The 55,980-nt window shown below is 62.0% G+C and carries 54 protein-coding genes and 1 tRNA gene (1 of these 55 only partly in view); 24 read left to right on the top strand and 31 right to left on the bottom strand.

Annotated features, from left to right (window positions below):
* Positions 1 to 134: 134 nt before the first annotated feature.
* The 4 genes from NOM55_RS03045 to NOM55_RS03030 form a co-directional block, all read right to left on the bottom strand.
* Positions 135 to 1,034: a GTPase family protein gene (locus NOM55_RS03045; protein WP_255907428.1), complete on the bottom strand. Its 900-nt coding sequence runs from the start codon at positions 1,032 to 1,034 to the stop codon at positions 135 to 137.
* A gap of 79 nt (positions 1,035 to 1,113) precedes the next feature.
* Positions 1,114 to 1,389 carry a hypothetical protein gene (locus tag NOM55_RS03040; RefSeq protein WP_255907427.1) on the bottom strand — a complete coding sequence of 92 codons (276 nt, stop codon included), beginning with the start codon at positions 1,387 to 1,389 and terminating at the stop codon, positions 1,114 to 1,116.
* Positions 1,390 to 1,419: 30 nt separating this feature from the next.
* Positions 1,420 to 1,746, bottom strand: coding sequence for a hypothetical protein (locus NOM55_RS03035; RefSeq protein ID WP_255907426.1), 327 nt, complete (start codon positions 1,744 to 1,746; stop codon positions 1,420 to 1,422).
* 146 nt (positions 1,747 to 1,892) lie between these two features.
* A complete protein-coding gene (locus NOM55_RS03030) occupies positions 1,893 to 2,243 on the bottom strand; it encodes a hypothetical protein (RefSeq protein ID WP_255907425.1) in 351 nt (116 codons plus the stop codon).
* A 201-nt stretch (positions 2,244 to 2,444) separates the two neighbouring features.
* Here NOM55_RS03030 and NOM55_RS03025 point away from each other — a divergent pair, with 201 nt between their 5' ends.
* Complete coding sequence (locus NOM55_RS03025; protein WP_255907424.1) at positions 2,445 to 2,798, top strand: helix-turn-helix domain-containing protein; 354 nt, start codon at positions 2,445 to 2,447, stop codon at positions 2,796 to 2,798.
* Between the two features lie 159 nt (positions 2,799 to 2,957).
* Here the strand turns inward: NOM55_RS03025 and NOM55_RS03020 are convergent, their stop codons facing one another.
* The 7 genes from NOM55_RS03020 to NOM55_RS02990 form a co-directional block, all read right to left on the bottom strand.
* Entirely contained in the window at positions 2,958 to 3,851 is an 894-nt protein-coding gene (locus NOM55_RS03020; protein ID WP_255907423.1) for a hypothetical protein, read from the bottom strand.
* Positions 3,848 to 4,831, bottom strand: a complete 984-nt coding sequence (locus NOM55_RS03015; RefSeq protein ID WP_120809535.1) for a YqaJ viral recombinase family protein — start codon at positions 4,829 to 4,831, stop codon at positions 3,848 to 3,850. The genes NOM55_RS03020 and NOM55_RS03015 overlap by 4 nt, the downstream gene beginning before the upstream one ends.
* 188 nt (positions 4,832 to 5,019) lie before the next feature.
* Positions 5,020 to 5,475, bottom strand: coding sequence for a hypothetical protein (locus NOM55_RS03010; protein ID WP_255907422.1), 456 nt, complete (start codon positions 5,473 to 5,475; stop codon positions 5,020 to 5,022).
* Positions 5,476 to 5,478: 3 nt separating this feature from the next.
* Positions 5,479 to 6,435, bottom strand: a complete 957-nt coding sequence (locus NOM55_RS03005) for a DUF932 domain-containing protein (protein ID WP_255907421.1) — start codon at positions 6,433 to 6,435, stop codon at positions 5,479 to 5,481.
* Positions 6,436 to 6,838: 403 nt separating this feature from the next.
* Entirely contained in the window at positions 6,839 to 10,147 is a 3,309-nt protein-coding gene (locus NOM55_RS03000) for an AAA domain-containing protein (protein WP_255907420.1), read from the bottom strand.
* Between the two features lie 27 nt (positions 10,148 to 10,174).
* The gene (locus tag NOM55_RS02995) at positions 10,175 to 11,956 is read right to left on the bottom strand and encodes an SIR2 family protein (RefSeq protein ID WP_255907419.1); all 1,782 of its coding nucleotides are present in this window, start codon (positions 11,954 to 11,956) and stop codon (positions 10,175 to 10,177) included.
* Between the two features lie 159 nt (positions 11,957 to 12,115).
* A complete protein-coding gene (locus NOM55_RS02990; protein ID WP_255907418.1) occupies positions 12,116 to 13,228 on the bottom strand; it encodes an HPP family protein in 1,113 nt (370 codons plus the stop codon).
* Between the two features lie 309 nt (positions 13,229 to 13,537).
* Between NOM55_RS02990 and NOM55_RS02985 the strand changes: the two genes are divergently transcribed.
* Positions 13,538 to 13,897, top strand: coding sequence for a hypothetical protein (locus NOM55_RS02985; RefSeq protein WP_255907417.1), 360 nt, complete (start codon positions 13,538 to 13,540; stop codon positions 13,895 to 13,897).
* Positions 13,898 to 14,025: 128 nt separating this feature from the next.
* Here NOM55_RS02985 and NOM55_RS02980 read toward each other — a convergent pair whose 3' ends face one another.
* Entirely contained in the window at positions 14,026 to 14,682 is a 657-nt protein-coding gene (locus NOM55_RS02980; RefSeq protein WP_255907416.1) for an inovirus Gp2 family protein, read from the bottom strand.
* 436 nt (positions 14,683 to 15,118) lie between these two features.
* Complete coding sequence (locus tag NOM55_RS02975) at positions 15,119 to 15,301, bottom strand: AlpA family transcriptional regulator (protein WP_255907415.1); 183 nt, start codon at positions 15,299 to 15,301, stop codon at positions 15,119 to 15,121.
* A gap of 400 nt (positions 15,302 to 15,701) precedes the next feature.
* Here NOM55_RS02975 and NOM55_RS02970 point away from each other — a divergent pair, with 400 nt between their 5' ends.
* Together NOM55_RS02970 and NOM55_RS17410 are read left to right on the top strand one after the other, a co-directional pair.
* The gene (locus NOM55_RS02970) at positions 15,702 to 16,703 is read left to right on the top strand and encodes a hypothetical protein (protein ID WP_255907414.1); all 1,002 of its coding nucleotides are present in this window, start codon (positions 15,702 to 15,704) and stop codon (positions 16,701 to 16,703) included.
* A gap of 306 nt (positions 16,704 to 17,009) precedes the next feature.
* Positions 17,010 to 17,129: a transposase gene (locus NOM55_RS17410; protein WP_370687857.1), complete on the top strand. Its 120-nt coding sequence runs from the start codon at positions 17,010 to 17,012 to the stop codon at positions 17,127 to 17,129.
* Between the two features lie 185 nt (positions 17,130 to 17,314).
* On the opposite strand, the gene NOM55_RS02960 is transcribed toward NOM55_RS17410, so the two are convergent.
* The 4 genes from NOM55_RS02960 to NOM55_RS02945 all read right to left on the bottom strand — a co-directional run bounded on the left by NOM55_RS02960 (position 17,315) and on the right by NOM55_RS02945 (position 21,077).
* Positions 17,315 to 17,404: transfer RNA gene (locus tag NOM55_RS02960), tRNA-Ser, on the bottom strand.
* A gap of 144 nt (positions 17,405 to 17,548) precedes the next feature.
* A complete protein-coding gene (locus NOM55_RS02955; protein WP_255907413.1) occupies positions 17,549 to 19,153 on the bottom strand; it encodes a GMC family oxidoreductase in 1,605 nt (534 codons plus the stop codon).
* Complete coding sequence (locus NOM55_RS02950; RefSeq protein ID WP_120809877.1) at positions 19,150 to 19,650, bottom strand: hypothetical protein; 501 nt, start codon at positions 19,648 to 19,650, stop codon at positions 19,150 to 19,152. Before NOM55_RS02950 ends, NOM55_RS02955 begins: the two co-directional genes overlap by 4 nt.
* A complete protein-coding gene (locus tag NOM55_RS02945) occupies positions 19,647 to 21,077 on the bottom strand; it encodes a coniferyl aldehyde dehydrogenase (RefSeq protein ID WP_255907412.1) in 1,431 nt (476 codons plus the stop codon). The genes NOM55_RS02950 and NOM55_RS02945 overlap by 4 nt, the downstream gene beginning before the upstream one ends.
* Positions 21,078 to 21,166: 89 nt before the next feature.
* Between NOM55_RS02945 and NOM55_RS02940 the strand changes: the two genes are divergently transcribed.
* Entirely contained in the window at positions 21,167 to 22,351 is a 1,185-nt protein-coding gene (locus NOM55_RS02940) for a VWA domain-containing protein (protein ID WP_255907411.1), read from the top strand.
* On the opposite strand, the gene NOM55_RS02935 is transcribed toward NOM55_RS02940, so the two are convergent.
* Positions 22,344 to 22,688 (bottom strand): hypothetical protein, encoded by a 345-nt coding sequence (locus tag NOM55_RS02935; protein ID WP_255907410.1) that lies wholly within the window; start codon positions 22,686 to 22,688, stop codon positions 22,344 to 22,346. The genes NOM55_RS02940 and NOM55_RS02935 overlap by 8 nt on opposite strands.
* 174 nt (positions 22,689 to 22,862) lie before the next feature.
* Between NOM55_RS02935 and NOM55_RS02930 the strand changes: the two genes are divergently transcribed.
* Positions 22,863 to 23,693: an ABC transporter substrate-binding protein gene (locus NOM55_RS02930; protein WP_255907409.1), complete on the top strand. Its 831-nt coding sequence runs from the start codon at positions 22,863 to 22,865 to the stop codon at positions 23,691 to 23,693.
* Between the two features lie 163 nt (positions 23,694 to 23,856).
* On the opposite strand, the gene acnB is transcribed toward NOM55_RS02930, so the two are convergent.
* Positions 23,857 to 26,448: a bifunctional aconitate hydratase 2/2-methylisocitrate dehydratase gene (acnB, locus tag NOM55_RS02925; protein WP_255907408.1), complete on the bottom strand. Its 2,592-nt coding sequence runs from the start codon at positions 26,446 to 26,448 to the stop codon at positions 23,857 to 23,859.
* A 184-nt stretch (positions 26,449 to 26,632) separates the two neighbouring features.
* On the opposite strand from acnB, the gene gcvA reads away from it, so the two are divergent.
* Together gcvA and NOM55_RS02915 are read left to right on the top strand one after the other, a co-directional pair.
* Positions 26,633 to 27,520 carry a transcriptional regulator GcvA gene (gene gcvA, locus NOM55_RS02920; RefSeq protein ID WP_120809883.1) on the top strand — a complete coding sequence of 296 codons (888 nt, stop codon included), beginning with the start codon at positions 26,633 to 26,635 and terminating at the stop codon, positions 27,518 to 27,520.
* A 68-nt stretch (positions 27,521 to 27,588) separates the two neighbouring features.
* The gene (locus NOM55_RS02915; RefSeq protein WP_245961070.1) at positions 27,589 to 28,395 is read left to right on the top strand and encodes a response regulator; all 807 of its coding nucleotides are present in this window, start codon (positions 27,589 to 27,591) and stop codon (positions 28,393 to 28,395) included.
* A gap of 52 nt (positions 28,396 to 28,447) precedes the next feature.
* On the opposite strand, the gene NOM55_RS02910 is transcribed toward NOM55_RS02915, so the two are convergent.
* On the bottom strand, positions 28,448 to 29,206 hold the full coding sequence (locus tag NOM55_RS02910; protein WP_255907407.1) for a hypothetical protein: 759 nt from the start codon (positions 29,204 to 29,206) through the stop codon (positions 28,448 to 28,450).
* Between the two features lie 240 nt (positions 29,207 to 29,446).
* Between NOM55_RS02910 and NOM55_RS02905 the strand changes: the two genes are divergently transcribed.
* The 3 genes from NOM55_RS02905 (at position 29,447) to NOM55_RS02895 (ending at position 32,731) form a co-directional block, all read left to right on the top strand.
* Positions 29,447 to 30,328, top strand: a complete 882-nt coding sequence (locus NOM55_RS02905) for an NAD(P)-dependent oxidoreductase (protein WP_255907406.1) — start codon at positions 29,447 to 29,449, stop codon at positions 30,326 to 30,328.
* A gap of 1 nt (position 30,329) precedes the next feature.
* Positions 30,330 to 31,106: a hydroxypyruvate isomerase family protein gene (locus NOM55_RS02900; protein WP_255907405.1), complete on the top strand. Its 777-nt coding sequence runs from the start codon at positions 30,330 to 30,332 to the stop codon at positions 31,104 to 31,106.
* 299 nt (positions 31,107 to 31,405) lie between these two features.
* Positions 31,406 to 32,731 carry a DEAD/DEAH box helicase gene (locus NOM55_RS02895; RefSeq protein ID WP_047965371.1) on the top strand — a complete coding sequence of 442 codons (1,326 nt, stop codon included), beginning with the start codon at positions 31,406 to 31,408 and terminating at the stop codon, positions 32,729 to 32,731.
* Positions 32,732 to 32,816: 85 nt separating this feature from the next.
* On the opposite strand, the gene NOM55_RS02890 is transcribed toward NOM55_RS02895, so the two are convergent.
* The 7 genes from NOM55_RS02890 to NOM55_RS02860 form a co-directional block, all read right to left on the bottom strand.
* Complete coding sequence (locus NOM55_RS02890; RefSeq protein ID WP_255907404.1) at positions 32,817 to 34,505, bottom strand: diguanylate cyclase domain-containing protein; 1,689 nt, start codon at positions 34,503 to 34,505, stop codon at positions 32,817 to 32,819.
* 61 nt (positions 34,506 to 34,566) lie between these two features.
* On the bottom strand, positions 34,567 to 35,058 hold the full coding sequence (locus NOM55_RS02885; RefSeq protein WP_255907403.1) for a phosphatidylglycerophosphatase A: 492 nt from the start codon (positions 35,056 to 35,058) through the stop codon (positions 34,567 to 34,569).
* Positions 35,042 to 35,983: a thiamine-phosphate kinase gene (gene thiL, locus NOM55_RS02880; protein WP_255907402.1), complete on the bottom strand. Its 942-nt coding sequence runs from the start codon at positions 35,981 to 35,983 to the stop codon at positions 35,042 to 35,044. The genes NOM55_RS02885 and thiL overlap by 17 nt, the downstream gene beginning before the upstream one ends.
* 56 nt (positions 35,984 to 36,039) lie before the next feature.
* The gene (nusB, locus tag NOM55_RS02875) at positions 36,040 to 36,489 is read right to left on the bottom strand and encodes a transcription antitermination factor NusB (protein WP_047965374.1); all 450 of its coding nucleotides are present in this window, start codon (positions 36,487 to 36,489) and stop codon (positions 36,040 to 36,042) included.
* 34 nt (positions 36,490 to 36,523) lie between these two features.
* On the bottom strand, positions 36,524 to 36,991 hold the full coding sequence (gene ribH / locus NOM55_RS02870) for a 6,7-dimethyl-8-ribityllumazine synthase (RefSeq protein ID WP_047965375.1): 468 nt from the start codon (positions 36,989 to 36,991) through the stop codon (positions 36,524 to 36,526).
* Between the two features lie 45 nt (positions 36,992 to 37,036).
* Entirely contained in the window at positions 37,037 to 38,206 is a 1,170-nt protein-coding gene (ribBA, locus tag NOM55_RS02865) for a bifunctional 3,4-dihydroxy-2-butanone-4-phosphate synthase/GTP cyclohydrolase II (RefSeq protein ID WP_255907401.1), read from the bottom strand.
* Positions 38,207 to 38,272: 66 nt separating this feature from the next.
* Positions 38,273 to 38,881: a riboflavin synthase subunit alpha gene (locus NOM55_RS02860; protein ID WP_255907400.1), complete on the bottom strand. Its 609-nt coding sequence runs from the start codon at positions 38,879 to 38,881 to the stop codon at positions 38,273 to 38,275.
* 170 nt (positions 38,882 to 39,051) lie between these two features.
* On the opposite strand from NOM55_RS02860, the gene NOM55_RS02855 reads away from it, so the two are divergent.
* The 3 genes from NOM55_RS02855 to NOM55_RS02845 are packed head-to-tail and all read left to right on the top strand — an operon-like array spanning position 39,052 to position 42,190.
* Positions 39,052 to 40,662, top strand: a complete 1,611-nt coding sequence (locus NOM55_RS02855; RefSeq protein WP_047965528.1) for a peptide chain release factor 3 — start codon at positions 39,052 to 39,054, stop codon at positions 40,660 to 40,662.
* 17 nt (positions 40,663 to 40,679) lie between these two features.
* Positions 40,680 to 41,540 (top strand): mechanosensitive ion channel family protein, encoded by an 861-nt coding sequence (locus tag NOM55_RS02850; RefSeq protein WP_170152107.1) that lies wholly within the window; start codon positions 40,680 to 40,682, stop codon positions 41,538 to 41,540.
* Positions 41,541 to 41,542: 2 nt separating this feature from the next.
* Positions 41,543 to 42,190 (top strand): TetR/AcrR family transcriptional regulator, encoded by a 648-nt coding sequence (locus NOM55_RS02845; protein ID WP_255907399.1) that lies wholly within the window; start codon positions 41,543 to 41,545, stop codon positions 42,188 to 42,190.
* Positions 42,191 to 42,271: 81 nt separating this feature from the next.
* Here NOM55_RS02845 and NOM55_RS02840 read toward each other — a convergent pair whose 3' ends face one another.
* Positions 42,272 to 43,252 carry a LacI family DNA-binding transcriptional regulator gene (locus tag NOM55_RS02840; protein WP_255907398.1) on the bottom strand — a complete coding sequence of 327 codons (981 nt, stop codon included), beginning with the start codon at positions 43,250 to 43,252 and terminating at the stop codon, positions 42,272 to 42,274.
* Positions 43,253 to 43,411: 159 nt separating this feature from the next.
* Between NOM55_RS02840 and ptsP the strand changes: the two genes are divergently transcribed.
* The 6 genes from ptsP to NOM55_RS02810 all read left to right on the top strand — a co-directional run bounded on the left by ptsP (position 43,412) and on the right by NOM55_RS02810 (position 50,410).
* A complete protein-coding gene (ptsP, locus tag NOM55_RS02835; protein ID WP_255907397.1) occupies positions 43,412 to 45,916 on the top strand; it encodes a phosphoenolpyruvate--protein phosphotransferase in 2,505 nt (834 codons plus the stop codon).
* Complete coding sequence (pfkB, locus tag NOM55_RS02830) at positions 45,913 to 46,872, top strand: 1-phosphofructokinase (RefSeq protein WP_255907396.1); 960 nt, start codon at positions 45,913 to 45,915, stop codon at positions 46,870 to 46,872. Before ptsP ends, pfkB begins: the two co-directional genes overlap by 4 nt.
* A 53-nt stretch (positions 46,873 to 46,925) precedes the next feature.
* Entirely contained in the window at positions 46,926 to 48,626 is a 1,701-nt protein-coding gene (locus NOM55_RS02825) for a fructose-specific PTS transporter subunit EIIC (RefSeq protein WP_255907395.1), read from the top strand.
* 292 nt (positions 48,627 to 48,918) lie between these two features.
* Positions 48,919 to 49,641: a GTP cyclohydrolase I gene (gene folE / locus NOM55_RS02820; protein WP_047965384.1), complete on the top strand. Its 723-nt coding sequence runs from the start codon at positions 48,919 to 48,921 to the stop codon at positions 49,639 to 49,641.
* 10 nt (positions 49,642 to 49,651) lie between these two features.
* The gene (locus NOM55_RS02815; protein ID WP_047965385.1) at positions 49,652 to 50,080 is read left to right on the top strand and encodes a BLUF domain-containing protein; all 429 of its coding nucleotides are present in this window, start codon (positions 49,652 to 49,654) and stop codon (positions 50,078 to 50,080) included.
* Between the two features lie 159 nt (positions 50,081 to 50,239).
* Entirely contained in the window at positions 50,240 to 50,410 is a 171-nt protein-coding gene (locus tag NOM55_RS02810; RefSeq protein WP_170152108.1) for a hypothetical protein, read from the top strand.
* Positions 50,411 to 50,489: 79 nt separating this feature from the next.
* Here the strand turns inward: NOM55_RS02810 and NOM55_RS02805 are convergent, their stop codons facing one another.
* From NOM55_RS02805 to pmbA, 3 genes are all read right to left on the bottom strand, one after another.
* Positions 50,490 to 50,984: a disulfide bond formation protein B gene (locus NOM55_RS02805; RefSeq protein ID WP_047965386.1), complete on the bottom strand. Its 495-nt coding sequence runs from the start codon at positions 50,982 to 50,984 to the stop codon at positions 50,490 to 50,492.
* 57 nt (positions 50,985 to 51,041) lie between these two features.
* Positions 51,042 to 52,184 (bottom strand): patatin-like phospholipase family protein, encoded by a 1,143-nt coding sequence (locus NOM55_RS02800; RefSeq protein ID WP_255907394.1) that lies wholly within the window; start codon positions 52,182 to 52,184, stop codon positions 51,042 to 51,044.
* A 95-nt stretch (positions 52,185 to 52,279) separates the two neighbouring features.
* Positions 52,280 to 53,632, bottom strand: coding sequence for a metalloprotease PmbA (gene pmbA / locus NOM55_RS02795; RefSeq protein ID WP_255907393.1), 1,353 nt, complete (start codon positions 53,630 to 53,632; stop codon positions 52,280 to 52,282).
* Between the two features lie 110 nt (positions 53,633 to 53,742).
* Between pmbA and yjgA the strand changes: the two genes are divergently transcribed.
* The 4 genes in view from yjgA to trpC are tightly spaced (at most 12 nt apart) and all read left to right on the top strand, a layout consistent with a single transcriptional unit that may run on beyond the window.
* Positions 53,743 to 54,300 carry a ribosome biogenesis factor YjgA gene (yjgA, locus tag NOM55_RS02790; protein WP_047965388.1) on the top strand — a complete coding sequence of 186 codons (558 nt, stop codon included), beginning with the start codon at positions 53,743 to 53,745 and terminating at the stop codon, positions 54,298 to 54,300.
* Positions 54,301 to 54,302: 2 nt separating this feature from the next.
* The gene (mog, locus tag NOM55_RS02785; RefSeq protein WP_255907392.1) at positions 54,303 to 54,881 is read left to right on the top strand and encodes a molybdopterin adenylyltransferase; all 579 of its coding nucleotides are present in this window, start codon (positions 54,303 to 54,305) and stop codon (positions 54,879 to 54,881) included.
* A complete protein-coding gene (locus NOM55_RS02780) occupies positions 54,878 to 55,843 on the top strand; it encodes a YheT family hydrolase (protein WP_255907391.1) in 966 nt (321 codons plus the stop codon). Before mog ends, NOM55_RS02780 begins: the two co-directional genes overlap by 4 nt.
* 12 nt (positions 55,844 to 55,855) lie before the next feature.
* Positions 55,856 to 55,980, top strand: the beginning of a protein-coding gene (gene trpC, locus NOM55_RS02775) for an indole-3-glycerol phosphate synthase TrpC (protein ID WP_255907390.1). Its footprint extends 667 nt past the window's final position; only the first 125 of its 792 coding nucleotides appear in the window; the start codon lies at positions 55,856 to 55,858; its stop codon lies off the right edge, out of view.

Genomic DNA, 55,980 nt, shown 5'->3' with positions numbered 1-55,980 from the left:
TACTAGGTACTTTTTTGGGGGGGGTCTATATGTTATCAGCCAAAAAAGTACCTAGTGTGCGAAGGACTGCTATGGCCGAAAATCAGCCTGATCTCAAAAAAAACATCCCGACCACCCCCGGGATGTTTTATGCCCTACCACCAGCTAAACAGCCTGCCCGCCAAGGCGGACAGCTTGCTGCTGAGGTAGTCCCAGCCTTCCTTGATAATCACCTTCACGGCCGAGGTCAGGGTGTCCCATAGTCCCTGGCTGGAAGAACGCCACGCAAACTCCGACACCGTTTCCTGCCGGGCCTCGCGGGTAAAGCTCCACTTTTTTTCGTTGGGCAGGATGGTGACGATCTTCTCTACCAACTCGACCAGACCATAGCCCTCCTCTGCGGCGATGGCACAGACCTGACTGCGTGGCAGTTTAAACACGCGGCAGACCTGCTCGACCTTGGCATCGATGTTCCGGTGCTGAAACGGTCCGGGCCGGTTTTTCACCCAGTCCCATTCGCGGCACGGTTCGATCTTGTCTACCTGGCTGACCACCATCACCACTGGGATGGCGCTGTCCCACAGTTCCGGTAGCAGCACCTGCTGGTAGAACTGTTCGTCGATGCTCAGTGCCCGGTCATCCCCTTTGATCACCCACAGCACCAGGTCCAGCTCCGGCAGTAGGCGGCGATACAAGGCGGTGTATTCGTCGTGACGGCTTCCGCTCTCTCCGACCCCGGGCATGTCGATCAAGGACAGGCCGTTGCCCTGCTGCATCGACCAGTCGATTTCCTGCGGGCTGCGGGTGCAGGCTTCTATCGCACTGACTTCGGCCACCTCGCGGCCAAACAGCGCATTGCACAAGCTGGACTTGCCGGCACCAGTCTTGCCCATCACGCCAATGGTAGCGTGGTAGTTGACTACTGCATGAAGACGGTCGCGCAGCTGCTGCAGTTCGTCCAGCGTCAGACGGATACCTGCACCTTGCAGCAGCTGGATCAGTTCATCGGGTAGCTGCGCCGGCAGGACGGTATGGTTAGGTTTAGGTTGATGCATGGGTTTCCTTCCACCGGCAAGCCGGCATAAAAAACGCCACCTGCGTACAGGTGGCGTGGGGGTCGGGAATAAGTGGTCGTTACGATTTTTTGCACTTCTGGTTGATGGGAACCATGCTTTGCAGCAATCGCTCCGGCAACCGTTGTGTCGCTTTCATTTCGTTATCCATCGCAAGGAATTCCTGCTCGTTGTATTCCTTCTGCAGCTCATCCAACGCACAGCTACAGAACAATGGGGTACTACGGCCACTGGCGGTACAACTGCGCAGGAAGCCGTTCTTGGTCTCATCGCTATACTCGGCGCCAGAGCACGCCGTAAGGATCACTGCTAGCCCCAGCAGCATGGTCTTGTTCATGGCATGGCTTTCTACTGGTTATCCGGCGGCTTAGAGATAAAAGCCCAGCTTGCCCATCACGCCCTTGAAGGCGATGTAACCAACGAACCAGCCAATCGCCTGCGGGCCGACTAGCCAGAACACCTTCTTGCGCAGCAGATCAACCCCATCGGCAGCAAACACCAGATCCGGTTTGGCGAGACGGCGAACGCCATCCCCGATGACGACCCCAATGGTAGTGGTGAGCGTGCCAATGATCAGCATGGCGAGATAGCCGAAGAAGCCAAGATAGATCTGGCTTGAAAACACGGCCATGCCGGTCAAGACCACAAAAATGCCCAAGCAAATCAGCAGCGACTTGAGGGTACGTGCTTGCATGTGAATACCTCAGACGATGAAAGGCGGGGCGGCAACGCTCCGCTAGGAGTTACTGGCCGCACAAGAAACCAACGGTCATGCGATTCATTGCACGGCACTGCGGGCATGAGCCGGCGACGGGACAGTCCATCGCAGCGGTAAGTACATCAGGCGCAGTTGCGCGGCGCCTGGGCGGAGAAGTCGCTCGCCAATGCCCAGCCAACGACCTTGCCCGCCGTGGCATTCGGATCGGCTTGCGCATAGTCGGGCACCGTCGCCAAACGCACCCAGCCTCCTTTTGCCACCGCGGTGACGGTGAGCGACGAGAACAATGTCAGCAGTTGCTTATTCGCCTGGCGATCCGGTGCAGCATAGAGGTAGACCGGTTTTTGGAACTGCAGTCTGCCGTCGCTTGCCACCTTGCTCTTTGGCGACAGGCAGGCACCTACTCCACTACCGGCCTGGGCGTTAGCGGCAACGAACAGGCCCAAGGCGGCCACGACACATACTTTTTTCATAACACACTCCCTTTTCGTGAAGGATCCCGTCAGTCACTCGCTGCGGAAGACCTCATATCAACATTGGCGGCCCATCAGTCCAGACTGGCGGCCGTCATACTCAATGAATCAATAACAACTATTTAGGATGAGTTTCAACCCTATAAGTCCTTCATGTCAATCGGTTGGCAATCCACCATCCAAGTGGACATGGAGAGAACGATGCCGCATGTAGATGAGAAAGCCCTGGCCAAGGTGATCGGCAAGGCGATTGCCCGCCTGCGCCTGGCGCGGGAACTGACACAGGAGCAACTGGCGGAACAGCTGGGGATTGGCTCTGAAGCCGTGTCGCGTCTGGAGCGCGGCGTGGTGATGCCGACTGTGGGCCGCTTGGTCGAACTGGCCGACCTGCTGAATTGCGACGTGGCAGAACTCCTGGCAGAAGTCAGTCCCCGCATCAACGATCAGGCACAGCACCTGAGCCGACTGCTGGCGAACTTAAGCGAGCACGACCGTACCTTGGTGATCGAGGTGGTGGAAAAGCTGACGACACGACTGGACAGCCGTAAGTCGTAGACAAAAGAAAGCCCTCGCCGCAGGGGACAGCGAGGGCCAGCCAGCATGACAAACCAGCAGCTAGCGTCAGGAGCGTGAGGAGACACCAGACATCACTTCAACATAGTGACGACCGCCGGTTTCTTCAAACGGATACTGCTGAACACGCCGTTCTGTTTTCTAAGCTTGATTGGCTTTCCCCAGCTGCCGCGTCAGCCGGGTAGTTCGCGTGGGGGTAGCCGACTTACCGCCCTCGCCTGCTGTCTCCGTGTCCGGATAAAACTCTTCCAGCAGTTGCGGCACCTCCTCCTCGGTGTCTTCAAACTGACCGTTCTGCAGCAGCTGTTTGGCCACGGTTTCCAGTTGCATGGTATCGATGCCCGCCTCCAGCGCCTGTTCTGCTTCCACTTTGGCCTGCGCCACCACTTTGGCGAGATCATCGCCGTCGCGCAGTGTCAGGTCGACGAAGTACACCGGGGTGCGGTAGGACTGGGTGGTAGTCTTGGCACGTAGGCGTAACAGCAATGGCAGGTAGTGGGTCAGCCCGCCGCTGAGCGCTTCGAAGTACTTCAGCCGGGCGGCCAGGGTGCGCACCGAGTTGTAGCCGGTGGTGCGGAAGATGAAGGTGCCCAGTGCATCCTGCTGCCCATCCACCTGCACGTTGAGGCGGCCGTACAGCTTGCAGCCGACACTCTGGCCAAACGGGCAACGATCCGGTCCGGCACAGCTCACCTCTTCCAGTCCTTCCTTACTGCTTCGGCGTGCGGTTTCACCGTTACCGACACACAGCGGCCGACCATTACTGCGGTCGAAAGCACTGTATTCGGCACGCAGGTTCAGTTCGCTGCTGTTGAACAGCAGGCGGACGGGAATGGCGCGGATCTTGCCGTTGCTGGCCTGGTCAACCAAAGGTTGGTGCAGCGGATGCAGTAACCAACCGTCGCGGTTCTGCACCTGAGTGGTGAGGGTAAAGCTGTCGTCCTTCTCCGGCAGCCACTTGTGGTCCTTCTGCACCAGCTTGCCAATGCTGATGCGCCCGATCACGGGCGGGGTGATGGCGAGTCCCTTGATCATGCTGATTTCCTTTCGGTGTGAATGACAAAGCGGCGGCTGCCGCTGACCGGCTTGCGGTACTGCTGCAGCAAGTCGGGATGGTCGGCAGTCAACCGTTCCAGATCCGTCTGTTCGCGGTCCTTGGGTTTCTTCCAGCTGATGCGGCCGGCAGCGAACACGGCACCGGTGGCCTCACCCAGCACCGTCTGCAGCTGCTGCTTGGCTTGCGCCTCTTGCTGCTCCAGTGCTTCCCGGCGTTCCCGCAACGCCAGCAGGGTATGGAACAGGCGATTGCCGTCGGTGGAATCGGACAGGTCGAGGGTGGTGCCGTTGTCGCGCGGGAACAACCAGTTCAGTGCCTGGCCGGCATCCTCGGAACCATCCGGTGGCGGCGGTTGATCGAAGCGCACCAGTGCCCAGAAGTCCTGTTCCCGCTCGATCAGGTCGCGGATTTTGTCGTCATCGCGTTCGACCCGGTAGATGCGGAAGTCCTGCCCGCCGATCAGCACCGCCACATCGGCCCAGTTGAGGCCGGTGACGGCGAGTTGGTGCAGTACCTGGCACTGGTAGGCAACGGGGATACCCTCTTCCCACTGCGGCGCACTGTGATAGCTGGCGGTCTTGATCTCTAGGATGCCCTGCCCCAGTTTTGGACAACGCACCGCACGGTCCAGGTTGGCCAGCATGTGGCTGTGCTCGGCATGTTGCAGCACCGCGTTGACACGTCGCACCCGGCGCCCGGTCTGTTCGGCATAGACGTTGGCCAGCACCGGTTCCAGTACTGTGCCCCACAGCACCGCCTGTTTCTCAGACAGGTCTTCCGGCTCACGACGGCCAGTTTTCTCCAGCCACAAGCTCAGTGCACTCTTGTACGGTGACAAGCCCACCGCCGACGCGGCATCGGAGGAGCCGATACCCAGCCCCCGTAGCGCCAGCCACTGCTGGCGGGACAGTTCCAAAGTGGATGCCAGGCGCAGCGCCTGGCCGTAACGTTCACGCATGATGAACCTCCATAACGGCATAACGCCCGGCGGGGCCCCCCCGGCCGGGCGTACAAGAAAAGGAAAAGTCGGCAACCACAACACGGCAGCAAAGGCACGACCAGCAAGACAACAAGAGGGGAAACAACGGTGAAGGCAGTCCGGGAGAGGAACGGCAGTAAGCCACACCAGCGTGCGGCCAACGGGATTCAGGCCGGCAGCAGCACCGTGGGGAGATCCGCAGAGTAGCGCAGCAACACCGCGCGCAACGCGGGCCAGTCCTCCGGTGGTGCACGAGAGAAGAACTGGCCGGCCAATTGCAGCAGGGTCGCCCTCACCCACGCCCGGCTTGGCGGTACCCCGTCATGGTGGGCGATCCAGTCGGTGATAGCCCAGCCCAGCAGCTCCACCACCTCGTAGTGCCACATCCCCGGAAAACCCTCCTGCAGCACCGCCCACAGCTCGGCTTCCAGTTGCACCACCAGCGGCGCGTACTGCGCCAGCTCGGCCTGCAGTTCCCACGCCCCCTGGCCCCATAACGACAACAAGGTGACCGGCTGCTCCTGGCCATCGTAGGGCAGCGTGGCATCGCTCCAGCGGCAGAAGTCACGTAGTCCCATCGCCAATCCGGTGGCAGCCCGCGCAATGTCCAGTTCGCTGGCCATGGCTCAGTCCAGTAGTGCCAGCGCGCGCTGCAGCGCTTGGTCTTTCAGCTGCGCCCCCTGGCCGAACCAGGCCGAGTCGAGGCGATAGTCCTGGCTACGGGCGCGGCGACGATGATCGACATACTCGGTCACCGCATTGAGCAGCCCCCAAGCCGTCCCCCGGGAACTGTTCAACAACGCCCCCATGCCGGCCCCACTGTACAAGGCGGTGAGTTGCTGCATCGCCCTGGAGGAGGTCTGGCTGTCCTCGTCCTCCAGCAACGGCTCCGCCAGCACATCACTGAAATACTGGCGCATCTCCTCCGACGACACCGGCCGACGGCTAAGCTGCTTCAGGTTGCCAATGAAGCTGTCCCACGCCGACAAGCCAAGGCCCAGCGACTCTTTCACCGCCTGTGGGTCAAACACCGTCGAGTGCGGCACCTTCACCGCGCCCCGGCTTTCCCCCACTGCCATCTGCAGCGTGTTGTTGCATACCACGCGCACCGAGGTGAACTGCGCAGTGGTGCACAGCGTGCCGTCACAGCTGGTGGCCAACAGCAGATAGGCTTTGACCCGGTCGCCGCCCTTGAGCAGTGTTTCCTGGCCGGTCCGTGCCAGCGCCCACAGTTTGCGCCCGCCCTTCAGGACCCCCGCCGTTTCCAGCTCGAAACCACCGGCATGGACCAGGTCGTTATAGAAGTGCAGCACCTCGTGCGGCTGCACCACCTTGTAACGCGGCGATACCACCGACAACGGCGCCAGGGTATCGGAGCGGTACAGTACCTTGGCGTCGCTGTACGGCCGGATGTGCATGCCATCGGCGGCGACGTTGAACAACACGTCACTCTGCTCGATGGTCCAGTTCATGCCGGCCTCGGCCAACCAGACGGACTCAGGTTGCTGCGGCGACAATGGATTACCCAAACCATGCCACGGGGTGGCACCAACAAAGGCCATGGCTTCAACAAGATGCGACATATCACCTTCTCCATGAAAAAGCCCCGGGCGGTGCCGGGGCTAGAGTTAATTACCGCCATCAGTTCAGATCGCGACTTGCTTCAAGAGAGTGATATGTGGCTGGAATTTTATGGAATCAGATGTCAGTAACCATTTGTTACCTACTTGGTAGGTAATCAGTCATAGCGGTCCTTCGTATACCAAATCAAAGATGGCTACTCTCATATTGAAAGCAGCCATAAAAGTATCTAGTAAACGAGAGACCATTCAGCTCGACAAAATTATCTGTCCTAAGATTCAGAATAACATTCGTCTTCACCCCTGTAGAAAGCCTAGTTTACACAAACATCCGGACACCCTAGGCGGTCAAAATTGGATGCTAATCACTCAGGAAGCCCTACACAGCTTGCACGCCGTTTTACAGTTATTGGAGCAGCAACACCTGCTTCTGTTCGATTGCAGGTATTTTTTGGGGTGGCAGCAGATCCATGACGTCGCAGAATAGAGCTCGCTCCTGCCAGTCGCTGCGATCTCCGATCACATAGAAGCGCCGCTTGGCCCGTGTCACGGCCACATTCAGGAGATTCGGTTCCGATACCGCCCAAATGCGAGCCTTAGGATCGTCCGTATTCCCCCCCAACACCATGATGACAACCGCAGCCTCCTTGCCCTGCATGGTATGGATGGTGCCGTACACCATCTTCTTTTTTACGATCCGCCTGAGATGGTCCCGAACGGCAGTAAAGGGAGTGATGACGGCAATGTCCTTGGCCTCCACGCCATCCTCGAGCAAGCGTGCCAGCAGTTCTCGCAGAACTACACCTTCGGCAGGTATCCAGTTTCCCTCGGATGGACCACGGGTATTTAGCCAGCCAGTCAGCAAACTGGCCGGTGTTTCCTTGCCGGCACGCGGTGCCATGGTGCCGTACACCATCACCCCGTCATAGGCAATACGATTGGCGAGCTCATACATCGGCCTGTCGCAGCGGCGATGGACCAGCAGCGGCAGTCCAACCCAAGTCTTGCTCCCGGTGGGTCCGGCCATGCGCCCCCATGGGGTGACTTCATCAGCCAGCTTCTGCGCGGACTGCCGATTGGGAAGCCAATGCGCATCGATATGGTAATGTGTACGCATGTGCTCCAACACCGCATCGGACACCTTGACGATAGGTTTGAGCTGGAGAGGGTCGCCAACTAGCAAGGCACGTCGAGCGCGCCATAAGGCCCCAACTGCCGCCTGGGGGGGCGCCTGACCAGCTTCGTCTACCAGTAGCCAGCCGACTTCACCGGCTCCCAGTGAACCGAATGACCGGGCAAAGGAGGCGAAGGTACTGCTCAAGACCGGAACCACCATGAACAGCGAAGCCCAGGCCGAACGGATAGCGTCGCGCGAAAGGCCTTGAAAGCGTGGGCCCGTCAATAGGCTGTTAATCAGTTTTAGATTAGCGTTTATCCGTGCTGCCTCCAATTCGAAAAACGTCCGGTGGAGCTTGAGTGCCTGGATAAACACACGTGCACGTGCCTGCCGCCAACCTTCTATACGCCAGGGCTCGGCCAATTCGATGGCCTTGCCACGAGCTATGCTGCCCGTTTGCAACCAAGAGAGCAGGTGTTCGGCTTGGTTGACTGTTGCCAGCCGGGTGGCGTCCTGAGTCGGCTTTTGGACCTGTTGCTGCAGTCGTGTCAGTGTCTGGCGCGCTTCGTCGACCTGCTTTTCCAAGCGCTCTTTTGATGTCTCTAGTTGCTTGATCTGGCGTGCAAGCCGGGAGAACTCGGCAGAGGCCAGCGCCCGCTGGCCTTCCAGCAACGCCTGCCGGGCGTCCCAGCTGCGCTGCGTCCCCCACAGGCTGATCAGGTTTCGCCAGAAACCAGGCTTGTCGGCTTGGTGCTGTTCGAGCACCTGCAGACATTGTTTGAGCTCCGCATGAACGGAGCGGCTTTCCATCGCATCCAGGTGTGCAAGCTCGGTTTCCGTCGCGCTCAGTGCTTGTTCGTAGCTGCCAACTGCCTGGGTTTGCTCAGCCAGCTTTGCTCTGATTTCGCTGATCGACTTGATCAGTGCGCGGATACGCCGAGCATCTGCGCTAACCCGATCTGCCTCTGCCTTGACGGCTTCATACTCGGAAACCGCTTGCCGCCACAAGGCTTGGCGTTCTGACGATGACAGTGTTTTGTTGCGCTCGATATACGTGTCGAGCCAATCGGCGAACCCTTGTGGTTTTAGCGCCTCATCAGGCCGCACCGGAGTGTCCACATCATGACGGCTACCATCGTCCTGCTCCCCGGTAAGATCGGCAGACTGCGCCTCTACCAGGTTCTCAATGTCCTCGCCCGATTCGTCATCAGTGCCTTCTCCATCCTCAGCCTCCTCGTCCTTGTTAGGGAAAGGGCGCTGACCATAGAAATAGCGACTTACGAACTGGGTGCGTCGGGTTTTGCTACCCAGTGCACCGGAAATCAGTCCCCAGGCGGGATGGCCGGAGACCAGCGCCCCCAGTTCAGCAAAATATTCGGCGTCGGGTAACCAACTCTCATCGATCTTGTCACGCTGTGGCAACTCGAGGGTAACATTCTCCACGGCACCATTATTGGAGGAAGCCACCACAATCTCGAAGCCGTACAGCACCGGGTTGAGCTTGAAGCTGGTCAATTGCCTGCCGCCATCATTGGCCATTTCACGCCCATCGCTGACAAATCCGTCTGATGCACGGGGCAAGCGGGCTAGCACATCGGCCCGACTGGTGATGATGGCGGCAATCAAGTCGCGTAGCAGCGTCGTCTTTCCTGTGCCTGGCGGGCCATTGACGCCCAGTAGGCCTTGGCCATCGGAGAGGCTGGACAAGATTGTGTTGACGGCCAGTTGCTGAGAGTGCACCAGCCCCAAATGTCGCTCAGTGGGCCAACAGCTGTTGGCGTAGGCATCGGGCATCAGCCGCTCAATCAGCGACCAGGAGACCCTGTCATCGTCAACATGCAGCCGTGCCTGAGAATCATGCCGGGAAAGGTATTGGTCTAGCGGCTGGCTGATCACCCCTCGGCGGACGCTATCGGCAACATGGACCAGATCGTCCAGCAGAAAGCTGTTGAGCGGATCATTTTCCGCTACCGGTTTTTTTGGATTGATCGGCTGGGAACGGAAGCGAAACTGCGGGCGGCGCACACCGGCAAAGAACTCAGCCACGCCGAGGAATTGGAGAACCCATGCGTTCAGCGCGGACAGGACATCACCCGATACTAGGCCGGCAAGCCGTGATACCGCATGCTCGGCAGCGGTTTTTTGATCGTCCTCGAATCCCTGGGTCCAATCTTGCCCGGTCAGCACTCTCCCCAGAAACCACGCCTCGCTGGAAAGCACGAAACTGTTCTCGACCATGTGGCCGGCCATGGTGAATTTTGCGGCGAATACCGCGGACACTTGCGATTGTGGTTCTTTATAACCCTGATCGTCTCCATAGTTCTCTTTGAGCACATCCGCGACCAGTCTGCTGTCATACAAGTGGGCGTAGAGCGTGTGGCTCCAAATGCGGTTTTTGGGCAATACCTGTTGACCAACTGGACTCCCGTTCTCCCAAGGCAGAATGGGTTTCTGGATCGGTGTATCGTGCAGGTAGGCACCATATGGGGTGCTGCGTTTTTCCAGCTTGGGGGCCGACTGGGGTTGAAGCAACTCCACCGCATGCCAATACCTGACGATGTTTTCTTTTTCGATCAAACGTTCTTTCCCTTCAGACATACCTGGTTCAGCTGACTGTTGCGCACACTATCGCCACGCCATCTCGTTGGCATAGCGTTTGAAATTCTCAATGAAAAGCTCCAGAAAGCGCCGGCTGTTTCGTGCGAAGCCGGCCTGCAGCAAGGCGGTGATGGTCGCTTCTGTTTGAAGCTCCTGAATCAAGAGTGTGGCCGATGTTTCATGCCAGGCAAGACGCCCTACTGGCATGCGCGCGAATATGTTGTGGTGGCTCGCTGCGGCTTGCCCCAAGGCCTCCTCGCTGTTTTCTTCCAGGTAGACCAGGGTGGCGAGCATTTCGAATCGCTCGAAGACCAATTCAAACTCGGCCGACACGCCCGTGAAGCTGGAGCGCCAGTTTGTCATGACATCCAGCAGATGATCGCTGAGCGCTGTTTTCCGCCGATCTAGCCCTTCTAATTCTTTCCAAACTCTACTTTCAGGCCCTTTCCATGCATCCAGAAACAGCATGGATACTACCCTCTGGGAGTCGCGGTATTTCTGGGGCCAAGCTGCGCTCAGTAGCGCATGCAATGTCTGCCAGCGCTGTGAGCGCGCCAGGCCGATCCCATAGGCGGTGAAGACCAACACAGCTGGATAGGAGCGCAGGCCCAACCAAATGGTCATGCCGTTCCCAACTTTCTCGGCCTGCAAATACAGGCCTCTGAGAATGTCCAGAACCATAGGCAGCTCATGGCCATCTCCCCATCTGCCGAGCACGCCAGTCATGCGTGCCAAAGGTTCTGCCAGGGCCTCATAGCGCTGTACGCGCGACCGGAACTCATTCCGATCCCAAGAGCCATGTGGCGGGAATTGATCGCCGTCGAGCTGTGCCATCACGCGTTCGGTTTCCTGTGCAAACAGCTCGTCCAGTTGAATGCGGTATTCCGGTTTAGCCAAATAGCGTTTGGTGCTGTTGACCAGCAGGTCGATGCTCTGCGGGTTTTGGCGTTGGCTTTGTTCAAGCGTTTCGACCCGCTGTTGCAAGGCTTGAAAGAATTCGTCGGCCCCCGCAATCGGGATTGTTTTGGCAGCACGATGGGCAGCCAACTCTTGGGCCCCGCCACCCAATGCGCCCCGGGCTGCCCAATACACGGGATAGCGTCTGTTGGGTGCACGCAGAAAGGCGGCGCGCAGTGCATGATCCCATTCGCCGGACCAGCCGCTGATGATCAGACCATGCTCATCCAAGATGCGGTCCAGCAGCCTGTTGTAGCTTTCTGGGTAAGCACTCAATTCCTGGTCGGTGTTCAGAATGCGGGCATCCTTGTAATCACCGTGCAGCTTTAGCAGGTAACAGCGGCTGTGAGTCAGTGGTTCGGCTCCCGCCAAGGCATCTGCGGAAGCAACCACCGTGGGTTCGATGCCTTGCTCCCGGAGCGCATTTTCCATCAGGCGGTCAAAATTGGTCGTGACAATGACCCGGATGTGGCCGGAGCGGACCATTTGTGCTATCGCTTGATGGGCCTTGGTCGGGATTTTTCGGCCGTCTTCACGCTCCTGCGCATCAGGTTCGATGTAGCGATGCAATATTGCCCTGCGTTCATCCGGCGAATGAGCAATTTCTTCCAGCAAGTCGGAGTAATTCGGCTCCTGGCCCGTCCGACCCCGATACCACGCAGACCAGTCGGGCTGCGCCGTGACGCCTTGGGCCGCGGCCACACGGCGCACTAGGTCCAGTGTGATCTCCCAGCCGGTTGGAATGCCCGCGGTGCGCGACAGTCCAGAACCTAGCAGAACAGCAAAAACCCCCTTATTTTCATTGACGGAGAAGGCAAGCGGGGTGAGTGGATCATCTTTCAATAATGTCATTGGCTGTCAGCCTTGGTCAGCATTGTGAGTTCCTTGCGAATCTGGCCTTTTGACCATGACCGCTTCTTGGATTGAAGCGGTCATTTTTCGTTCTGGCAACAGCACAGAGGCAAGCAACCGACAGTGTCTAATAAATCCTGTCGACGAAACCCCCATTACCTATTCTGGGAGCGCCACACCTACACCCAGAGCGGCAATAGGCTGGTATGCCTTTAGTTGGTGGAGGAACTGAACAAAGTTTCGGAGAGAGTCCCTCTCTACGTCGGTAATTCGATCAGAGTCAAAGTGCATGACATCATTGCGAAGTTGACGTACCACATCTAGCTCCTTCACAAAAACACCACGATCAGCTCGGAGTTCCAAGCGTGCCCAATTATCACGATTCTGGATCAGCCTTATATGCTCTCCAAGTGTCAGGTCAGCCACAGATTTGACTGCGCGTTTGGGGTCGTTCTCATCGCGCACGGCCTCTAGCTCCTGCTGAGTGAAGCGACCGTCGATCAGTGCTCGGATATGGTTTTCAATTTCACCGATAAGCAGGAACGGTTCAGCAAGGTCTTGGAACTGTTGGCTAAGGTCTGTGGTGGTTAGTATTCCAACGACTACACGCCGCTCATCGCGCACCAATACATACGAGCTTTCGATTATTCGATTGATTACTTGGAAAATCGAATCTGTCGTCTTAACTTCGACCTGAGGCCGCATACATTCGCGAACGAAGCGGGGTTCCGGTCGACTTAACGTCATCGCTGGCCCAATACTTGCCCAACTAACAACCCCGCGAACATCCCGCTCATTGGTCATTACTGGAAGCTGAGAATAATCGTGGCGCACCATCAAGGTTGCGGCCTCTTCTAACGTGGCGTCTGGACCAATACTGACTAGCTGCAATCTAGGGTCAAGTAGTCGGCTCACTCGATATGCTGGTTCCACGCCCGCACCACCGACAAACTCGGCCACAGCTTGCATAGCTTTACCTGCAGGTTGGTCGGCGACATCCTGGCCGGGCTCCGCATCCACCTGTGGCTCCTGCTGTGGATTGGGGAGCGCGAGCTGAACACGGCCGTCAATGTGAGAGCCTTCGAAATCGGGAACAGTTATTAGGCCGGCTTGCTCGAGCTCACGTCGAACGGCCCAATTCACGTTCGTTCCTCTTCTAAGAGCATCGAACCAACCGATGAGCTCTCGGACGGATATGGGCTCCATTGGTCGATCATCTCGAAGTGATTGGGCAATATCATTAAGTAGGCGATTTCTAGCTTCAGCTTCCATGATGTGCGGGAGAGACAGTTCTATAAAGAGAAGAGAACAGTGTGCAGCCTAGGGATATGCCATGCAACCGCCATGATGGTCGTCACTCCCTTTGGCATCGAAGGGTTACCGACCCCATCAAGCTAGCCGAGCTATGTGGCTAAGACGAATAGCCGATGTCAGGGGTATCGGCTGGCTGTTCTGACATGGTGTCTGAAGATCACGACTGGATAAACATGTAGGACTTTACTCCCAGTGAAGAGCCGTCACACTAGCTAGGAGTGCACCCCATTACGCTACTAACAGAGCTCAACAGTGGAGGATCGCGACATGTTTGAATTCATCGCCGGTGTCGAGCGAGTCGTTATCGTAATGGCTGGGGCGTTCTTTGCCTATCTTGGCTATCGCCTTTACCTGGCCGGTCTCACCAAGGGAGTGTCCAAGCTGGCCGCCAAGAGTTCACTCGGTGAGTTCGCGGTTTCCGGAACAGGACCAGGATTGCTTTTCATGGCATTCGGGGGTGCGGTCCTCATCTATGCCCTTGCGACAAGCGGTGTGCGGAGCACTGTAACTGAGCAAATTATTCCGTCAAAAAATTCAAAGAAATCAGAAGCTTCTGCCTCGGAAACTATCCTGCACCAGTACAAGTTTGAGAGTTCTGCACCAGCGATGACATCAAAAACTAACTGAATGTCAGTTTCCGTCGCTTAAGTGGTCAGCCAAATCCACTAGCAACCGAAATAAGAGGCACATGGCAGACTTCTTTTGAGTAGTCTATTTTCACAGGGCGTACCCGTGGTCCTTCCCTACACACGGGACTACCGGCGGCTAGCACCAAAGGCATGCTGGCCATCGCCATAGTGCTTCGTCGCCGCCTTGCACAGATAACTCGCCCGATAGAAGAACTCGGCAATAGACTCGTCATCATCACGCTGCAACTGATACGCAGCATTCGCAGGGAAATGCACTAACCCTGCCACTTCGCCAACTTCCCGCCGCAGCGCACTCGCCCACGCCTTGATCACACGGTTGTACATGTTGGCATTGCCCAACCGATACTGACCGATACAGCGATAAGCATCCCAGTTCAGCAGGATGACCAGATGCCAATGCGGATGCTCACTGTCTACCTGTTCACGTGCCCACACGTAACGCACCACAGTCTCTGCCGCCGTGTCACGTACACGCTTTGCCAGCATCCGGTTATGCCGGATCTGCGCGGTCAGCGATCCCACAAAGCCCTTCAGCACCTCATTCGTGTATGCCTCACAGTCAAGACAAAAATCAGTAGGAAACCGAAGATCAACCCGGAAAGCGAAGACACGGGGATAGTTACGCAAGGCTGTATCAACTACGTCGGCAAGCGAATCGAGATACTCTGTAATCAATGGACCACGGTTAAGGTTAATCGGCCAGTCGTTATAAGTAGGTTGGTCCCAGTAATGCAGCTTAGTATTTTGAGGATGGCGTTTCATTTCAGGATCCTAGTAGTGATACATAATCACCACCAGTTGCGTAACTTTTTACTTCACCCTGTTAACCTTGGCATGAGAATAAACCTCTGCCATGTTTATATTTCGGTGAATACTGAGAGGGCTCTGCGGCCCTCTCTGATCTACTAGAGACTACATGCCCAGCACTCTTACGGTGCTGTGCTTATCCTCCTACTCTCTCTATCTTTCTTAGTTTTATTGTTTATTGTTCTTGATGATTAAGATAGATCCATTGGTTAATGAATTACTATAACCAACAAAACCATAATACTACCATATACCGAAACCAGCCCCCCAACCACATGTGCTAGCCGACGGGGAAAAGTGAGAAATTTGCAACAGCAATCTGGCGAATAAGCCACAGCCATTAACTCTGACATAAAGCCACAGCCGAGATTGGCTGTGGCTTTATTTTTGATCATGCATCACGACAATTCACTTTGCTCACAATCCAAGCCTGCACTTCAGATTCCAGCCAACCCACACACCGTCCACCCAGCGGGATGGGTTTCGGGAAAGCCTCCAATGCAATGTACTTGTAGATAGTGGATCTTGCCAAACCCGTTACTTCCATCACATTTTTAAGTCGGATGATTTTCATGATTCTGAATCCTTACTGTTGGTCCAGATCATGGGGCAACCATATGATTTTTTATTCACTCTAATAGAACCGCCCTCTCCTACCCGCATCACAATACGGCATGTATGCACCGACACAGGCCCATCACCTGGTTCCGACCCGGACTAAGCTTTGTAACCATGACCGACCACACACCCAATCCGCCATGCCACAGTCACTACGAAACCGCATAGCAGCATCCTGTTGTAAACATGCCAAAAGCACAACCAAACCCAATGCAGCAGCAGATTCTATATACAATTTGCCATCAGTATGGCAACAATAAAGCATCGACAATGCAACTGAATTGCATCAAATTTACTTCACTGGCATTCGTTACAACTACAATATTAATTCATTATTACTTCTAGAGGCAGAGAACATGTCTTTTTACAACCCTGATGCACCTGCACACCAGTCATCGCCATTTAATTCTCAAATCATAAATGAATTAAAGAAAAACAAGCGCTTCCTAATTGCCGTTTTTATGCACATGGCAATATGCGATAAAGAAGCACACGGGCAATTAACTACACCCACCTTGGACCAGGATACAAACATTACTTTTGATAAAAATCTAGCAATCGATCTAATTGCAAAAGCGATTGAATACGACACACATCAGATCAAGACAAAAAAAGAGATTGAAAAAATCAAAATATCAGTTTCCGCTGAAAACTCATGGGCAATAGCATCAAAATGGTACTTCGAATTAATTGAAACTACATGGCACGATAAGTTTTATTCATACAAAATATCGCGACACACTTTCAAATCAAGAGAAACAACCAAAAGACCATGGAGCGACCATATATTTCACGCCATAGGAATTAGCATTCAGGAGAAAATAGACTGCCTAATTGATTTACTTTGCTTAATGCCAGACACTTCACGCGAAGAAGTAAAAAGCATCACTTTGGCAGAATACGCAAAAGTCGAAAAACTCATTAATTGGACAGAAACACCAGCAGAGCATGAATCACAAAAAATAAATCACATTGCAAACTCTCTAAAACGAACATTCCAAGAATTTCAAATCAGTATCGCAGAACCACAAAATCACATTAAGAACATAATTGTTGAACACAGAAATTCTCCGAAATTCTGCGATGCAATACTTGCTGCAGCCAAGAAGGGGTGGAATCAGCAACAAAGAAGAGAAAGTGGAAAAACAAAACAGTTAGGATTATCACTAAAAACAGAAACCATAAAAAAGTTAAAATCGATTGCCAAGGAAAACCTTATCAGCGAAACACAGGCATTGGAAGTAATAATAAATCTCGAATACACCAGAAAAATCTACATGAAAGCATTAAATAGCAAAGCAGCGGCTATTGAACAAATCTCCAACTCAGCTAATGAAAAGTTAAATGAGGAATCCTAGTTCATAGCTGGCTGGTGAAATACTGGTTTTTCGGATGCCTGCCAGTGAGGATGTTGGCATTCAACATACATGATGATGAAGTGCGCATACGGGGACAGATACTGGCGGTGGGGCCTTGAGTAGTATCTTCCGCTGGGGCAGAAACACAGCAGGTTCAATGAGCCCCTGAACAAGTAAGAAGCCCTATGCTCGAAGGTGGGTGAATGAGGTCGATGTCAAAGGTAGGTGACTGTGCATGCACAAGAGAGGCTGATACGGATCATGACGCTGCGGGTGTGGTACAGCATCCGTAGTGAATAGCAGCTTCTGGTCAAACAGCGTTCCGATAGCCTGCTATTGCGTTGGTTCGTGGGCCTTGCAATCGAAAACACCACTCCCGATCACACAACGCTCCGTAAGACTCGGCAGCTTGGTCATGCCAGGTAATTGCATGCCGATGCGATCTAGAGGCCTCGCCAGTTGGTTGCTTCGCAGAAGCAACCATAGGCCACTCAGGATGATTTGAGTTAGGCAAAAAAACAACAAGCTTCAAGATGGCGACCAGATATGGCTACCAGACTGAGTGTGCAAAGAATAAAGCCCTGAAAAATCAGGGCTTTATTTTTTAAATATGGCGGAAGCGGTGAGATTCGAACTCACGGAAGGCTCACACCTTCGGCGGTTTTCAAGACCGCTGCCTTAAACCACTCGGCCACGCTTCCTTTGTGTTGCGGATGGCAACAACAGGCCGCGATTATATTGATGCCACTGCGTTTTGCCAAGATTTTCCGGCACGCACCGGCGCTGTTTCGTGCTGCCGGCTGTGGCGCAGAGGCCCAGTCTGCCTAGCGTATCGCCGTTTAAGGCTAACGCGCCAACTGCGCGGCCAGTGCCTCGGCGGCGCGCAGGGCCAGCGCATAGATCGACAGTTGCGGGTTGGCGCCGATGCTGGTCGGGAACATCGACCCGTCGATCACACTCAACCCGGCAACCTGCCAATGCTGCCCCAGATGGTCGATCACGCCCTGGCGTTCATCGCCGGCCATCGCGGCACCACCCATCACGTGGGCGCTGACCACGCGGGTGCGCAGCAACTGCATCGGCAGCGCCGCGATCATCTGCTGCGCCTGCGGCCAACTGCGGGCCAGGCCGGCGTTCTCGTGAACCGGCAGCACCGCGCGGGCGCCGGCGGCAAACTGGATTTCCGCCATCTGCAGCAGTGCCCGCCGCGCGGCCTGCCACTCCACGTCGCCCAGCACATAATCCAGTTGCGGCGAGCCATCGCGGCGCAGTCGCACCTGTCCACCCTGGCTGTCGGCGTGAAAACCGTCGCGTAGCAGTGCGAGGGTGACATTCAGGTATGGCAATTGCCGCATCAGCCGCGCGTGCTCATCCCCCAGCCCCGGCAGCGTGGCGGCAAAGATCAGCGGATGAATCGGTGGCACTTCCAGCTTGAAGCCAAGCGGCCCGTCCAGTGGCTGGGTGTGCAGGAAGTGGTCGCTGTACACGCTTTGCGGCGCACCGTGATAGCCGTCAATACGCTGCGGCATGATGGCGCCGGACAGCAGTACCGGGTGCAGGAAGGTGCGCCGGCCGACCAGCCCGTACGGATCCGGCAGTTGGCTGCGCAGCAGGATGGCCGGGGTGCCGATGGCGCCGGCGCTGAGCACTACATGGCGGGCACGAACGGTGATCTGCCGGCCGGTGTGGCGAATGCCGGGGCCATCCAGCGCCGCGCCGGTGATGCCCAGCGCGCGCTTGCCGTCACGGCTGGCCAGTACCCGTGTCACCGCGACCCGTGTCAGCAGGCGTGCACCGCGCTGCAGGGCGGCCGGCAAGGTGCTGACCAGCATCGACTGCTTGGCATTGGTCGGGCAGCCGGTGCCGCAATAGCCCAGATTCCAGCAGCCGCTGACATTGCGGTGGATGCGGCCAACCTTGATGCCGAGCTTGTCGCAGCCTTGTGCCAGCACCGCGTTGTTGGCGTTGGGGGCGACTTCCCAGTCGCGGATGCCGAGACGCTGTTCCGCGCGCTCGAACCACGGACGCAGTGCCTCGTCCTGCAGCGGCTGCAGTCCGTGCTGCTCGCGCCACCAGCGCAGGGTGTCGGGCGGGGTGCGGAAGGAACTGGTCCAGTTGACGGTGGTGCTGCCACCGACCGTGCGCCCCTGCAGGATGGTGATGCCCTTGTCGGCGGTCTGGCGGTTGGCCGCCTCCTGGTACAGCTGCGGGTAGGCGTCGCTTTCGCGCAGGCGGAAATCGCGGCTGCTTTTCAGCGCGCCCTCTTCCACGATCACCACGTCCAGCCCGGCCTGGCTCAGCACCTCCGCGCTGATGCCGCCACCGGCGCCACTGCCGACGATGACCACGTCGCACTCCAGCGTCAAGTCGCGCTCGAGCGTGCTGGCATCGAGCACCTGCCAGCCGCTGGCCAGCCCTTCCTGCCACGGATCGGGCAAGGTGTTGTTCATCGCAGGAATCCTTGAATGGCGGGCGGCAGCCGGTAGCCGATGGCGTGCTGCTGGCTGGCGGCACCGTAATGGGCGGCATACACCAGGTTGTGCAGCGCCTGGTAGGCGCTGCGCTGCAAGGCGAAACGGCTGTGCCGCCAGCGCTGCAGGAAGGCGCGGATCTGTTGCGGGCTAGCATCCGGCCACGCTGCGGGTATGCCGGCCAACCAGCGCCGTACCAGTGGCTGTTGCAACAGGTCGAACAGCTCGCGCACCTCTTGCTGCAGCGGTAGCGGCAGGCTGGCAATGGCCAGCAACACGTTGGCCGCAACGGTGGCCGGCTCGCAGGCGACGCGCTCGCCCAGCAGCGCCGGGGCCAGCTGCTGCAGCCATTGCCGGTCCTGCTCGCTGGCGACAAAGCCCGGTGCTGCGGCGGGTCGCAGCCAGTAGCCGCCGGCGCTTAACAGCACGCTGCCGGCGATACCGCAGCCGAGTAACTGGCGTCGACTGAGCTTCATCGGCCGATCATCCAGCGCAACAGCAGCTTGACGGTATGGCCATACGGCGGCGCGGTCAGCCAGGTGCCGTTCAGGCGTGACTGGTACAGCACCGGCTTCAGCTTGGAGAAGGTCAGGAAGCCTTCGTGACCATGGTAGTGGCCCATGCCGGAGGCGCCGACGCCGCCAAAGGGCAGCGCCTCCTGGGCTACATGCAGCAAGGTGTCGTTGACGGTGACGCCGCCGGCAATGGTGTCGCGCAACAGCCGCTCGATGCGCGCCTTGTCGTGGTCGAACAGATACATTGCCAGTGGCCGTGGCTGCTGCCGCAGCAGTTCGACGGCCTGTTCCAGCGAGTCGTAGCCGATGACGGGCAGCAGCGGGCCGAAGATTTCCTCCTGTCGCACCCTGCTGTCCGGCGACGCCTGCTCGATCAGCGTCAGCGGTAGCTTGCGGGCGGCGGCGAGTGCGGCCGGCGTTTCGTTGGCGGGGTTGATGGTGGTGAGCACCGCCCCGGCAGCCTGCGCCTGTGCCGCGAGCGCTTGCAGGCGCTCGTAGTGCGGCACGCCGATGATGGCGCTGTAGTCGGCATTGTCGGCAAGGGTCGGGTAGGCGCGCGTCGCCGCGTCGCGCAATGCCGCAACCAGTGCGGCCTGTTGCGGGCGCGGCACCAGCACATAGTCCGGCGCGACGCAGGTCTGCCCCGCATTCAGTAGCTTGCCGGCCACGATGCGGCGCGCAGCGTGCTGCAGGTCGGCGCCGGGTGCCACCAGCACCGGCGACTTGCCGCCCAGTTCCAGCGTCACCGGTACCAGGTTGGCCGCCGCAGCCTGCATCACCTCGCGGCCAACCCTGGTCGAGCCGGTGAACAACAGGTGGTCGAACGGCAGGCTGGCAAAGGCGCGCGCCACGCCAGCGTCGCCAGTCACGACGCGGACCACGTCGTCGCCGAGATAACGGCTCAGCAGCGTGGCCAGCAGCGTGCCGGTGCGTGGCGTCAGCTCCGACATCTTCAGCAGTGCCCGGTTGCCGGCCGCCAGCGCCGCCACCAGCGGCCCCAGCGCCAGGAACAGCGGATAATTCCACGGCACGATGATGCCGACCACGCCCAGTGGCTGCGGCAGCAGCCGGGCCCGCGCTGGCTGGAACCACAGCGATACCGGCCGCCGCTGCGGGCGCAACCATGCCGCTAGCTGTCGCCGCGCGTGGCGGATGCCTGCCAGCGTCGGGAACACTTCCGCCAGCCGGGTTTCCACCACGCTGCGATGGCCGAAATCGGCGCTGATGGCGGCGGCCAGCTCGTGCTGGTGCTGCTGCAACAGGCGGGCCAGGCCATCCAGCCACTGCCGACGCTGTGCCAGCGACGGGTACGGCGCAAGGTTGGCCGCATCGCGCAATTGGCTCAGGTGATTGGTGAGGGTGACGGCGGTGTGTGCGGCAAGCTGCATGTGATAAGCTCCATTCTGGTTGCCGTCAAACGATTGTTTAGAGCCTGTACTCTATGCGGTTGTGTTCCATTTGTCACGAGCGAATTGTCATGTTGCTTCCGTTCTTCAATGCCCTGCGTGCCGCCGGGCTGCCGGTGTCGCTAAAAGAGCACCTCACCCTGCTGGAGGCGCTGTCGCGACAGCTGGCGTTTGGCAGTGTCGACGAGTTTTACTATCTGGCGCGCACCATCCTGATCAAGGACGAAAAGTATTACGACCGCTTCGACCAGGTGTTCGGCCACTGCTTCAACGGCCTGGCGCTGGAGCTGGAAGACCTGCAGACCGCGATCCCGGAAGACTGGCTGCGCAAGCAGGTGGAGAAATTCCTCTCCGATGAGGAAAAGCGGCAGCTAGAGGCGCTGGGCTGGGACAAGCTGATGCAGACGCTGCGCGAGCGCCTTGCCGAGCAGAAGGAGCGTCACCAGGGCGGCAACAAGTGGATCGGCACCGGTGGCACCAGTCCGTTCGGTGCCTATGGCTATCACCCGGAGGGTGTCCGCATCGGACAGCAGGCGTCGCGCCACCGGCGTGCGGTCAAGGTGTGGGATCAGCGCGAGTTCCGCAATTTTGACGACCAGGTCGAGCTGGGTACGCGCAACATCAAGGTGGCGTTGCGCCGCCTGCGCCAGTTCGCGCGCGAAGGCGCCGCCGAGGTGCTGGATCTGGATGCCACCATCGCCGCGACCGCGCGCAACGCCGGTTTCCTCGATCTGCAGATGGTGCCGGAGCTGCACAATACGGTGAAGCTGCTGGTGCTGTTCGATGTCGGCGGCTCGATGGACGATCACATCCGTGCCTGCGAGGAGCTGTTCTCGGCGGTGCGCAGCGAATTCAAGCATCTGGAGTATTACTACTTCCATAACTGCGTCTATGAAGGGGTGTGGAAAGACAATGCGCGTCGCCACGGCCAGAAACTGTCGACCTGGGACCTGATCCACACCTTTGGCAGCGACTACAAGCTGATCTTCGTCGGCGATGCCAGCATGAGCCCGTATGAGATCGTCTACCCCGGCGGCAGTGTCGAGCACATGAACGAGGAGTCCGGCGAGGTGTGGCTGCGCCGCCTGCTGGCGCAGTTCGGGCACGCGGTGTGGCTGAATCCGATGCCGCAGGAACACTGGGGCTATACCCAGTCCATCGGCCTGATCCGGCAGCTGCTGCAGGAGCGCATGTATCCGCTGACGGTGGAAGGCATCGACAGCGCGATGCGCCAGCTACGCCACAGCGTCAGCTAGCGCCGTCGCTTGCGGCCAACGTTTTCTCGATGCGCCGCGCAAACACCGTCATTTCCTTTGCTGCCTGCTTGTCGCCGCGCTGCTCGGCCACCGCGATGCCGTCACGGTAGGCCTGCAGCGCCTGTTGCGGCTCGCCGCTGGCCTGCAAGGCCTTACCCAGCAGTTTCCACGCCGCGGAATAGTCGTGCTGGAAGGCCAGCGCCGCCCTCGCCTCGCGTATCGCCTGCGGCCACTGTTCCAGGCGGGCGTATTCATTGGCCAGGCCGAAGCGCAGCAGTGCGCCGTCGCGCGGGCCGTCGACCAGTTTTTGCAGGCGTTGCAGGGCTTCGTCGTTCATATCGGGGACTCCGGGTGCGGGTTGCAGGCGGCGCGGCTTCGCGACGACCATGGTTTCATGTTATAAGCTGGCGCCGCTATTGGCTGCCGGCATTTACAATGACAGCCTATTGCCAGTCGTCGGCGCCTGCCTCTAGACTGCGGAAACGTCATATTCCTGAAAGGAAAGCTACCCATGTTGCACAGTTTCCTTTCCTCATGCCAGTCGCGACGCTGGCCGGCCCTGCTGCTGGGTGTGCTGCTGGGCCTGCCGCCGCTTGCCAATGCGGCGTGCACGCGGCTGGTGGCCTCCGGCAATCCCGAGTATCCGCCCTTTCTGTGGCAAGACCCGAAAAACGACAGCAAACTGATCGGCGCCAATGCCGAGCTGATGCAACTGGTCGCCCGCGAGATCGGCATCCCGATCGAGGTGCGCTATGTCGGGCCGTGGGGCCGGGTGCAGGAGAGTGCGCGCAACGGCCGCATCGACCTGATCGCCGGTGCCTTCCTGACGCAGCCGCGGCTGACCTACCTGCGCTACCTGCAGCCGGTGATCCGCGATACGCAGACCCTGATCTGGACACGGCAGCAGCACCCGCTGCAATACCAGCGCTGGGAAGACCTGCAGGGGCAGGAAGGCATCACCGTGGTCAACAACAGTTTTGGCCAGGCTTTCGACCAGTTTGCCGCGATCAACCTCAAGCTGCAGCAGGTCGGCAGCGTCAAGAACGCGCTGCAGATGCTGAGCCTGGGGCGCGCCGACTACCTGATTTACGAGGATGCGCCGGGTCTTGCCTATGCCGCCAGCCTCAATATCAGGGGCTTGCGTGCATCCTCGGTGCCGGTCAGCCGCGAAAAGCTGTACCTGACCGTGGCGCTGGCTTCCGCCTGCAATAACGAGCAACTGGCGGAGCGCCTGTCGCGGGCGATGAAGAAATTCAGTGACGACCGGGTGATGGACACGCTGGTAGAGAAGTACCTGCGCGTGTGGCAGGCGCAGAGCAGTGCCGCACGCCGACCCGGCTGAAGCGTGCCGGTGAGCGGCAACTGGCGCTAGCGTCGAGCCGGTGCTGTTGCGGCCAACCTTGGTCCGCTGTCGCAAGTCACCGGTCACAAATCGCCGGCCACAAAAAAAGCCCCGCAACCGCGGGGCTTTTTGCTGCAGGCAAAGCGGCACTGGCCGCTGTGACTTAGGCTTTTACGGTGTCAGCCACATCCTGGTAGTCCTGGATCTGGTTGAAGTTGAGGTACTGGTATACCTCGGCGCCGCTCTCGTTGATGATGCCGATGTTCGCCTTGTACTCCTCGACGGTCGGGATCTTGCCCAGCTTGGAGCAGATCGCGGCCAGTTCGGCCGAGCCGAGATACACGTTGGTGTTCTTGCCCAGACGGTTCGGGAAGTTACGGGTCGAGGTCGACATCACGGTCGCGCCTTCGCGCACCTGCGCCTGGTTACCCATGCACAGCGAGCAGCCTGGCATTTCGGTGCGGGCACCGGCCATGCCGAACACGCCGTAGTGACCTTCCTTGGTCAGCTGTTGCGCATCCATCTTGGTCGGCGGGGCAACCCACAGCTTGACCGGCAGGTCGCGCTTGCCTTCCAGGAGCTTGGACGCGGCACGGAAGTGACCGATGTTGGTCATGCAGGAGCCAATGAACACTTCGTCGATCTGGGTGCCGGCGACTTCGGACATGAACTTCACGTCGTCCGGATCGTTCGGGCAGGCCACGATCGGCTCTTTCACGTCGGCCAGATCGATTTCGATCACGGCGGCGTATTCGGCGTCGGCATCGGCCTTCAGCAGTTCACCGTTGGCGATCCACTCTTCCATCTTCTTGATGCGACGCTCCAGGGTGTGGGCGTCCTGATAGCCTTCGGCGATCATGTACTTCATCAGGGTGATGTTGGACTGCATGTACTCGACGATCGGCGCCTTGTTCAGGTGCACGGTGCAGCCGGCGGCGGAGCGCTCGGCGGAAGCGTCGGACAGCTCGAAAGCCTGTTCCACTTTCAGATCTGGCAGGCCTTCGATTTCCAGTACCTTGCCGGAGAAGATGTTCTTCTTGCCGGCCTTGGCCACGGTCAGCAGGCCCTGCTTGATCGCGTACAGCGGAATGGCGTTCACCAGGTCACGCAGGGTCACGCCTGGCTGCAGCTCGCCCTTGAAACGCACCAGCACCGATTCCGGCATGTCCAGCGGCATCACGCCGGTAGCAGCGGCAAAGGCCACCAGGCCGGAGCCGGCCGGGAAGGAAATGCCGATCGGGAAGCGGGTGTGCGAGTCGCCACCGGTGCCGACGGTATCCGGCAGCAGCAGACGGTTCAGCCAGCTGTGGATCACGCCATCGCCCGGACGCAGCGCCACGCCGCCACGGGTGGAGATGAAGGCTGGCAGCTCCTTGTGCATCTTCACGTCGACCGGCTTCGGATAGGCGGCGGTGTGGCAGAACGACTGCATGACCAGATCGGCGGAGAAGCCCAGGCAAGCCAGGTCTTTCAGTTCGTCGCGGGTCATCGGGCCGGTGGTGTCCTGCGAGCCGACGGTCGTCATCTTCGGTTCGCAGTAGGTGCCCGGACGCACGCCTTGGCCTTCCGGCAGGCCACAGGCGCGGCCAACCATTTTCTGTGCCAGCGAGAAGCCCTTGCCGGAATTGGCCGGGTCTTTCGGCAGGCGGAATTCGGTGGAGGCTGGCAGGCCCAGCGCTTCACGCGCCTTGGAAGTCAGGCCGCGACCGATGATCAGGTTGATACGGCCGCCGGCGCGTACTTCGTCCAGCAGTACGTCGGATTTCAGGCTGAATTTTTCGACCAGCTGGCCGTCTTTCTCGATCTTGCCTTCGTACGGGTAGATGTCGATCACGTCGCCCATTTCCAGCTTGGACACGTCCACTTCGATCGGCAGCGAGCCGGAGTCTTCCTGGGTGTTGAAGAAGATCGGTGCAATCTTGCCGCCGAGGGTCACGCCGCCGAAACGCTTGTTCGGTACGAACGGGATGTCCTGGCCGGTGGCCCACACCACCGAGTTGGTGGCGGATTTGCGCGAGGAACCGGTGCCGACCACATCGCCGACGTAGGCAACCAGGTTGCCTTTTTTCTTCAGGTCTTCGATGAACTGCATCGGGCCGCGCTTGCCGTCTTCTTCCGGCGTGAATGCTGCGTCCGGACGGGTGTTTTTCAGCATCGCCAGGTAGTGCATCGGGATGTCAGGACGGGACCAGGCATCTGGCGCCGGCGACAGGTCGTCGGTGTTGGTTTCGCCCGGCACCTTGAACACGGTCACGGTGATCTTTTGTGCCACTTCCGGACGGCTGGTGAACCACTCGGCATCGGCCCAGCTTTGCAGCACGGCCTTGGCATTGGCGTTGCCGCCTTCGGCCAGGACTTGCACGTCGTGGAAGAAGTCGAATACCAGCAGGGTTTTCTTCAGGCCTTCGGCGGCGATAGCGCCTACCTGGGCGTCGCCCAGCAGGTCGATCATCGGCTTGACGTTGTAACCGCCCAGCATGGTGCCCAGCAGTTTGGTCGCGGTTTCGCGCGAAACCAGCGGCGACTTCACGCTGCCCTCGGCGACGGCGGCCAGGAACGAAGCTTTGACCTTGGCGGCGTCGTCGACACCAGGCGGCACGCGGTGAGTGATCAGCTCGACCAGTGTCTCTTCTTCGCCGGCTGGCGGGTTCTTCAGCAGTTCAACCAGTTCTTCGACTTGTTTGGCGGTCAGCGGCAGTGGTGGAATGCCCAGTGCGGCGCGTTCTGCGACATGTTGGCGGTAAGCTTCTAGCATGGCTTGGGACCTTTTTGCTGGGGTTATGTGCAAGTTAGTCTGTCGACAGCGGGTGAATGTCTGCCGGCAACCACCCGGCCGCATCGGGACAATGACAGCCGGTCGGGATGGTGAAAGATTACGCCGTTCCTCGGGTGAGCACAAACGAGTAATCGCAACATTGCCTGTGAGATATAATCACACCATGAATGCCTACCCTCCCCTTAACGGATTGCGTATTTTCGAGACGGCAGCAAGGCTGGAAAGCTTTTCTGCCGCGGCCAACGAGCTGCATGTCACCCATGGTGCTGTGAGCAAGCAGATCAAGCAGCTGGAGGACTGGCTGGGGGTGCAGCTGTTCGAGCGCACCGGTGGCCGCGTCAAGCTGACCGACACCGGCTGGCGCTATCTGGTGCAGGTGCAGGATGGCCTGGACCTGATCGCCAACGCCACCTCGCAGCTGCTGCAGCCGGATCGCCAGCGCCGCCTGTCGATCAACTCGACGCCGACCTTTGCCATGTACTGGCTGCTGCCGCGACTAGCTGATTTTCGTGCTCGCCATCCGGACATCGACCTGCACATCGTCACATCCGATCGCGACATCAGTCGGCTGGACACGCCGTTCGACATCGCCATTCGTCGTGGTCCCGGCGACTGGCCCGGCCACCTCGCCAAGCCGTTCCTGGAGGAATGGGAGCTGCCGCTGTGCCATCCCGCATTGCTGGAAAAGATACCGCTCACCAGCCCGGCCGACCTCGCGCAGCACACCTTGCTGTACGCCGATACGCGGCCAACGGCGTGGCAGCGCTGGCTGACCCTGGCGGCGGTGCCGGAGCTGAAGCCGGCCAGCCGGCTGCATTTCGACCGCTTTTCACTGGCGTTGCAGGCGGCGCTGGACGGGCTGGGTGTGGTGCTGGGGCCGCTGCCGATGGCGCAGCGCGAAATCGACGCCGGCCGGCTGGTGGCGCCGCTGTCGCTGCCGATTGTGCCGGTGCGGGATTACTGCTGGATTGCACCGCGCGCCGCGATCGACGATACCGCCATCAACGCCTTCTGCCAGTGGCTGGAGCAGCAGGCTGTCATGCATCAATAATGTGCGGATTACCAATTGACAGCCACCGGCGGCGGTCGTCTATGCTGGGGCACACTGTGTAACGGGTAATGACTATGCTTTTCGACATGTGTCACCTGACGGTCTGTCTGGTGGAGCCTTCGCGGGCGCAAGGACAGATCATCCAGCATCATCTGCAGGAACTGGGCATCGAGCGGGTCGATCGCGTCGAGAGCGGCGCCGAGGCGCTGGCGCGCATCCATCTGCCGCCGCTGCCGGACATCGTGATCAGCGCGATGTACTTGCCGGACATGACCGGCGCCGAGCTGGTGATGGCGATGCGCGGCGATGAGCGGGTGCGCGAGATGCCGTTCGTGCTGGTTTCCAGCGAAACGCGACCGCAGCAGCTGGATGCGATCCGCCAGGCCGGCGCGATGGCGATTCTGCCCAAACCGTTCACCCCGGCGCAGCTGGACAAGGCGATCAGCAGTTCGCTCGATTACCTCAATGTCGAAGACACCCGCAGCGAGCTGGAATCGCTGGATCTGTACGCGAAGAAGATCCTGCTGGTCGACGACAGCACCGTGTCGCGCAGCTTCATGCGCAGCGTGCTGGAACGCTTTGGTTTTTGCGAGATCACCGAGGCCGACAACGGCCGCAGCGCGGTCGGCCTGCTGGCGGCCGGTAATTATTTCGATCTGATCATCACCGACTACAATATGCCGGAGATGGACGGCCGCGAGCTGATCGAACATATCCGCACCAGCAGCCAGCTGGTTTCGGTGCCCATCCTGATGGTGTCGGGCGAGCAGGACGAGCAAAGGTTGGCCGCAGTCGAAGAAGCCGGCGTGTCCGCCATCTGCGACAAGCCGTTCGACATCGGCACCCTAAAAAGCCTGATCAGCCAGTTCCTGTAACGCTTGTGGTGTGCCCGCCGCCCTGCCTGCATGCCGGCGGCGGGCGCAGCGATCAACGTGGCGGCACCCACACCAGGCGTTCTGCAGCGCCGCTCGCCTGCCGCCGCCAGTACCCGTTCTTGCCGAATGCGGCGGGCGATGCTAGATCACCCTCCCACGACAGCCGGCGCACCGGCAGCTCGCCGCGACGCAAGGCCTCGGCCTGCTCTGCCGGACTGCTGGCGGCAGCCAGCTGGCAGCGAGGCTGCGTCAGTAGTGCCAGGTGCTTGAACAGGCTCAGCAGTGCCGCGCGCCATGGTTGCACCGCCGGGATGTCCGGCAACTGCAGGCTGTCACCGCCACGCAAGGTCAGCGCCAGCACCTCTGCGTTCTGCTGCCACCAAGCGCTGTTTCCCTGCGCAAAGCCGGCGGCCAGCATCAGCACCTGCCAGGCGCCCTCCTCGTCTCTGTGTACGTAGGCACCGCTGCCATCGGGCAGTGCGATGAAGCACGCCGCCAGCGCTAGGGTTGGCGCCGCCGACAGTGCCTTGGGCGGATGAGTCGCCGCCAGCGCGGCGCCCAGTGCCGCATCGCACAGCAGCAACTGGCGGCCATGGCGCACGAAGTGGCCATACGCCTGGGCCAGCAGTCCCTCGGCCTCCTGCCGTGTCGCATCCAGCCCTACGCCGCCGGGGGCCGCTTGCAAGGTGCGGCGCAGCAAGTCGTCGCAGTCGGCGACAGCGCTCTTGCCGCCATGTTCAAACAGGTGCGCCACCCGCTTGGCCCATGGCCGGCTGGCAGCATAACGAACAGGATGAAACGGAACAGTCACGGGATGGCTCCGGAAAAAAGGCGCGATTGTAGCGGAAAGCCCGTCACTACGACGCCGCATTGTGATGTCATCTGAAAGCGGGTAAGCTCGTCGTTGCGCTGAAAGTTGCTTGCAATGCTAGGCGCGGACGCCTGCGCACTGGTTGTGCAAGCATCCTTCCCTTGTTTTACAAAGTGCTTTGTGGCCGGCCTCGTGCCGGCTTTTTTTCGCGTGGCGGATGCCGGATTCAGGGAGCAAGCGATGACAACTCTGGGCTTTGTCGGATTGGGGCTGATGGGGGTGCCGATGTGCCGGCGCCTGCTGGCGGCCGGGCATCCGCTGACGGTATGGAACCGCTCCGCCGCCAAGGCCGACAGCCTGCGTGCCGCGGGTGCCGTGGTTGCGGCCAACCTTGGCGAGCTGATGCGCGGCAGCGACATCATCATGCTCTGCCTGGCCAATGACGAGGCGGTACGGGCGGTATGGCAGGCGGAGGGCGGCATCCGTGCGCAGCTGCGCCCCGGCCAGTTGCTGGTCGACTTCTCCAGCACGTCGCCGGCACTGAGCCGGCTGCTGGCGCAGCAGGCGGCCGAGCAAGGTGCCGCCTGGGTCGATGCGCCGGTGTCCGGTGGCGTGCGCGGCGCGGAAAACGGCACGCTGGTGATCATGGCCGGCGGCCTGGCGCCGGATGTCACCCGCCTGCAGCCCATTGCCGCCTGCCTGTCGCAACGGCTGAGCCACATCGGCGGCCATGGCGCCGGACAGGTCGCCAAGGTCTGCAACCAGCTGATCGTGGCCAGCAATGCGATGCTGATTGCCGAAACGGTGCAACTGGCGGAGGCGGCCGGTATCGACGCCAGTCTGTTGCCGGCGGCGCTGGCCGGCGGCTTTGCCGATTCGCTGCCGTTCCAGATACTGGCGCCGCGCATGGCGCAGCGCCAGTTCCAGCCGCTGCAGTGGAAGGTGGCCACCCTGCTCAAGGACCTCGGCAATGCGCGCCAGCTGGCGGCCGAGCACGATGCAGCGCTGCCGCTGGCCAGCCTCGCGGCCGACTTGATGGCCCGCCATGCCGCGGCCGGCTACGCCGAGCAGGATCTGAGCACGGTGATTGCCTGTTATCTGCCCGATAGCGAGGTGCGCTGAGATGCCGCATTTTGCCGCCAACCTGTCGCTACTGTTTACCGAGCTGCCGCTACCGGCGCGCTTCGCCGCTGCGGCCGCCGCCGGTTTTGACGCGGTCGAGATCCAGTTTCCCTACGACTATCCGGCTGCCCTGTTGCGCGATTCCGCCGACGCGGCCGCGGTCGACATCATCCTGATCAACCTGCCGGCCGGCGACCTGATGGCCGGCGGTTGCGGTCTGGCCAGCCATCCGGCGCGCACCGCGCAATTCATGGCGGCATTGACCGAGGGCGAACACTACGCGCAGGTGCTGGGCGTGCAGATGGTCAATGTGTTGGCCGGCCGCTTCGATGCGCAGCAGGACACGGCGCTGACGCGGCAGACCCTTGCGGCCAACCTGGCGCTGGCGGGTGCGCGCCTCGCGGCACACGGTGTTCGCGTCACCTGCGAGGCGATCAACAATCTCGACATGCCCGGTTTTGTGGTGAGCACACCGGCCGAGTTGGCCGCAGTGCTGGCCGAGGCGGCGCACCCCAATGTCAGCATGCAGCTGGATCTCTACCATCTTGGGCGGATGCAACTGGACCTGGCCGGCACCTTGGTGCAGTACCTGCCGCAGACCGGTCACATCCAGTTTGCCGACTGTCCCGGCCGCCACGAGCCCGGCACCGGCGAGCTGCCGCTGGCACAAATCTTTGCCTTGCTGGATGAGCTTGGCTATACCGGATGGTGCGCCGCCGAATACAAACCGGCCACCAGTACGGCGGATAGCCTGTCCTGGCTGGCTTCTTGGCGCTGATTTTTTCGGTTGTTGCGGTGCAGCACAATTAAAAATCAGCTACTTGCCGCTGCTGTTCGCAGAAAACGCTTGCCAAGCGTAATTAATTTCCATAGAATGCGCCCTTTCCTGATTTGCTGAGCGGAAACACCCGCGCCGCCAGCTTCCACGATTTCATCGTATCTGACCGTTTTTGGCTTCGTTTCTCGCCTCGTCCTTTCCGTTCGGACTGCAGTTCGCCGCTTTGTCAGGTTGGTTCGATGACCTGTAACCCTTAGCGGGCTAACGCACCGGCCATAAGCCGGACTGAAAGGATCACCATGCATTTCTCCGATCTCGGACTCCCAGAACCTATCGTTCAAGCACTGACCAAATCCGGCTACGAAAGCCCGACTGATGTTCAGGCTGAAGCCATTCCTGCCGCCCTGCTGGGTAAGGACCTGCTGGTATCGGCACAGACCGGTAGCGGCAAGACCGCCGCCTTCCTGCTGCCAGCCCTGACCAAAATGGGCGAACGCTCCAAAGGTTCCGGCAATGGCCCGCGCGTTCTGGTGCTGACCCCGACCCGCGAACTGGCATCCCAGGTAGAAAAGAACGCCCAGGTTTACGGCGAACACCTGCGCTGGTTGCGTACCGTGACGCTGGTTGGCGGCGCTTCGTTCGGCTTCCAGACCCGCGCCCTGTCGCGTCCGGTCGACATCATCGTCGCCACTCCAGGTCGCCTGATGGATCACATGCGCTCCGGCCGTGTTGACTTCTCCCGCCTGGAAATGCTGATTCTGGACGAAGCCGACCGCATGCTGGACATGGGCTTCATCGAAGACATCGAAACCATCGTTGCCGCCACCCCGGCCGATCGCCAGACCCTGCTGTTCTCCGCCACGCTGGACGGTACCGTTGGCCGCATGGCAGAGAAGATGACTCGCTCGCCACAGCGTATCGAGATTGCCCGCAAGGAAGACGGCGGCAGCATCGAAGAACACCTGCTCTACGCCGACGACAATGCCCACAAGGCCCGTCTGCTGGACGCCATCCTGAAAGAATCCGATTTTGAACAGGCGGTTGTATTCAGTGCCACCAAGATCGGTTCCGAAGAAATCGCCGACAAGCTGTCGGACATGGGCTACTCCGCTGCCTGCCTGCACGGCGACATGCCGCAGAACTGGCGTAACCGTACCCTGAACGACCTGCGTCGCGGTCGCATCAAGATCCTGGTTGCCACCGACGTGGCCGCCCGCGGTATCGATGTGCCGGCCATCGGCCTGGTGGTGAACTACGACCTGCCAAAACAGGCGGAAGACTACGTGCACCGTATCGGTCGTACCGGTCGTGCCGGCCGTAGCGGCGTGGCGATCACCATCGCCGAATCGCGCGAATTCCACCGCGTGCGCCGTATCGAGCAGTACATCAAGCGTTCGCTGACCGAAGCCGTGATCCCAGGTCTGGAGCCGACCCGTCGTCCGCCAAAAGGCCGTCCGGCCGGCGCCCGCAACAACGGCCCGCGTCGTGGCAATGGCGGTGGTTACGGTGATCGCAAGCCGGGTAGTGGTGGCGGTTACGCCGGTCGCAGCAGCAGCGGTCCACGCCGCAGCGGCAGCGGCGGTGGCAGCAGCTACAGCGGTAGCCGTGCCCCACGCGCTGAATAAGTCGATATGAAAAATCCCCGATGCCTGCATCGGGGATTTTTTCGTTTGCGACCAACCTTGGTCGCCCTGGACTGGCGATGTCGCCTTAGTGGCGCGCAGTGTGCGACTTGTCGGAGTACATCTTGCGGTCGGCGGCGCGCAGCAGTAGTTCCGGCTCGTCACCATCCTCCGGATACATTGCCACGCCGATACTGGCGGAGACGCGATACAGCGCGCCCTCGTCGCGCACCGGCCGGTCGATGGCCATCTCCACCTTGCGCGCCAGCGTCGCCAGGGTCCGCTCGTCGCTGACCTGCGGAATCAGCAGCACGAATTCGTCACCTCCGACCCGCGCCACGGTGTCGGAGCGGCGCAGCAGGGCCATCAGGCGGTCGGCCACGGTCTGCAGCACCTTATCGCCGGCGGCGTGGCCGTAGCGGTCATTGACCTGCTTGAAGCGATCCAGATCGACGAACATCACCGCAAACTGCTGGTGCAGCCGTTCCGCGCGGCGGATCTCCTGCCCCAGACGGTCGAACAGCAGGGTGCGGTTGATGCAGCCGGTCAACGCATCGTGCGAGGCCTGGTACTGGATCAGCTGTTGCGACTCCTTGGCGTCGGTGACATCCATCAGCACACCAAACAGCAGCGGCTCGCCCTCGCGCTCCACCACCTGCGCGCGTAGCGCCAGCCAGCCGTAGCCGCTGTCGCCGTGGCGCAAGCGCACTTCCACCGCCAGCGGCGTGCGCTGCTGCAGGCTGTGCTGTAACGCATCGCGCCAACGCTGGCGATCCTGCACCAGCATCCGGCGCTCCACCTCCACCAGCGGCAACAGCGGGCGCGGCTCGACGGCCAGCAGGCGGCAGGCCTCTTGCGACAACGACACCTGCCCGTCCTGCGGTGCGTAACTCCAGTGCCCCAGACGGGCCACCTGCCCTGCCAGCCGCAGCCAGCCCAGCTGCTCCTCCATCGCCTGCTGGGTCTGCATCGCCTCGTCGGCGGCCAGCTTGCGCTCCACCACGACCGCCGTCCAGCGCGCCAGGTGCTGTACAAACTCGGTATCAGCACTGGAAAACGGCGCGCGCGGCGCGCCGGCGCAGAAGGCCAGTGTGCCAAAAATGCGGCCCTGCACCAGTAGCGGTATGCCGATGTAGGAGCGGAAGCGGAATTCGCGGTAACAGGCACTGTCGGCCAGTGCTGTTTCCAGCACGTCGGGCAGGCATAGCAGCTGGCCGTTCTGCAGCGTGCGTTCGCAATAGGTCAGGTCCAGCGGCAGGGACTTGCCGCGACTGAGGCCGTCGCCGGCGTGACAGGCAATGATTTCCAGTTGCGCGGCCTTGCGCTGGGCGACAAACGCGATCTCCATGCCCAGGGCCGCAGCGCCGGCGGCCAGTGCGCAGTCCAGTCGGTGCAGGCGGTCTTTCTCGCTGGAGGCAGCCAGATCGGAGAGAATTTGCAGATAGTGTTCGCGCTGACGGCGCTTCTGCTCCTGCTCGTGCCAGTCCTGCAATGGCACCAGCCGGTAGGCGGTCAGCGCGTTTGCCTGCGGGCCGGGCAGCAGGCCGAACAGGCGCGAGTCCAGCTGGCAGGGCAGCATGTCTGCCGGCAGTGGCGCGCCCTGCCACTCGCCGGCACGGGAAAGCGGTAGCGCCAGGCCGACGCTGGCCGCTTCGCCCAGCAATTGCCTGGCTGCGGGATTGCAGGCGCGCAGCCGCTGTTGCGCATCGAGTACCAGCCAGGGCGCGGCCGCAGAGTGCAGTAGCGTCAGCAGGCCATCATCAAGCACGTTCTGCATATCCGTAACCCGAGAAAAAGTTTTGGCATATTACGGATATGTCATAGTGATAACAAGATTTCTATAGTAGCGGCTGTACCAGTCGTAACAATAGTGTTGCAAACAGCGCGGCGACGGCGTCGTCCAGCATCACGCCGAAGCCGCCGTGCACGTGGCGGTCCAGCCAGCGGATCGGCCACGGCTTGACGATGTCGAACAGACGGAAGGCGGCAAAAGCCAGCAGCCACCACAGCGGCGTGGCCGGCACCAGCGCCAGCACCAGCAGCATCGCCACGATCTCGTCCCACACAATGTGCCCGGAATCGGCGACACCCAGCGCGCGGCCGGTGACGTCGCACAACCAGATGCCAAGCAGGAACAGCGGCAGCGTCAGCAGTGCCAGCGCCCCGCCACTGACGCCCAGCCACAGCAATAGCGCGGCCAGCGGCACCGCCGCCAGCGTGCCCCAGGTGCCGGGCGCCGGCGTGATCAGGCCGCTGCCAAAGCCCAGCGCCAGGAAGTGCGCCGGGCGCGCCAGCAAAAAGGCGCGATCCGGTTTACGCGAAGTGGTCATAGCCCAGTCTTTCCAGTGTCACGGCGGTGCCGTGCTGGTCCAGTAGTCGCAATCCCGGTGCGGCCACGATGCGGCCAACCTTGCTCACCGTCACGCCGGCCTGGCGTGCCGCCGCCTCGACCTCGGCGGCCCGTGCCGGGCTGGCGGTGAAGCACAGCTCGTAGTCGTCACCACCGGCGGCGATGCAGGACAGCAGCTGTGCGCGGGCGCCGTGCAGGGCCGGATGGGTCGGCAAGGCGTCCAGCCAGACCTCGGCGCCACAGGCGGAGCGATCAAGAATGTGATGCAGGTCGGCGGCAAAGCCGTCGGAAACATCCAGCGCCGCATGGGCGATGCCGAGCAAGGCCCGGCCCAGCGCCACCCGTGGCTGCGGCCATTCCAGCTGCCGGCGGCATTCGGGTGGCAGGTCCAGACTCAGGCGGCCGAGGCGCTGTTGCAGTGCGGCGGCAGCCAAACCCAGCTCACCGGATACCCAGATGTCGTCGCCAGCCTGTGCCGCGTCACGGCGCAGCGCCTGGCCGTGCGGCGTTTCGCCGAAGATGGTCACCGACAGCGTCAGCGGGCCGCGGGTGGTGTCGCCGCCGATGATACTGACGCCGTGCTCTGCCGCCAGCCCGAAAAAGCCGCGCGCGAAGGCTTCCACCCAGGCACCGTCCAGCTGCGGCAGTGCCAGTGCCAGCACCGCCCAGCGCGGTGTGGCGCCCATCGCCGCCATGTCGGACAGGTTGACAGCCAGCGTCTTGTGGCCCAGCGCCTCGGGATCGACATCGGGAAAAAAGTGGCGCCCGGCCACCAGCATGTCCACCGACACGTGCAGGTCGTGGCCGGGGCTGGGGCGCACGATGGCGGCATCGTCACCGACGCCGAGCACGGCGTCCGGCGCGGCCTGGGTGAAGTGACGGCGGATCAGTTCGAATTCATTCATGGCGTGACAAATAAAAACACCCGCCGTGGCGGGTGTGACATGGAAGCAAGCAGCGCTCAGGCACCCTGACGACGGCTGCGGATGGTCTGCACTTCGTCGGCGCGCACGTCGGCGGCAAACTTGTCCAGCACGCCGTTGACGAACTTGTGGCCGTCGGTGCCGCCGAAGGTCTTGGCGATCTCGATGGCTTCGTTGATGATCACCGGGTACGGCGTTTGCGGGTGCGAGCACAGCTCGAAGGCGGCCATCAGCAGGATGGCGCGCTCGACCGGGCTGACTTCCTGTTCGTCGCGGTCGTAGTACGGCTGCAGGCGTTTGGACAGCTCGGTCACGTCGCGCAGTACGCCGAACAGGATTTCGCGGAACAGCGCTTCGTCAGCCTTGACGAAGTAATCATTCTCGCGCAGGTGTTTTTCGATCAGCGACGCGGGACGGTCAGCATTCAGCTGCCACTCGTAAATGCCCTGGACAGCGTATTCGCGGGCACGGCGGCGTGCGGTTTTCATGTACGGCTTCCTTTATTTAAAGAACAGGCGCGGCTCAGCCACGCAGGGTCTTGTGCAGATTGACCATTTCGACCGCCACTTGCGCGGCTTCACGCCCCTTCACCGACATGCGCACTTCGGCTTGCTCGTCGGTTTCGGTGGTCAGAATGGCATTGGCGATCGGGATGTCGAAATCGAGACCGACACGGGTGACGCCCGCGCCGGATTCGTTGGATACCAGCTCGAAGTGATAGGTCTCGCCGCGGATCACCGCGCCCAGTGCGATCAGCGCGTCAAAGCGGCCGGACTTGGCCATGGTTTGCAGCACCAGTGGTGCCTCCAGCGCCCCCGGCACCGTGGCCAGGGTGATGTCGGCGGGGTTCACGCCCAGTGCCACCAGCTCGGACAAGCACGCATCGCGCAGACCATGGCATACCACGTCGTTGAAACGGCCCATGACGACGCCGATTTTCAGGCCGTTGGCAGACAGGTCGGGGGCAATACGGTTTACTTGGTCCAGCATCCGGTTCTCCTTGCGGCGAAAGCCAATCACGAAAAGGGGCGTATTTTAATCCAAATCGACGTGCACGTGTTCAGGTTGGACAAAGCCGGTAACCTCCAGCCCGAAACCGGTCATCGACGGCAGGTTGATCGGCGATGCCATCAGCTTCATCTTGCCCACGCCCAGCGCGCGCAGCATCTGCGCGCCGATGCCGAAGGTCTTGCTGTCCCAGCGCTGGCGGACGGTGCTCTCCGCCTGTTCCGGCAATGCGCGCGCCAGAATGTCGGCGCCGGATTCCGGACGGTGAAGCAGGATCACTACGCCGCAGCCCTTTTCCGCGATTTCTTCCAGCGCGTTGGGGATGGTCCAGCTGTGCTGGCCGCCCATCGGGTCGAGCAGGTCCATCACCGACAGCGGCTCGTGCACGCGCACCAGCGTTTCCCGGTCGGCGTGCGGTTGGCCGCAAACCAGCGCCAGGTGCGTTGCCTTGGTCAGCACGTCCTGGAACACGTGCAGCTGGAAGGCGCCGAACGGCGTTTCCGCCAGCCGCTGGCCGACTTCCTCGACAAAGCACTCGGTACGGCTGCGGTAGTGGATCAGGTCGGCGATGGTGCCGACCTTGAGGCCGTGTTCCTTGGCGAATTCGAGCAGTTCCGGCAGGCGCGCCATGGTGCCGTCGTCGTTCATGATTTCGCAGATCACCGACGCCGGTTCCAGCCCGGCCAGTCGCGACAGGTCGCAGCCGGCTTCGGTATGGCCGGCACGCACCAGCACGCCGCCCTTTTGCGCCTTCAGCGGGAACACGTGGCCGGGCTGCACGATGTCGGTTGGTCGCGCATCGCGCGCCACCGCTACCAGCGTGGTGTGGGCGCGGTCGGCGGCGGAAATGCCGGTGGTCACGCCCTCGGCGGCCTCGATCGACACGGTGAAGTTGGTGCCGAAGCTGGTGCCGTTGTTGGTCGCCATCATCGGCAGGTTCAGCTGCTTGCAGCGCTCTTCGGTCAGCGTCAGGCAGATCAGGCCACGGCCGAACTTGGCCATGAAGTTGATCGCCTCCGGCGTCACGTGCTCGGCGGCCATTACCAGGTCGCCTTCGTTCTCGCGGTCTTCGGCATCCATCAGGACCACCATCTTGCCGGCCTTGATGTCGGCGATAATTTCTTGAACCGGGGAAATGCTCATGCTGTGTTCTCCCGCACGCCGTGCGTGCCAGACTTGCTGCGTAACTGCATTCATGCGCGGGCGGTGTGCGTCCGCGCGCCTGTAATCTGTATTATTGCGGCCAACGTTGGCCGCAGCGCGTCATGCCCGCGCCGCCAGCACCCGTTCCACGGTGTCGACGATGGCCTGTGTCTGCGGGTCGATCTCGATGTTGACGATGTCGCCGGCCTGGCGCACGCCCATCAGCGTGCGCTGCAGCGTTTCCGGGATCAGGTGCACGCAGAAGGTGTCATCCGATACGTCGCCGATGGTCAGGCTGCAGCCATCAATACCGATATAGCCTTTTTTCAGTACGTATTTGGTCAGCGCAGCCGGCAGGCGGAACCAGACGGTGCGGTTGTCCGGGCTGCTGATCACCTCGGTGACGGTGGCGGTGGCCATGATGTGGCCGGACATCGCGTGGCCGCCGATGTCGTCGCCAAAGCGCGCGGCGCGCTCGACGTTGACCAGGTCGCCGACCTGCAGCGTGCCGAGGTTGGTCAGGCGCAGGGTCTCCGCCATCAGGTCGAAACTGACTTCCTCGCCGTCGATGCGGGTCACCGTCAGGCAGCAGCCGTTGTGCGCCACCGAGGCGCCGATCTGCAGGCCGGGCAGCAGCGCGGCCGGCAGTGCCAGCCGATGGCTGCGGAATGCGGTTTTTTCTTCGATGGCGACGATGCGCGCCATGCCTTGCACAATGCCAGTGAACATGGTTTTGCCTTCATTTCAGGACAAACGATCATCGATTGTACCGCGTTGCAGCGCAAAATCCGACCTCGCTGCCAGCAAGGTTGGCCGCAGCGGCGTATGCCGGCGCGCAAAAGCCGGCCAAAATCCAGTACAATCGCCTGTTTTTTCGAATCTTTGCCCTACTGGAAGCCATGTCCGCCGAACTGATCCGCATTGCCGATGAAGTTGCCCGTCGCCGCACCTTCGCCATCATCTCCCACCCCGACGCCGGTAAAACCACGCTGACCGAAAAACTGCTGCTGTTCTCTGGCGCGATCCAGATGGCCGGTACGGTGAAGGGCAAGAAAGGCGGCAAGTTCGCCACCTCCGACTGGATGGAAATCGAGAAGCAGCGCGGCATCTCGGTGGCGTCGTCGGTGATGCAGTTCGACTATCGCGACCACACCGTCAACCTGCTGGACACCCCGGGTCACCAGGACTTCTCCGAAGACACCTACCGCGTGCTGACCGCGGTGGACAGCGCACTGATGGTGATCGACGCCGCCAAGGGCGTGGAAGAGCAGACCATCAAGCTGCTCAACGTCTGCCGCCTGCGCAACACCCCGATCGTCACCTTCATGAACAAGTACGACCGTGAAGTGCGCGATTCGCTGGAGCTGCTGGACGAAGTCGAGAGCGTGCTGAAGATCCGCTGCGCGCCGATCACCTGGCCAATCGGCATGGGCAAGGCCTTCCGCGGCGTGTACAGCCTGCTGTCCGACGAAGTCATCCTGTTCGAAGCCGGTAGCGAAAAGCTGATCAGCGACATCGAGATCATCAAGGGTATCGACAACCCGCGTCTGGACGAGCTGTTCCCGCTGGAAATGGAACAGCTGCGCATGGAGATCGAGCTGGTCAAGGGCGCCTCCAACGAGTGGAATCTGGACGAATTCCTCGCCGGCGAACTGACGCCGGTGTTCTTCGGCTCAGCGATCAACAACTTCGGCGTGCGCGAGATTCTGGACGCGCTGATCAACTGGGCGCCGGCACCGCAGCACCGCGACGCCACCGTGCGCGACGTGGCGCCGACCGAAGGCAAGTTCTCCGGCTTCGTGTTCAAAATCCAGGCCAATATGGACCCGAAACACCGCGACCGCATCGCCTTCCTGCGCGTGTGCTCCGGCCGTTTCGAACGCGGCATGAAGATGAAGCACCTGCGCCTGAACCGTGACATTGCCGCCAGCTCGGTGGTGACCTTCATGTCGCACGACCGCGAGATCGTGGAAGAGGCGTTTGCCGGCGACATCATCGGCATCCCCAACCACGGCAACATCCAGATCGGCGACAGCTTCTCCTCCGGCGAAGAACTGACCTTTACCGGCATCCCGTTCTTTGCCCCGGAAATGTTCCGCAGCGTGCGCATCAAGAACCCGCTGAAGCTGAAGCAGCTGCAAAAAGGCCTGCAACAGCTGGGCGAAGAAGGCGCGGTGCAGGTATTCAAGCCGCACAGCGGCGGCGACCTGATCCTCGGCGCGGTCGGCGTGCTGCAGTTCGAAGTGGTGGCCTCCCGGCTGGCCGCAGAATACGGCGTCGATGCCGTGTTCGAGTCGTCCAATATCTGGTCGGCGCGCTGGTTCAGCTGCGACAACCGCAAGAAACTGGACGAATTCAGCGACGCGCTGGTGATGAACATCGCCACCGACGCCGGCGGCAACCTCGCCTATCTGGCGCCCAACCGCGTCAACCTGGCGCTGACGCAGGAACGCTGGCCGGACATCGTGTTCCACGAAACGCGTGAACACGCGGTGAAACTGAACGATTGATGACGGGAGATGCACTGATGCCCGCCTGGCTCGTCTCGCTGTTCCACAGCTACGGTTCGGACTTCTTCCGCTCCGCGGTGCTGGTCGTGGTGCTGCTGCTGGTTTACGGCAGCATCGTGCGCACCATTGCGGCCAACCCGCGGGTGCCGGTGGATACCCGCCGCCGCTGGATGATCAACATCCGCAACGCGCTGATCATCATCGGGCTGGCCGGCTTCGTCACCATCTGGGCGCGCGAACTGCAGACCATCGCGCTGTCGATGGTGGCGTTCACCGCGGCGCTGGTGGTGGCCACCAAGGAACTGCTGATGTGCCTCGGCGGCGGGCTGGTGCGTTCGATGTCGGGCAGCTACGAGCTGGGCGACATCATCGAGATCGGCACCATCCGCGGCCGGGTGATGGACATCACCATGCTCAGCACCACCATCATCGAGATCGGCCCGCGCCACGATGCGCACCAGGCCACCGGCCGCTCGCTGAACTTCCCCAACAGCCTGCTGCTGACGCAGGCGGTGGCGCGCGAGAACTTCACCGGCGACTACGTGATGCACATCATCACCATCCCGCTGCCGTACAGCGTGCGTCCGGCCAGGGCGGAACGCCTGCTGCAGGAGATCGCCAACGAGGCCTGCGCGCCGCACCTGGAAGGCGCCCGCCGCCATATGGCGATGCTGGAAAGCAAGCTGCTGATGGACACGCCGTCGGTGGAGCCGCGCATTTCGCTGCAGCCGGCCAGCGAGAAGGAGTACCGCCTGATCGCCCGCATCGCGCTGCCGCCGCGTGAACGACAGCGCATCGAGCAGGCGATCCTGCATCGCTTCATGTTCGAGTGCTTCCCGGAAACAGAACCGCACCCGGCGGCGCCCGCCGCGGACTGATCATGCAAAAGACCCGCATCAAGACCTACGACCGCATCGTGCAGCAGAGCCTGACCCTGTTCAACGAGCACGGCGAGCGCAGCATCACCACCAACCACATCGCCGCCCATCTCGGCATCAGTCCCGGCAACCTGTACTACCACTTCCGCAACAAGGAAGAGATCGTCTACCAGATCTTCCTGCTCTATCGCGACTTCATCACCGAGCGGCTGGCGGTGCCGCAAGACCGAGCGATGGACGTTACCGACCTGGTCAACTACCTGGACACCGCGTTCGAGGCGATGTGGCGCTTCCGCTTCATGTTCTACGACCTGCCCGGGCTGATGGCGCGCAATCCGCAGCTGCAGCGCGACTATCACCAGTTCGTCAACACCGAGCTGAAGGCGATCCTGGAGGGCCACTTCCGCGAATTCATCCGCCTCGGCCTGCTGCAGATGGCGCTGGAAGACATCGAGGCGGTGTCGGTCAATATCTGGCTGGTGGTGAAGTTCTGGTTCGCCTTCGAGCAGACCGCGCGCCCCAACGAGCCGATCAACGAGGCCTCCGGCCATCGCGGCGTGCGTCAGGTGCTGGCGCTGCTGAAGCCCTACGTCAGCCCCGAGTTTTTGCCGCTGTTCCAGCAGCAGCTGGTTCGCCATCTGCAGCCCTGAGCGGCGCAACGGCTCCGGCAAAACAATGCGGGCAACCTTGCACAAGGTTGGCCGCATTGTTTTTTGATGTGCCGAAGCGTGTTACTGCGTCAGGCTGCTGCCGCGCACCACCAGTTTGCCTTGCAGCACCACGATGCGCTGGCTACGTTCCGGCTCGTCCAGCCGCTCCAGCAACATCGCCATTGCGGTGCGGCCGATTTCATTCACCGGCTGCTCCACCACGGTCAGGCCGTCGCCGAGCAGGTCGGTCCATACCTCGTTGTCGAAACCGACTAGCGCCACGTCCTGCGGCCAGTGCAGGCCGGCGGACTTGATCGCGCGCACCGCCCCCAGCAGCAGCACGCCGTTGCTGACCAGCAGCGCCTGCGGTCGCGCCGGCTCGGCCAGCCACTGCAGCACCGCCTGCTCCGCCGCCTCCACGCTCGGCGCCACGAAACGCGCCGGCGCGGCCAGGCCCGCCTGCTGCAACGCCTCGCTGAATCCGGCGTGACGCTCCATGCCGGTGTTGCTGGTATTGCCGAACAGGCCGCCGATGTCGCGATAGCCCTGCTGCAGCAGGTGGCCGACCAGCTGTGCCGCGGCACGGCGGTTGTCCAGCACCACCGCATCGGTGGCGGCATCGGCGCTGACGCGGTCGATCATCACCACCGGGAAGCCCAGCGCCTGCGGGTCGATGCTGGCCACCATCTGGCGCGTCGGCGCAAAGATCACGCCGGTGACGCGCTCTTCCTGCATCAGGCGTAGGTACATCGCTTCCTTGTCCGGGTTTTCGTCGGTGTTGCACAGGATCACGCGCATGCCGTTGCGGTAGGCCTCGTCCTCCACCGCGCGGCTGACCGCGGTAAAGAACGGGTTGCGGATATCCGACACGATCAATCCTATAGTGTCGGTGTGCTGGGAGCGCAGCCGCCGCGCCGCCAGATTGGGGCGGTAGTCCAGCTTGGCCATCGCCGCCTCGACACGCTTGCGCACCTTGTCGCTGACCGGGCCGTTGCACAACACCCTGGAGACGGTTGACGGGGAAACACCCGCCGCTGCTGCCACATCCTTGATCTTTGCCACTCGCCTGCTCCGGAATCGATTTCATCAGACCGTGGTTGGCCTGCCTGACAATTTTGTCGAAATGTTAACACCAATCGTGCAACAAATATTGACACAAAAAGTGGTATCGATTTCAATTGTAGTCAGCGATACAGAAAAACACACCGGAGACAGGATGCCATGACCACCCAGATTATCCGCAACGAGCTGATCCAGCTTGGCGCCACCGTTAGCGAAAAAACCATTGCAATCAAGGCGGCAGGCGAATTGCTGGCCAAGGCCGGCCGTATCGCCCCCGCCTACATCGACAGCCTGCTGCGCCGCGAAACCGTTGCCAATACTTTTCTGGGTCATGGCGTCGCCATTCCTCACGGCATGATCGAAGACCGCCACCTGATCAACGAAACCGGCATCGCCATCCTGCAGGTGCCGGAGGGTGTGGAGTGGAATCCGGGCCAGCGCGTGCACCTGGTGATCGCCATCGCCGCACAGTCCGACGAGCACATCGCGCTGCTGCGCCGCCTGACCCGTCTACTGCAGGACGAGGCGCGACTGAGCGAGCTGTTCACCACCGCCGACCCCTACGCGCTGATCAGCGCGCTGGACGACAGCGCGGTGGCACCGGCGGCACCACAAACCGCCGCCAGCGACCTGAGCCTGAGCCTCAGCTGGCAGATGAACTACCCAAACGGCCTGCACGCGCGGCCGGCACGGCTGTGGACCGAACAGGCGCGCCGTTTTGCCGCCACGCTACAGATCCGCAACGGCAACGAAGTAGCCGACGCCAAGAACCTGATCGGCTTGCTGCAGATCGGCGCCGAATTCGGCCACGAGCTGCACTTCTCCGCCGATGGTCCCGACGCCGCCGCGGCACTGGATGCGCTGCTGGCGGTCGCCAACCAGCTCACCGCACAGGAAGTGGCCGACGCCGAAGCCGCGCGCAAGGCCGCCACCAACGCCAAGCGCCAGCACTGGCAGGCGCCGGGCAAGATCCTGGCGCTGCGCGGCATCAGCGCCAGCCCCGGGCTGGTGATCGGCCAGGCGCGGGTGATGAAGTCGCAGGCGATCCAGGTGCCGGACATCCCGGCCACGCTCGGCTACGACGGCGACCTGCTGGAAAACGCGCTGCAGGCCACCCGCGAACAGCTACAAACGTTGGCCGCCGACACCACCCGCCGCCTCGGCAAGACCGAGGGCAGCATTTTCCTGGCGCAGGCCGAGCTGCTGTCCGACACTGACCTGATCACCCTCACCTGCCAGCTGATGGTGGAAGGCCACGGTGTGGCGTGGGCGTGGCACGAGGCGGTGCAACGTCTCGCCGACCGTCTGGCGGCGCTGGGCAACCCGCTGCTGGCCGCCCGCGCCACCGATTTGCGTGACGTTGGCCGCCGTGTGCTGGCACGCCTGGCGCCGGACCTGAACCTGCTCGACAACAGCAAGACCCAGGGCAATAACGAGGTGCTGATCGCCAACGACCTGGCCCCGTCCGACACCGCTACGCTAAATCCGCAGCAGACGCTGGCCCTGGTCACCGCCCAGGGCGGCCCGACCTCGCACACCGCCATCCTGGCGCGCACGCTGGATCTGCCGGCGGTGGTCGCCGCCGGCGCCGCGGTGCTGGACATCCAGGACGGCGCCACGCTGATCGTCGATGGCGACAGCGGCACCATCTATCTCAACGCCAGCGACGAGGACCTCGCCAGCGCGCAGCAGTGGCAGCAGGCGCAGCGCGACAAGCAGCAGCAGGCCGCCAGCGCCGCGCAGCAGCCGGCCGTCACCGCCGACGGCGAGCGCCAGATCGAGGTGGCGGCCAACGTCAACCGTCCGGAGCAGGTCGCCGCCGCGCTGCAGGCCGGGGCCGAGGGTGTCGGCCTGATGCGGACCGAGTTCCTGTTCCTGGAGCGCGACGACGCGCCGGACGAGGAAGAGCAGTACCAGACCTACCGCGGCATGCTCACCGCGCTGGACGGCAAGCCGCTGGTGATCCGCACGCTGGACATCGGCGGCGACAAACAGGTGCCCTACCTCAATCTGCCGCACGAGGAAAACCCGTTCCTCGGCGTGCGCGGTGTGCGCCTGCTGCTGCGCCGTCCGGACCTGCTGCTGCCGCAACTGCGTGCGCTGTATCGCGCCGCCAGCCACGGCCCGCTGTCGATCATGTTCCCGATGGTCAGCACCCTGGCCGAGGTCAAGGCGCTGCGCGCGCAGTGCGAACAGGTGCGCGTGGCCCTGAATGCGCCGGTGGTGCCGCTGGGCATCATGGTGGAAGTTCCGGCCGCCGCCACCATGGCCGACCGACTCGCCGAGCATGTCGATTTCTTCTCGGTCGGCACCAACGACCTGACGCAGTACGTGCTGGCCATCGACCGCCAGCATCCGGAACTGGCGGCGGAAGCCGACAGCCTGCATCCGGCAGTGTTGCGCCTGATCGCGCAGACCGTGGCCGGCGCCGATGCCCACGGCCGCTGGGTCGGCGTCTGCGGCGGCATGGCCGGCGATCCGCTGGGCGCGGCGATCCTCACCGGCCTCGGTGTGGCCGAGCTGTCGATGAGCCCGCGCGACATTCCCGGCGCCAAGGCCAGCATCCGTGCGGCCAACCTTGCCGAGCTGCAGCAGCTGGCGCAGCGTGCCCTCAATTGCGACAGCGCCGCCGAAGTGCGCGCGCTGACCGGAGCCACAGCATGAGCGCAACGGTCATCACCGTGACACTGAACCCGGCCATCGACCAGACCGTGACGCTGGATGCGCTGCGCCCCGGCGCGGTCAATCTCGCTGGCGCGGTGCACGTCAATGCCGGCGGCAAGGGCGTCAATGTCGCCAGCTGCCTCGCCGACTGGGGGGTGCCGGTGATCGCCAGCGGCCTGCTCGGCCGCGACAATGCCGCGCCGTTCGAGAACCTGTTTGCCGACAAGGGCATCCGTGACGCCTTCATTCGCGTCGCCGGCAGCACCCGCACCAATATCAAGCTGGTCGACCGCAGCACGCTGGACACCACCGACATCAACCTGCCTGGCATGAGTGCCAATGAAGAAGCGCTCGACCGCCTGCAGCTGTTGCTGGACGAGCAGGCCGACGCCGACCGTTACGTGGTGCTGGCCGGCAGCCTGCCCGCCGGCATCGGCGACGACAGCTGGGCGCAATTCTGCCGCCAGCTACGCAGCCTCGGCGCCCGCGTGCTGCTCGACAGCAGCGGCACCGCCTTGCAGCAAGCGCTGGCACTGCCGGCCGTCGAGCTGCCGTGGCTGATCAAGCCCAATCAGCACGAGCTGGAACAGTACCTTGGCCGCACGCTGGCCAGCCGCGACGAGCTGGTCGCCGCCGCCCGCGAACTGCAACAGCGCGGCATCGCCGTTGTGGTGGTGTCGCTGGGCAGCGACGGCGCCCTGCTCTGCTGCGACGACGGCTGCTGGTTTGCCGAGCCGCTGACGCTCAGCGACATCCACAGCAGCGTTGGCGCCGGCGACGCGCTGGTCGCCGGACTGGTGGCGGCGCTGAGCGCGCAGCTGGCATGGCCGGAGGTGCTGCGCCTGGGCATGGCCTTTGCCGCCGCCAAGCTGGGGCAGTTCGGCCCCAACCTGCCGTCACGTCAGGCAGTCTGCCAGCTGGCGGAGCGTATCCAGATCGAGCGCATTACCGAGTAAGCACCGCGTACGACACATAAGCCGATCCGGCACACACAAAGAGGAGATTCACCATGTCCACCATTCTGGCCATCATCGCCTGCCCGCAGCGGGTAGCGCAGGGCCAACTCGCCGCCGAAGCGCTACGCAAGGCCGCCACCCAGGCCGGCCACCAGATCAGCATCGAAATCCGCAATGCGCAGGGGGTGCAGGGTCTGCTGGACGCCGGCCGCATCGCCAGCGCCGACGCGGTGGTCGTGATCGCCGAGGGCGACGCCGACCTGGCCCGCCTGGGCGGCAAGCCGGCCCATCACGCCACGCTGGAAGCGGTGCTGGCCGACGCCGGTGCGGTAATCGGCAAAGCGCTGGGGGCACACGAGCCGGCGACCACGCTGCGCATCGTTGCCATTACCTCGTGCCCGACCGGTATCGCGCACACCTTCATGGCCGCCGAAGGCCTGACCCAGGGCGCGCAGCAACTCGGCCACCAGATCAAGGTCGAGACCCAGGGCTCGGTCGGCTCGCAGAATGCGCTCACCGCCAGCGACATCGCCGATGCCGATCTGGTGGTCATCGCCGCCGACACCCAGGTCGACCTGTCGCGTTTCGACGGCAAGCGCGTGTTCAGCAGCGGCACCAAGGCCGCCATCAATGACGGCCAGGCGCTGATCAAGCGCGCCCAGATCGAGGCCCGCGCGCATGCCGCCAACGGCAAGGCTGTCGCCAGCGCTGCGGCCAACGTTGCCGCCACGTCGGAACGCAGCAGCGCCTACAAGCACCTGATGACCGGCGTGTCGTTCATGCTGCCCTTCGTGGTGACTGGCGGCCTGCTGATCGCGCTCGGCTTCGCGCTGGGCGGCATCTACGTCTACGAGGACGCGTTCAAGGGCACGTTGGGCTGGACCCTGTTCACCATCGGCGCCAAGGCTTCCTTTGCCCTGATGGTGCCGATCCTGGCCGGCTACATCGCCTACTCCATCGCCGACCGTCCCGGCATTGCGCCGGGCATGGCCGGCGGCATGATCGCCGGCTCCATCGGCTCAGGCTTCCTCGGCGGCATCGTCGCCGGCTTCATCGCCGGTTACGCGGTGAAATACCTGAACGAGAAGATCCAGCTCGGCCGCAACTTCGACGGTCTGAAGCCGGTGCTGATCCTGCCGCTGCTGGGCACCACCATCGTCGGCCTGCTGATGTACTACGTGCTGGGCCAGCCGGTAGCGGTGGCGCTCAATATCGTCACCGAATGGCTGAAGGGTCTGCAGGGCTCCAGCGCGCTGGCACTGGGCATGATCCTGGGCGGCATGATGGCGTTCGACATGGGCGGCCCGATCAACAAGGCGGCCTACACCTTCTCCACCGGCCTGCTCGCCAGCCAGGTGTACGCACCAATGGCAGCGGTGATGGCCGCCGGCATGACGCCGCCACTGGGCATTGCGCTGGCCGCACTGCTGTTCAAGAACCGCTTCTCCGCCGACGAGCGTGAAGGCGCCAAGGCGGCCGGCGTGCTGGGCATCTCCTTCATCACCGAAGGCGCGATCCCGTTTGCCGCCAAGGATCCGCTGCGCGTGATCCCGGCGCTGGTGGCCGGCTCGGCACTGGCCGGTGCCATCTCCATGGCTGCCGGTTGCGAGTTGCGCGTGCCGCACGGCGGCGTGTTCGTGCTGCCGATCCCCAATGCGGTGACCAACCTCGGCATGTACCTGGTGGCACTGGCGGCCGGTACCGCTCTGACCGCCGTGCTGCTCGGCGTGCTGAAGAAGGCGCGCGCCGACTGAGTACCTAGCTAACGATTACTCTCCCTTGCTTGCGTTTTGCAGCCGGGCTGACCGCCAAACGCGGTCAGCCCGTTATTTTATTGGCTATGCTCCAGTCAGAGACGACGGCAACGGCACGGCCGATGTGACAGAAAACTATGACCTGCCTGTTTAAGAACGCATAATTGGCACCATATGGCATGGATTACCATCCCAGATCCGGCTGCAGGCCGCCATGTTCCCGCCTGCAGCGGCCACCCACCACTGGTGCGCACTATCCCGCGTGCCGCAGCCACGCCACAGGAGATCCTGCGTGAGTAACGACAGCCAAAAAAATGATGCCGTAACCCAGTACAAAGCGCCGGCATCGACCCGCATCCGCGAACGCATCCGCCAGTCGCGGCAGCGTTTTCACGCCAATGACAATATCGCCGCCTTCATCGAACCGGGCGAGATGGAAGAACTGTTGGACGAAGTGCAGGAAAAGATGAAAGCGGTGCTGGAAAGCCTGGTCATCGACACCGACAGCGATCACAACACCCAGGACACCGCGCGCCGCGTCGCCAAGATGTACCTCAACGAGGTGTTCAAGGGCCGCTATATCACCGAGCCGCCGGTCACCGAGTTTCCCAATGCCGAGCATCTCAACGAGCTGATGATCGTCGGCCCGATCACCGTGCGCAGCGCCTGCTCGCACCATTTCTGCCCGATTCTCGGCAAGCTGTGGATCGGCGTGATGCCGAACGAGCACTCCAACCTGATTGGCCTGTCCAAGTATGCGCGGCTGGCGGAATGGATCATGAGCCGCCCGCAGATCCAGGAGGAAGCCGTTATCCAGCTGGCCGATCTGCTACAAAACAAAATGAATCCGGATGGTCTCGCCATCGTGATGGAAGCCGACCACTTCTGCATGAACTGGCGCGGTGTGAAAGACATGGAATCGAAGATGATCAACAGCGTGATGCGCGGCTCGTTCCTGAAGAACCCGGACCTGCGCCGCGAATTCCTGGCGCTGCTGCCCAACAAGAAAGCCTGAGGAAACTGTCATGCTCGTTCGTCTGCTCTACGCCAGCCGCGCTGCCCAGCCCTACAGCGCGGAAGTGCTCGACAACATCCTGGCCCAGTCCCACAAGCACAACCCGGAGCGCGGCCTGACCGGCATCCTGTGCTACAGCGGCGACATCTTCATCCAGGTGCTGGAGGGCGGCCGCGCCGAGGTATCCTCGCTGTACAACAGCATCGTGCGCGATCCGCGCCACCAGAATGTCGAGCTGCTGCACTTCGAGGAAATCCGCGAGCGCCGCTTCGCCAACTGGACCATGGGCCAGGTCAATCTGGCCAAGGTTAATCCGTCGCTGCTGCTGCGCTTTTCCGAGAAGCCGCTGCTGGATCCGTTTAGCGTGCGCGGCTCGGCGTCGATGGCGCTGCTGGAGGAGCTGATCGCCACCGCCGCCATTGTCGGACGCTGCCACTGAGCGAGCAGGCCTGCCCATAGCGGCAGGCCTTTTTTATGCACACTGGCAACAGTGCAGTGCAGCACCAATTGCCAAAATTCTGTCAAACGTGTAATACAGTAGCAATGTGCAGCCGTTTTAATCGGTGGCACCGTCCAGTAGACAATTCGGAGAAATGCCATGGCACGCTTTCATCCCAGATCCGATTTCGTACAGGTCCGCGCCGAGATGCGCAGCAATGAACTGACTGGCAAGCCGATGCCGCGCACCAGCCCCAGCGACATCCGCAATGCCAACGCCCGGCGCGAGATCGAACGGCGCCGCCTGGAGCGCGAGTCGCGCGAACAATAGCCGGCAAAAAGGCGCCTGAATCGATCAGGCGCCTTGTTTTTTTGGATGTCGCCGAGGCGAAGCCGATCGTGAGCGGTTCTTAGCGGGTCTGGCGCCAGCCGTTGTACAGCGCCAGCAACAAGGTCAGCAGCAGGAAGGCGCCGACCCAGAACGGCATCGACTGGCCGAGGAAAGTCCAGTCGATCTGCGCGCACTCGCCGCTACCCTTGAACACCTTTTCCAGCACCTGGGTCATCGGCAGCGTTTCCAGCATGAAATCCAGCCCCGGCCCGCACGCCGGCACCTGCTCCGGCGGCAGGTGCTGCAGGTATACCTGCCACGCCGACACGCTGCCCCCCGCCACCGCCGCCACGGCGATCAGCAGCGACCACAGCTTTGCGGCCAACCTTTGCGGATTGAAGATGGCAGCCAGCAGCGCCAGGCTGCCGACGGCTATCACGCCGATGCGCTGAAAAATGCACAGAGGGCACGGTTCCAGCTCCAGCACATACTGCGCATACAGGGCATAGCCCATCGCGGCGGCACACATGACCGCAATCACGCCATACAGCTGGCGTCGCGTCAGAAAACTCATTGATGACCCCTTGGTAGTAACCATGCCGCCACGGCGGCGGCACGGGAGTGAATCGGACTAGCGTCCGGACAAAAAATTCATGATCTCGTTTTTTTTGGCAAACGCATCCTTGTAGCCCAGCTCGACCAGCTCCTTGCCGTACGCCGGGTGGAACAGCAAATAGCTGGCCAGCGCCGAGCCGCGCTGGCGCATGGCACCGGCACCGCGCAACAGGAAGCGCATCGTCGCCGGGAAGCCGTCGAAATGACGGTGGGCAATGCTATCCAGCGACACGCTTGGCGAAATATTGAACACCTCGACCCGTTTCAGCGCGGTGTTGTGATTGCGGGTGTACTCGTCCAGCAGCGACACGGTGTGGTTGACGCGCGCCAGCCGTTCCATGTCTGCCGACAGGCTGTCCATGAAGATGCTGTCCAGCAGATGGCCGAAGATCTGCGCCAGGCTGGGCGCGGCCGCTTGCTGCTCATGCCGCCGTTCGGCGTGCCGCTCCTGGTGATTGACCAGATTGATCACGAACAGTCGTTCCGCACCGAGGTGCAGCGCCGGCGACAGCGGCGCCATCTGGCGGATGGCACCATCGCAATAGTGGCGGCCGTCCACGCGCGCGGAAGGGAAAATCAGCGGAATCGCCGAGGTCGCCATAAGGTGCTCGATGCTGAGGCGCTCACGTTGGCCGCAACGCTGGTGGCGATGCCACGGCTCGAACTGCTCGCTACCCTCGAAAAAGCTCACCGACTGGCCGGTGGTGTAGCAGGACGCGGTCAGCGCCAGTGCGCGCAGCGCGCCGCTCTGGATGGCGGTTTCGACGCCTTCCAGTTGCACCGTGCGCGTCAGGTAGTGGTATAGCGGGCGGTTGTCGAGAAAGCTCGGCGGCGTGTGCACCAGCTTGCCGCCGGTCAGCAGCGAACCGCCCCACTGCAGGAAGGCCTTGATGAAGTATGGCGCGTCAACGCGATAGACATCCTCCACCCGCACCGATTGCCACATCTTCACCAGATGCGCGGTGGTGCGACGGAAATGCTGTGCGCCGGCGGCGAGGCCGACGGCATTGATGGCACCGGCAGAGGTGCCGCTGATCACCTGGAACGGGCTGGCCGCATGGCGCGGCAGCATGCGTGCCACCGCCATCAGCACCCCGACCTGATAGGCTGCCCGCGCGCCACCGCCGGCCAGCACCAGACCCACGACAGGTTTTGTCATGTCCTGCCCCCTTGTCGAAACACGCCCGCAACCGGGCGCCGGAACGGGTGCCGCGCCGGGCGCGGCACCATTGGATTGCGCTTGTTAGCTCGCGCTTAGGCCTCGCCGGCCACCATCATCGAAGACAGCAACACCGAACCCATATGACGGCTGCCGCGGCGATCGATATCGTCACCGATGGCATCGATCTGCTTCAGCATGTCGCGCAGGTTGCCGGCAATGGTCAGCTCCTCCACCGGGTAGGCGATGACGCCGTTCTCGACCCAGAAACCGCTGGCGCCGCGCGAATAGTCGCCGGTCACCATATTGATGCCCTGCCCCATTAGCTCGGTAACCAGCAGGCCGCTACCCATGCGCTGCAACACCGCATCCAGGCCGCCGGCCAGCGTCGGCCGCACCGTCAGGTTGTGCGGGCCGCCGGCATGGCCGGTGCTTTGCATGCCCAGCTTGCGCGCCGAGTAACTGCCGAGGAAGTAGCCCTGCAGCACGCCGTTGTCTACCAGCCGGCGCTGGCGGGTGGCGACGCCCTCGTCGTCGCAGCAGCCACTGGCCAGGCCACGCAGCACGAACGGGTCTTCGTCGATGGTGATGATGTCGGCGCAGACCTCGGTGCCGAGCGAATCGAGCAAAAAGCTGGATTTGCGGTACAGGCTGCCGCCGCTGACCGCCTGCACCAGGTGGCCGAGCAGCGAGCCGGCAATCGGCGCCTCGAATACCACCGGGTACTGCCCGGTCTTGATGCGGCGACCGTCGAGACGGCGCACGGTGCGCTCGCCGGCGATGCGGCCAACGTTGGCCGCAGACAGCAGGTCATCGGCGCAGCGCGCGGCGCTGTACCAGTAGTCGCGCTGCATTGCGTCGGCACTCTCGGCGATCACCGCCGCCGACAGGCTGTGGCGCGAGGTGGTCTGACTGCCGATGAAACCGTGGCTGTTGGCGTAGCAGTGGCGGGTGGCGTGGGTGGACACGGTGCCGCCTTCGGAATTGCGGATGCGGGCGTCCACCGCGCGCGCGGCAGCCTCGCACTCGCGCGCCAGCTCGATCGCGGTTTCCACCGGCAGGTCCCACGGGTGGTAGAGGTCCAGATCGCGATCCTGCTCCGCCTTCAGCAGCAGCGCCGGATCGGCCAGCCCGGCGCAATCGTCGGCGGCGGTATAGCGGGCAATGTTCAGCGCGGCATTAACGGTGTCCTGCAAGGCGACGTCGGAAAAGTCGGAGGTGCTGGCGTGGCCCTTCTTCTGGCCCAGATACAGCGTGATCGAGACGCCCTTGTCGCGGTTGTACTCGATGGTCTCCACTTCCGCCAGCCGCACCGACACGCTGTGGCCGCAGCCTTCGGAAATGTCGGCTTCCGCGGCGGTGGCACCGCCGGCGCGCGCCAGCTCCAGTATCCGGCTGGCGATGGACTCCAGCTCGGGCGAGCTGTAGGAAAAAATCTGTTCTGACATAGCAGCCTTCTTCATCTGTCAACGATAGCACCACGGAATGGCACGGTGATCGGCCGTGGCTTGTGCTTTTCCGGTATCATACCAGCTTGAAACCGTAACCAAGCCTTACCATGCCTGAATACCATAATGATGGCGCTGATGCGCTACCTGCCAGCAAATCGCAACGCAAACGCGACATGGATGCGCTGCAGGACATCGGCCGCGCACTGACCGAACTGCCAGCCGCCAAACTGAAGAAAATGAATCTGGACGACGGCCTGCTGGTCGCGCTGCTCGATTTCCAGAAAATTACCGCCAACGGCGCCAAGCGCCGCCAGCTGCAGTACATCGGCAAGCTGATGCGCGATATCGATCCGGAGCCGATCGAACAGCAACTGGCCGCGCTGCGTGGCGACTCCAGCGCCCACACCCGCTGGCTGCACCTGCTGGAGCGCTGGCGCGAACGGCTGGTGGAAGACGACAGCCACGTGCAGCAGCTGATCAACGACTTCCCGCAGCTGGACGTGCAGCAGCTGCGCACCATGGTGCGCAATGCCCGCAAGGAGCGCGAGGAAAGCAAGCCGCCGAAGGCCAACCGCCAGTTGTTCCAGCTGCTGAAAGAGCTGATTCCGGAACAGGGCAAGCCGGCCAATAGCGGCGACGAGCAAGACGACACGCAGGACGAGTGAACATGAGCATCAAGATCGGTCTGGTTTCCATCTCTGATCGTGCCAGCCAAGGCATTTATGAAGACAAGGGCATTCCGGCGCTGCTGGACTGGCTGAGTCTGGCCATCGCCACGCCGTTCAGCACCGAAACCCGGCTGATCGCCGACGAGCAGGCGCTGATCGAAGCCACGCTGCGTGAACTGGTTGATGACGTCGGCTGCCACCTGGTGCTCACCACCGGCGGTACCGGCCCGGCACCACGCGATGTCACGCCGGAAGCCACGCTGGCAGTCGCCGATCGGGTGATGCCCGGCTTTGGCGAGCAGATGCGTCAGATCAGCCTCAAGTTCGTGCCGACCGCGATCCTGTCGCGACAGGTGGGCGTGATCCGCAAGCAGAGCCTGATCCTGAACCTGCCCGGCCAGCCGAAGGCAATCCGCGAGACGCTTGAAGGCCTGCGCGACGGCGAACAGGTGGTGGTGCCCGGCATCTTTGCCGCGGTGCCCTATTGCCTGGACCTGATCGGTGCGCCATGGCTGGAAACCCGCGACGCGGTGGTCAAGGCCTTCCGTCCGAAATCCGCGGTCAAACCCGGCGCATGAGTTATTGCCCGCCACGCTGGCTGCTCGGCAGTCACCTGCAAACCATCTGGCCGGCCCTGTTTCTCAAATCGCAACCACCGACCTATCGCCGCGAGGTATGGCCAACGCCGGATGGCGGCGAGATCGCTGTCGACTATGTCGATGGTGATGCCGGCGCCCCGCTGGTGGTGCTGTTCCACGGCCTGGAAGGCAGCAGTTACAGTCACTACGCCAGCGCGCTGATGCACGCAGTCAAGGCGCGCGGCTGGCGTGGCGTGGTGCCGCACTTCCGCGGCTGCGGTGGTCAGCCCAACCTGTTGCGGCGCGCCTACCATGCCGGTGACGCCGCCGAGATCGACTGGATCCTGCAGCGGCTGGCAGTCGGCAATACGGTGCTGTTTGTCGCCGGCGTATCGCTGGGTGGCAACATGCTGCTGCGTTACCTCGGCGAGCACGGCGCCCGCGCACTGCCACAGGCGGCGGCGGCGATCTCGGCGCCGCTGGATCTGGCGGCGGCCAGCACCTGTCTCGATCGCGGTTTCGGGCGCCATGTCTACACCCGCATGTTCCTCAATACGCTGAAGCCGAAATCGCTGGCGCAGCTGGCACAGCATCCGGACCTGTTCGATGGCGTGGCGGTGCGCAACAGCAAGACCTTTGTCGAGTTCGACAATCTGGTCACCGCGCCGCTGCACGGCTATCGCGACGTACAGGACTACTGGCGCCGCGCCAGCAGCAAGCCGCTGCTGAAGGACATCGTGCGGCCAACCCTGGTACTGAATGCGCGCAACGATCCGTTTCTGCCGGTGTCGGCACTGCCCGGCAACGGCGAAGTCAGTCCGGCGGTGACGCTGGAGCAGCCGGAACACGGCGGCCACGTCGGCTTTGTCAGTGGCCGCTTCCCCGGTCACCTGCAATGGCTGCCGCAACGGTTGCTGACTTTTTTCGATCTTCACCTGCCGGGCAGTACCGGCACCGACTGAAAGACAATCCGCATGTCCGACATTCTCAACAAAATCTGCGCCACCAAATTCGAGGAAGTGGCCGCCCGCTCGGCGCAACAGTCGCTGACCAGCGTGCGCGCCGCCGCCGAGGCCAAGCGCGGCGATCACCGCGATTT

It is taken from the genome of Vogesella sp. AC12 (genome assembly GCF_024437575.1).
In the GTDB taxonomy this organism is placed as follows: domain Bacteria; phylum Pseudomonadota; class Gammaproteobacteria; order Burkholderiales; family Chromobacteriaceae; genus Vogesella; species Vogesella indigofera.
Note: the sequence above shows the minus strand (reverse complement) of the source record. Positions and strands in the feature narration are given on the sequence as shown.

Bases quoted from the DNA above. Each gene is read 5' to 3' on its own strand.
- NOM55_RS03045 (WP_255907428.1), bottom strand. From the start codon at position 1,034: ATGCATCAACCTAAACCTAACCATACCGTCCTGCCGGCGCAGCTACCC.
- NOM55_RS03040 (WP_255907427.1), bottom strand. From the start codon at position 1,389: ATGAACAAGACCATGCTGCTGGGGCTAGCAGTGATCCTTACGGCGTGC.
- NOM55_RS03035 (WP_255907426.1), bottom strand. From the start codon at position 1,746: ATGCAAGCACGTACCCTCAAGTCGCTGCTGATTTGCTTGGGCATTTTT.
- NOM55_RS03030 (WP_255907425.1), bottom strand. From the start codon at position 2,243: ATGAAAAAAGTATGTGTCGTGGCCGCCTTGGGCCTGTTCGTTGCCGCT.
- NOM55_RS03025 (WP_255907424.1), top strand. From the start codon at position 2,445: ATGCCGCATGTAGATGAGAAAGCCCTGGCCAAGGTGATCGGCAAGGCG.
- NOM55_RS03020 (WP_255907423.1), bottom strand. From the start codon at position 3,851: ATGATCAAGGGACTCGCCATCACCCCGCCCGTGATCGGGCGCATCAGC.
- NOM55_RS03015 (WP_120809535.1), bottom strand. From the start codon at position 4,831: ATGCGTGAACGTTACGGCCAGGCGCTGCGCCTGGCATCCACTTTGGAA.
- NOM55_RS03010 (WP_255907422.1), bottom strand. From the start codon at position 5,475: ATGGCCAGCGAACTGGACATTGCGCGGGCTGCCACCGGATTGGCGATG.
- NOM55_RS03005 (WP_255907421.1), bottom strand. From the start codon at position 6,435: ATGTCGCATCTTGTTGAAGCCATGGCCTTTGTTGGTGCCACCCCGTGG.
- NOM55_RS03000 (WP_255907420.1), bottom strand. From the start codon at position 10,147: ATGTCTGAAGGGAAAGAACGTTTGATCGAAAAAGAAAACATCGTCAGG.
- NOM55_RS02995 (WP_255907419.1), bottom strand. From the start codon at position 11,956: ATGACATTATTGAAAGATGATCCACTCACCCCGCTTGCCTTCTCCGTC.
- NOM55_RS02990 (WP_255907418.1), bottom strand. From the start codon at position 13,228: ATGGAAGCTGAAGCTAGAAATCGCCTACTTAATGATATTGCCCAATCA.
- NOM55_RS02985 (WP_255907417.1), top strand. From the start codon at position 13,538: ATGTTTGAATTCATCGCCGGTGTCGAGCGAGTCGTTATCGTAATGGCT.
- NOM55_RS02980 (WP_255907416.1), bottom strand. From the start codon at position 14,682: ATGAAACGCCATCCTCAAAATACTAAGCTGCATTACTGGGACCAACCT.
- NOM55_RS02975 (WP_255907415.1), bottom strand. From the start codon at position 15,301: ATGAAAATCATCCGACTTAAAAATGTGATGGAAGTAACGGGTTTGGCA.
- NOM55_RS02970 (WP_255907414.1), top strand. From the start codon at position 15,702: ATGTCTTTTTACAACCCTGATGCACCTGCACACCAGTCATCGCCATTT.
- NOM55_RS02955 (WP_255907413.1), bottom strand. From the start codon at position 19,153: ATGAACAACACCTTGCCCGATCCGTGGCAGGAAGGGCTGGCCAGCGGC.
- NOM55_RS02950 (WP_120809877.1), bottom strand. From the start codon at position 19,650: ATGAAGCTCAGTCGACGCCAGTTACTCGGCTGCGGTATCGCCGGCAGC.
- NOM55_RS02945 (WP_255907412.1), bottom strand. From the start codon at position 21,077: ATGCAGCTTGCCGCACACACCGCCGTCACCCTCACCAATCACCTGAGC.
- NOM55_RS02940 (WP_255907411.1), top strand. From the start codon at position 21,167: ATGTTGCTTCCGTTCTTCAATGCCCTGCGTGCCGCCGGGCTGCCGGTG.
- NOM55_RS02935 (WP_255907410.1), bottom strand. From the start codon at position 22,688: ATGAACGACGAAGCCCTGCAACGCCTGCAAAAACTGGTCGACGGCCCG.
- NOM55_RS02930 (WP_255907409.1), top strand. From the start codon at position 22,863: ATGTTGCACAGTTTCCTTTCCTCATGCCAGTCGCGACGCTGGCCGGCC.
- acnB (WP_255907408.1), bottom strand. From the start codon at position 26,448: ATGCTAGAAGCTTACCGCCAACATGTCGCAGAACGCGCCGCACTGGGC.
- gcvA (WP_120809883.1), top strand. From the start codon at position 26,633: ATGAATGCCTACCCTCCCCTTAACGGATTGCGTATTTTCGAGACGGCA.
- NOM55_RS02915 (WP_245961070.1), top strand. From the start codon at position 27,589: ATGACTATGCTTTTCGACATGTGTCACCTGACGGTCTGTCTGGTGGAG.
- NOM55_RS02905 (WP_255907406.1), top strand. From the start codon at position 29,447: ATGACAACTCTGGGCTTTGTCGGATTGGGGCTGATGGGGGTGCCGATG.
- NOM55_RS02900 (WP_255907405.1), top strand. From the start codon at position 30,330: ATGCCGCATTTTGCCGCCAACCTGTCGCTACTGTTTACCGAGCTGCCG.
- NOM55_RS02895 (WP_047965371.1), top strand. From the start codon at position 31,406: ATGCATTTCTCCGATCTCGGACTCCCAGAACCTATCGTTCAAGCACTG.
- NOM55_RS02890 (WP_255907404.1), bottom strand. From the start codon at position 34,505: ATGCAGAACGTGCTTGATGATGGCCTGCTGACGCTACTGCACTCTGCG.
- NOM55_RS02885 (WP_255907403.1), bottom strand. From the start codon at position 35,058: ATGACCACTTCGCGTAAACCGGATCGCGCCTTTTTGCTGGCGCGCCCG.
- thiL (WP_255907402.1), bottom strand. From the start codon at position 35,983: ATGAATGAATTCGAACTGATCCGCCGTCACTTCACCCAGGCCGCGCCG.
- nusB (WP_047965374.1), bottom strand. From the start codon at position 36,489: ATGAAAACCGCACGCCGCCGTGCCCGCGAATACGCTGTCCAGGGCATT.
- ribH (WP_047965375.1), bottom strand. From the start codon at position 36,991: ATGCTGGACCAAGTAAACCGTATTGCCCCCGACCTGTCTGCCAACGGC.
- ribBA (WP_255907401.1), bottom strand. From the start codon at position 38,206: ATGAATGCAGTTACGCAGCAAGTCTGGCACGCACGGCGTGCGGGAGAA.
- NOM55_RS02860 (WP_255907400.1), bottom strand. From the start codon at position 38,881: ATGTTCACTGGCATTGTGCAAGGCATGGCGCGCATCGTCGCCATCGAA.
- NOM55_RS02855 (WP_047965528.1), top strand. From the start codon at position 39,052: ATGTCCGCCGAACTGATCCGCATTGCCGATGAAGTTGCCCGTCGCCGC.
- NOM55_RS02850 (WP_170152107.1), top strand. From the start codon at position 40,680: ATGCCCGCCTGGCTCGTCTCGCTGTTCCACAGCTACGGTTCGGACTTC.
- NOM55_RS02845 (WP_255907399.1), top strand. From the start codon at position 41,543: ATGCAAAAGACCCGCATCAAGACCTACGACCGCATCGTGCAGCAGAGC.
- ptsP (WP_255907397.1), top strand. From the start codon at position 43,412: ATGACCACCCAGATTATCCGCAACGAGCTGATCCAGCTTGGCGCCACC.
- pfkB (WP_255907396.1), top strand. From the start codon at position 45,913: ATGAGCGCAACGGTCATCACCGTGACACTGAACCCGGCCATCGACCAG.
- NOM55_RS02825 (WP_255907395.1), top strand. From the start codon at position 46,926: ATGTCCACCATTCTGGCCATCATCGCCTGCCCGCAGCGGGTAGCGCAG.
- NOM55_RS02815 (WP_047965385.1), top strand. From the start codon at position 49,652: ATGCTCGTTCGTCTGCTCTACGCCAGCCGCGCTGCCCAGCCCTACAGC.
- NOM55_RS02810 (WP_170152108.1), top strand. From the start codon at position 50,240: ATGGCACGCTTTCATCCCAGATCCGATTTCGTACAGGTCCGCGCCGAG.
- NOM55_RS02805 (WP_047965386.1), bottom strand. From the start codon at position 50,984: ATGAGTTTTCTGACGCGACGCCAGCTGTATGGCGTGATTGCGGTCATG.
- NOM55_RS02800 (WP_255907394.1), bottom strand. From the start codon at position 52,184: ATGACAAAACCTGTCGTGGGTCTGGTGCTGGCCGGCGGTGGCGCGCGG.
- pmbA (WP_255907393.1), bottom strand. From the start codon at position 53,632: ATGTCAGAACAGATTTTTTCCTACAGCTCGCCCGAGCTGGAGTCCATC.
- yjgA (WP_047965388.1), top strand. From the start codon at position 53,743: ATGCCTGAATACCATAATGATGGCGCTGATGCGCTACCTGCCAGCAAA.
- mog (WP_255907392.1), top strand. From the start codon at position 54,303: ATGAGCATCAAGATCGGTCTGGTTTCCATCTCTGATCGTGCCAGCCAA.
- NOM55_RS02780 (WP_255907391.1), top strand. From the start codon at position 54,878: ATGAGTTATTGCCCGCCACGCTGGCTGCTCGGCAGTCACCTGCAAACC.